Annotated in this window: 53 protein-coding genes and 1 other RNA gene (2 of these 54 only partly in view); 14 read left to right on the forward strand and 40 right to left on the reverse strand. The window is 63.1% G+C overall.

Features of this window, described 5'->3' with window-relative positions:
- From F0P97_RS23665 to ruvC, 5 genes are all read left to right on the forward strand, one after another.
- Positions 1 to 666, forward strand: partial view of a ribonuclease catalytic domain-containing protein gene (locus tag F0P97_RS23665; protein ID WP_182284558.1) — the 3' end only. It extends 1,404 nt beyond the left edge of the window; the window shows 666 of its 2,070 coding nt (coding positions 1,405-2,070); its start codon lies off the left edge, out of view; its stop codon occupies positions 664 to 666.
- 29 nt (positions 667 to 695) lie between these two features.
- The gene (locus F0P97_RS23670; RefSeq protein ID WP_182284559.1) at positions 696 to 1,556 is read left to right on the forward strand and encodes an energy transducer TonB; all 861 of its coding nucleotides are present in this window, start codon (positions 696 to 698) and stop codon (positions 1,554 to 1,556) included.
- A 181-nt stretch (positions 1,557 to 1,737) separates the two neighbouring features.
- The gene (aroE, locus tag F0P97_RS23675) at positions 1,738 to 2,604 is read left to right on the forward strand and encodes a shikimate dehydrogenase (protein ID WP_182284560.1); all 867 of its coding nucleotides are present in this window, start codon (positions 1,738 to 1,740) and stop codon (positions 2,602 to 2,604) included.
- Positions 2,605 to 2,618: 14 nt separating this feature from the next.
- Positions 2,619 to 3,347, forward strand: coding sequence for a monofunctional biosynthetic peptidoglycan transglycosylase (mtgA, locus tag F0P97_RS23680; protein WP_182284561.1), 729 nt, complete (start codon positions 2,619 to 2,621; stop codon positions 3,345 to 3,347).
- 122 nt (positions 3,348 to 3,469) lie between these two features.
- Positions 3,470 to 4,018: a crossover junction endodeoxyribonuclease RuvC gene (gene ruvC / locus F0P97_RS23685; RefSeq protein WP_182284562.1), complete on the forward strand. Its 549-nt coding sequence runs from the start codon at positions 3,470 to 3,472 to the stop codon at positions 4,016 to 4,018.
- A 173-nt stretch (positions 4,019 to 4,191) separates the two neighbouring features.
- Here ruvC and F0P97_RS23690 read toward each other — a convergent pair whose 3' ends face one another.
- The gene (locus F0P97_RS23690; RefSeq protein WP_182284563.1) at positions 4,192 to 4,620 is read right to left on the reverse strand and encodes an RcnB family protein; all 429 of its coding nucleotides are present in this window, start codon (positions 4,618 to 4,620) and stop codon (positions 4,192 to 4,194) included.
- Here F0P97_RS23690 and F0P97_RS23695 point away from each other — a divergent pair.
- Positions 4,619 to 4,819 carry a hypothetical protein gene (locus F0P97_RS23695; protein ID WP_182284564.1) on the forward strand — a complete coding sequence of 67 codons (201 nt, stop codon included), beginning with the start codon at positions 4,619 to 4,621 and terminating at the stop codon, positions 4,817 to 4,819. The genes F0P97_RS23690 and F0P97_RS23695 overlap by 2 nt on opposite strands.
- A 3-nt stretch (positions 4,820 to 4,822) precedes the next feature.
- Here F0P97_RS23695 and F0P97_RS23700 read toward each other — a convergent pair whose 3' ends face one another.
- The 32 genes from F0P97_RS23700 to F0P97_RS23855 all read right to left on the reverse strand — a co-directional run bounded on the left by F0P97_RS23700 (position 4,823) and on the right by F0P97_RS23855 (position 41,512).
- Positions 4,823 to 4,999 carry a hypothetical protein gene (locus F0P97_RS23700; RefSeq protein WP_182284565.1) on the reverse strand — a complete coding sequence of 59 codons (177 nt, stop codon included), beginning with the start codon at positions 4,997 to 4,999 and terminating at the stop codon, positions 4,823 to 4,825.
- Positions 5,000 to 5,005: 6 nt separating this feature from the next.
- Positions 5,006 to 5,929 carry a UDP-3-O-acyl-N-acetylglucosamine deacetylase gene (gene lpxC / locus F0P97_RS23705; RefSeq protein WP_182284566.1) on the reverse strand — a complete coding sequence of 308 codons (924 nt, stop codon included), beginning with the start codon at positions 5,927 to 5,929 and terminating at the stop codon, positions 5,006 to 5,008.
- A 270-nt stretch (positions 5,930 to 6,199) separates the two neighbouring features.
- Positions 6,200 to 7,393, reverse strand: coding sequence for a cell division protein FtsZ (ftsZ, locus tag F0P97_RS23710; RefSeq protein ID WP_003051295.1), 1,194 nt, complete (start codon positions 7,391 to 7,393; stop codon positions 6,200 to 6,202).
- Between the two features lie 146 nt (positions 7,394 to 7,539).
- Positions 7,540 to 8,769 carry a cell division protein FtsA gene (ftsA, locus tag F0P97_RS23715; RefSeq protein WP_003051293.1) on the reverse strand — a complete coding sequence of 410 codons (1,230 nt, stop codon included), beginning with the start codon at positions 8,767 to 8,769 and terminating at the stop codon, positions 7,540 to 7,542.
- A gap of 72 nt (positions 8,770 to 8,841) precedes the next feature.
- A complete protein-coding gene (locus F0P97_RS23720) occupies positions 8,842 to 9,651 on the reverse strand; it encodes a cell division protein FtsQ/DivIB (RefSeq protein ID WP_182284567.1) in 810 nt (269 codons plus the stop codon).
- Positions 9,648 to 10,619 carry a D-alanine--D-alanine ligase gene (locus F0P97_RS23725; RefSeq protein ID WP_182284568.1) on the reverse strand — a complete coding sequence of 324 codons (972 nt, stop codon included), beginning with the start codon at positions 10,617 to 10,619 and terminating at the stop codon, positions 9,648 to 9,650. Before F0P97_RS23725 ends, F0P97_RS23720 begins: the two co-directional genes overlap by 4 nt.
- Positions 10,616 to 12,049 carry a UDP-N-acetylmuramate--L-alanine ligase gene (gene murC / locus F0P97_RS23730; RefSeq protein WP_182284569.1) on the reverse strand — a complete coding sequence of 478 codons (1,434 nt, stop codon included), beginning with the start codon at positions 12,047 to 12,049 and terminating at the stop codon, positions 10,616 to 10,618. Before murC ends, F0P97_RS23725 begins: the two co-directional genes overlap by 4 nt.
- A complete protein-coding gene (murG, locus tag F0P97_RS23735) occupies positions 12,046 to 13,131 on the reverse strand; it encodes an undecaprenyldiphospho-muramoylpentapeptide beta-N-acetylglucosaminyltransferase (RefSeq protein WP_182284570.1) in 1,086 nt (361 codons plus the stop codon). Before murG ends, murC begins: the two co-directional genes overlap by 4 nt.
- Complete coding sequence (ftsW, locus tag F0P97_RS23740) at positions 13,128 to 14,399, reverse strand: putative lipid II flippase FtsW (protein WP_182284571.1); 1,272 nt, start codon at positions 14,397 to 14,399, stop codon at positions 13,128 to 13,130. The genes murG and ftsW overlap by 4 nt, the downstream gene beginning before the upstream one ends.
- Positions 14,396 to 16,294, reverse strand: coding sequence for a UDP-N-acetylmuramoyl-L-alanine--D-glutamate ligase (gene murD, locus F0P97_RS23745; protein ID WP_182284572.1), 1,899 nt, complete (start codon positions 16,292 to 16,294; stop codon positions 14,396 to 14,398). The genes ftsW and murD overlap by 4 nt, the downstream gene beginning before the upstream one ends.
- Before the next feature lie 5 nt (positions 16,295 to 16,299).
- Positions 16,300 to 17,478: a phospho-N-acetylmuramoyl-pentapeptide-transferase gene (gene mraY, locus F0P97_RS23750; protein WP_003068985.1), complete on the reverse strand. Its 1,179-nt coding sequence runs from the start codon at positions 17,476 to 17,478 to the stop codon at positions 16,300 to 16,302.
- Positions 17,469 to 18,896: a UDP-N-acetylmuramoyl-tripeptide--D-alanyl-D-alanine ligase gene (locus tag F0P97_RS23755; RefSeq protein WP_182284573.1), complete on the reverse strand. Its 1,428-nt coding sequence runs from the start codon at positions 18,894 to 18,896 to the stop codon at positions 17,469 to 17,471. Before F0P97_RS23755 ends, mraY begins: the two co-directional genes overlap by 10 nt.
- Positions 18,893 to 20,398 (reverse strand): UDP-N-acetylmuramoyl-L-alanyl-D-glutamate--2,6-diaminopimelate ligase, encoded by a 1,506-nt coding sequence (locus tag F0P97_RS23760; protein WP_182284574.1) that lies wholly within the window; start codon positions 20,396 to 20,398, stop codon positions 18,893 to 18,895. The genes F0P97_RS23755 and F0P97_RS23760 overlap by 4 nt, the downstream gene beginning before the upstream one ends.
- Complete coding sequence (locus tag F0P97_RS23765; RefSeq protein WP_182284575.1) at positions 20,395 to 22,143, reverse strand: peptidoglycan D,D-transpeptidase FtsI family protein; 1,749 nt, start codon at positions 22,141 to 22,143, stop codon at positions 20,395 to 20,397. The genes F0P97_RS23760 and F0P97_RS23765 overlap by 4 nt, the downstream gene beginning before the upstream one ends.
- Positions 22,140 to 22,421, reverse strand: coding sequence for a cell division protein FtsL (gene ftsL, locus F0P97_RS23770; protein WP_182284576.1), 282 nt, complete (start codon positions 22,419 to 22,421; stop codon positions 22,140 to 22,142). Before ftsL ends, F0P97_RS23765 begins: the two co-directional genes overlap by 4 nt.
- A gap of 43 nt (positions 22,422 to 22,464) precedes the next feature.
- Complete coding sequence (gene rsmH, locus F0P97_RS23775; RefSeq protein ID WP_182284577.1) at positions 22,465 to 23,394, reverse strand: 16S rRNA (cytosine(1402)-N(4))-methyltransferase RsmH; 930 nt, start codon at positions 23,392 to 23,394, stop codon at positions 22,465 to 22,467.
- Between the two features lie 9 nt (positions 23,395 to 23,403).
- Positions 23,404 to 23,832 (reverse strand): division/cell wall cluster transcriptional repressor MraZ, encoded by a 429-nt coding sequence (gene mraZ, locus F0P97_RS23780; protein WP_182284578.1) that lies wholly within the window; start codon positions 23,830 to 23,832, stop codon positions 23,404 to 23,406.
- A gap of 354 nt (positions 23,833 to 24,186) precedes the next feature.
- The gene (gene hslU, locus F0P97_RS23785; RefSeq protein ID WP_182284579.1) at positions 24,187 to 25,506 is read right to left on the reverse strand and encodes an ATP-dependent protease ATPase subunit HslU; all 1,320 of its coding nucleotides are present in this window, start codon (positions 25,504 to 25,506) and stop codon (positions 24,187 to 24,189) included.
- Between the two features lie 77 nt (positions 25,507 to 25,583).
- Positions 25,584 to 26,129, reverse strand: coding sequence for an ATP-dependent protease subunit HslV (gene hslV / locus F0P97_RS23790; protein ID WP_182284580.1), 546 nt, complete (start codon positions 26,127 to 26,129; stop codon positions 25,584 to 25,586).
- A 148-nt stretch (positions 26,130 to 26,277) separates the two neighbouring features.
- Entirely contained in the window at positions 26,278 to 28,005 is a 1,728-nt protein-coding gene (locus F0P97_RS23795; RefSeq protein WP_182284581.1) for an STAS domain-containing protein, read from the reverse strand.
- A gap of 46 nt (positions 28,006 to 28,051) precedes the next feature.
- Positions 28,052 to 28,795 (reverse strand): RNA polymerase-binding protein DksA, encoded by a 744-nt coding sequence (dksA, locus tag F0P97_RS23800; RefSeq protein ID WP_182284582.1) that lies wholly within the window; start codon positions 28,793 to 28,795, stop codon positions 28,052 to 28,054.
- A 254-nt stretch (positions 28,796 to 29,049) separates the two neighbouring features.
- Positions 29,050 to 30,165, reverse strand: a complete 1,116-nt coding sequence (locus tag F0P97_RS23805; RefSeq protein WP_182284583.1) for a CobW family GTP-binding protein — start codon at positions 30,163 to 30,165, stop codon at positions 29,050 to 29,052.
- A 210-nt stretch (positions 30,166 to 30,375) separates the two neighbouring features.
- Complete coding sequence (locus F0P97_RS23810) at positions 30,376 to 31,422, reverse strand: tyrosine recombinase XerC (RefSeq protein ID WP_182287305.1); 1,047 nt, start codon at positions 31,420 to 31,422, stop codon at positions 30,376 to 30,378.
- Between the two features lie 24 nt (positions 31,423 to 31,446).
- A complete protein-coding gene (locus tag F0P97_RS23815; RefSeq protein WP_003069020.1) occupies positions 31,447 to 32,160 on the reverse strand; it encodes a DUF484 family protein in 714 nt (237 codons plus the stop codon).
- The gene (gene dapF, locus F0P97_RS23820) at positions 32,157 to 33,035 is read right to left on the reverse strand and encodes a diaminopimelate epimerase (protein WP_182284584.1); all 879 of its coding nucleotides are present in this window, start codon (positions 33,033 to 33,035) and stop codon (positions 32,157 to 32,159) included. The genes F0P97_RS23815 and dapF overlap by 4 nt, the downstream gene beginning before the upstream one ends.
- Positions 33,036 to 33,085: 50 nt before the next feature.
- A complete protein-coding gene (locus tag F0P97_RS23825; protein WP_182284585.1) occupies positions 33,086 to 33,646 on the reverse strand; it encodes a MarR family winged helix-turn-helix transcriptional regulator in 561 nt (186 codons plus the stop codon).
- A gap of 96 nt (positions 33,647 to 33,742) precedes the next feature.
- Complete coding sequence (locus tag F0P97_RS23830) at positions 33,743 to 35,506, reverse strand: acyl-CoA dehydrogenase family protein (RefSeq protein ID WP_182284586.1); 1,764 nt, start codon at positions 35,504 to 35,506, stop codon at positions 33,743 to 33,745.
- Between the two features lie 167 nt (positions 35,507 to 35,673).
- A complete protein-coding gene (locus tag F0P97_RS23835) occupies positions 35,674 to 36,681 on the reverse strand; it encodes a Bug family tripartite tricarboxylate transporter substrate binding protein (protein WP_182284587.1) in 1,008 nt (335 codons plus the stop codon).
- 90 nt (positions 36,682 to 36,771) lie between these two features.
- Positions 36,772 to 37,779 carry a Bug family tripartite tricarboxylate transporter substrate binding protein gene (locus tag F0P97_RS23840; RefSeq protein ID WP_182284588.1) on the reverse strand — a complete coding sequence of 336 codons (1,008 nt, stop codon included), beginning with the start codon at positions 37,777 to 37,779 and terminating at the stop codon, positions 36,772 to 36,774.
- 179 nt (positions 37,780 to 37,958) lie between these two features.
- Positions 37,959 to 38,726 (reverse strand): SDR family NAD(P)-dependent oxidoreductase, encoded by a 768-nt coding sequence (locus tag F0P97_RS23845; RefSeq protein ID WP_003081161.1) that lies wholly within the window; start codon positions 38,724 to 38,726, stop codon positions 37,959 to 37,961.
- A gap of 60 nt (positions 38,727 to 38,786) precedes the next feature.
- A complete protein-coding gene (locus F0P97_RS23850; protein WP_182284589.1) occupies positions 38,787 to 40,691 on the reverse strand; it encodes a feruloyl-CoA synthase in 1,905 nt (634 codons plus the stop codon).
- A gap of 38 nt (positions 40,692 to 40,729) precedes the next feature.
- A complete protein-coding gene (locus tag F0P97_RS23855) occupies positions 40,730 to 41,512 on the reverse strand; it encodes a crotonase/enoyl-CoA hydratase family protein (protein WP_182284590.1) in 783 nt (260 codons plus the stop codon).
- A gap of 159 nt (positions 41,513 to 41,671) precedes the next feature.
- On the opposite strand from F0P97_RS23855, the gene F0P97_RS23860 reads away from it, so the two are divergent.
- Positions 41,672 to 43,366 carry an MBL fold metallo-hydrolase gene (locus tag F0P97_RS23860; protein ID WP_182284591.1) on the forward strand — a complete coding sequence of 565 codons (1,695 nt, stop codon included), beginning with the start codon at positions 41,672 to 41,674 and terminating at the stop codon, positions 43,364 to 43,366.
- A gap of 66 nt (positions 43,367 to 43,432) precedes the next feature.
- Entirely contained in the window at positions 43,433 to 44,200 is a 768-nt protein-coding gene (locus tag F0P97_RS23865; protein ID WP_182284592.1) for a pseudouridine synthase, read from the forward strand.
- Positions 44,201 to 44,213: 13 nt separating this feature from the next.
- Here F0P97_RS23865 and F0P97_RS23870 read toward each other — a convergent pair whose 3' ends face one another.
- Genes F0P97_RS23870 through F0P97_RS23880 form a run of 3 tightly spaced genes read right to left on the reverse strand, consistent with a single transcriptional unit; the run spans position 44,214 to position 48,786 of the window.
- Positions 44,214 to 45,326: a siderophore-interacting protein gene (locus F0P97_RS23870; RefSeq protein WP_182284593.1), complete on the reverse strand. Its 1,113-nt coding sequence runs from the start codon at positions 45,324 to 45,326 to the stop codon at positions 44,214 to 44,216.
- The gene (locus F0P97_RS23875) at positions 45,323 to 46,594 is read right to left on the reverse strand and encodes an MFS transporter (protein ID WP_182284594.1); all 1,272 of its coding nucleotides are present in this window, start codon (positions 46,592 to 46,594) and stop codon (positions 45,323 to 45,325) included. Before F0P97_RS23875 ends, F0P97_RS23870 begins: the two co-directional genes overlap by 4 nt.
- The gene (locus F0P97_RS23880) at positions 46,594 to 48,786 is read right to left on the reverse strand and encodes a TonB-dependent receptor (RefSeq protein ID WP_232538038.1); all 2,193 of its coding nucleotides are present in this window, start codon (positions 48,784 to 48,786) and stop codon (positions 46,594 to 46,596) included. Before F0P97_RS23880 ends, F0P97_RS23875 begins: the two co-directional genes overlap by 1 nt.
- Positions 48,787 to 48,856: 70 nt before the next feature.
- On the opposite strand from F0P97_RS23880, the gene F0P97_RS23885 reads away from it, so the two are divergent.
- Together F0P97_RS23885 and F0P97_RS23890 are read left to right on the forward strand one after the other, a co-directional pair.
- On the forward strand, positions 48,857 to 49,585 hold the full coding sequence (locus tag F0P97_RS23885) for a Crp/Fnr family transcriptional regulator (RefSeq protein ID WP_182284596.1): 729 nt from the start codon (positions 48,857 to 48,859) through the stop codon (positions 49,583 to 49,585).
- Positions 49,586 to 49,589: 4 nt separating this feature from the next.
- Entirely contained in the window at positions 49,590 to 49,718 is a 129-nt protein-coding gene (locus tag F0P97_RS23890; RefSeq protein WP_371878505.1) for a hypothetical protein, read from the forward strand.
- Between the two features lie 42 nt (positions 49,719 to 49,760).
- On the opposite strand, the gene rnpB is transcribed toward F0P97_RS23890, so the two are convergent.
- An RNA gene (rnpB, locus tag F0P97_RS23895) (RNase P RNA component class A) lies at positions 49,761 to 50,121 on the reverse strand.
- A 21-nt stretch (positions 50,122 to 50,142) separates the two neighbouring features.
- The gene (locus tag F0P97_RS23900) at positions 50,143 to 50,967 is read right to left on the reverse strand and encodes an AraC family transcriptional regulator (RefSeq protein ID WP_182284597.1); all 825 of its coding nucleotides are present in this window, start codon (positions 50,965 to 50,967) and stop codon (positions 50,143 to 50,145) included.
- Between the two features lie 91 nt (positions 50,968 to 51,058).
- On the opposite strand from F0P97_RS23900, the gene F0P97_RS23905 reads away from it, so the two are divergent.
- Positions 51,059 to 51,973, forward strand: a complete 915-nt coding sequence (locus tag F0P97_RS23905) for a DMT family transporter (RefSeq protein WP_182284598.1) — start codon at positions 51,059 to 51,061, stop codon at positions 51,971 to 51,973.
- Here F0P97_RS23905 and F0P97_RS23910 read toward each other — a convergent pair.
- A complete protein-coding gene (locus F0P97_RS23910; protein WP_003081175.1) occupies positions 51,957 to 52,154 on the reverse strand; it encodes a hypothetical protein in 198 nt (65 codons plus the stop codon). The genes F0P97_RS23905 and F0P97_RS23910 overlap by 17 nt on opposite strands.
- 381 nt (positions 52,155 to 52,535) lie before the next feature.
- Between F0P97_RS23910 and F0P97_RS23915 the strand changes: the two genes are divergently transcribed.
- From F0P97_RS23915 to F0P97_RS23925, 3 genes are all read left to right on the forward strand, one after another.
- Positions 52,536 to 53,855 (forward strand): MFS transporter, encoded by a 1,320-nt coding sequence (locus F0P97_RS23915; protein ID WP_182284599.1) that lies wholly within the window; start codon positions 52,536 to 52,538, stop codon positions 53,853 to 53,855.
- A gap of 74 nt (positions 53,856 to 53,929) precedes the next feature.
- On the forward strand, positions 53,930 to 54,607 hold the full coding sequence (locus F0P97_RS23920) for a DUF2848 domain-containing protein (RefSeq protein WP_182284600.1): 678 nt from the start codon (positions 53,930 to 53,932) through the stop codon (positions 54,605 to 54,607).
- 14 nt (positions 54,608 to 54,621) lie between these two features.
- Entirely contained in the window at positions 54,622 to 55,986 is a 1,365-nt protein-coding gene (locus F0P97_RS23925) for an amidase (protein ID WP_182284601.1), read from the forward strand.
- 175 nt (positions 55,987 to 56,161) lie between these two features.
- On the opposite strand, the gene F0P97_RS23930 is transcribed toward F0P97_RS23925, so the two are convergent.
- On the reverse strand, positions 56,162 to 56,416 hold the 3' end of the coding sequence (locus F0P97_RS23930) for a LysR family transcriptional regulator (RefSeq protein ID WP_034373201.1). The gene runs 687 nt beyond the window's last position; only the last 255 of its 942 coding nucleotides appear in the window; its start codon lies beyond the right edge, outside the window; it ends in the stop codon at positions 56,162 to 56,164.

The raw sequence follows: 56,416 nt of genomic DNA on the forward strand, positions 1-56,416 counted from the left end.
GCCGAGCACGGTGTGCCCGGCATCTACCGCAGCCAGGCCAGCCTGGCACCCGGCGTCAAGGTACGCATGAGCACCAAGGCCTTGCCGCATGCCGGTATCGGCGTGAAAGCCTACTCCTGGGCCACCTCGCCGCTGCGCCGCTATGTGGACCTTGTCAATCAATGGCAGATCATTGCCTGCGCCCGCCATGGCAAGACGGCTGCCCTTGCAGCGCCCTTCAAGCCCAAGGACGCCGAGCTGTTCGGCATCATCAGCAGCTTTGACGGCGCCTACAGCGCCTACAACGGCTATCAGGCCGGCATGGAGCGTTTCTGGACACTCAAGTATCTGGAGCAGAACGGCATCAGCGAACTGACGGCCAGCGTGTTCAAGGAAGGCCCCAACGGTTCCTTCCTGGTGCGCGCCGACAATCTGCCTCTGGTGCTGCCCGTGCTGGGTGCGCAGAACCTGCCGCGCGGCGCCCATGTTCGCGTCAAGCTCGGCGAGATCGACGAGATCTCGCTGGACATCTCGGGGACGCTGATCGAACGCCTGGATGCAGGAGCCGAGGCCGAAAGCGAAGATGAGGACAGCGGCGAGGACGATGAAGAAACCGTGGCCGGCCCCATCTCCATTGCAGTGGACATGAACGAAGCCGATCCCGCTGCAGACCAGCCCAAGTCCTGACCTCCACACCTCATAGCCCTGACGCTGCCGTGAAACTGCCCACCTCTCTTCGACGACTGAGTACGCTGCAGCTGGCGCTAGGCGTTTCCATCGCCATCCATGCCGTGCTACTGGCCATCCGCTTCGTGGACCCGGAACGCTTCGAGCGCGTGTTTCAGGACACGCCGCTGGAAGTGATCCTGGTCAACGCCCGCGCCAACGAGACGCCGGACAAGGCCCAGGCCATTGCCCAGACCTCGCTGGCTGGCGGCGGCGATGCCGACCAGGGCCGCTCCACCAGTCCCATGCCCTACTCGGCGCTGACGACAGTGGGCGATGATTTCGAGGAAAAACAGCGCCAGCTCGATGCCATGCAGGAGCAGCAGAACCACTTGCTGACCCAACTGCGCCAGCAAGTGGCCGCGCTGCCCCCCATAGACCCGCGCCTGAGCGCCGACAACAAGGCCCTGGAGGCACAGGAAGAAAAGCGCTTGCAGCTCATCAAGCTGCTGGCCGAGATTGAAAAGCGCATCAACGAAGAGAACGCCCGCCCCAAGAAGCGCTATATCAGCCCCGCCACCAAGGAGGCCGTGTATGCGGTCTACTACGATGCGCTGCGCCGCAAGGTGGAGGACAAGGGCACGGAAAATTTCCCCGAGTACAAGGGCCAGAAGCTGTATGGCGAGCTGGTCATGATCCTGACCGTGAACCATGACGGCCGCGTGCTTTCCACCGAGGTTGTGCAGGGCTCGGGCAACCGCATGCTCGATACCCGTGCCGAGGCCATCGCCCGCGCCGCCGGCCCCTACGGCCACTTCGGCCCGGCCATGCGCTCCAAGGCCGATCAGATTGCCGTCGTCTCGCGCTTCAGGTTCACGCGCGAGCAGACACTGGAAACAGACATAAGGTGACCCCCTGTGCCGCCTTCGGCGTCTTCCCCCGCTTTCGCATCGCTTCGCTTGCGGGCGGGGAACGCAGCCAGCGCGGCGGGACGGCCCTTGCGCATCTGCCTCGGCTTAGGCTTGGCCGGTTTCACGGGCCACTGTCCCAACGCGTATCCAACTCTGCTCAGCGATTTCTTTCAGCCTTTTTATGACCAATACGCTTGATGCCTACTGCGTCATGGGCAACCCCGTTGCCCATAGCCGCTCCCCCTGGATTCATGCCCGCTTCGCCGAGCTGACCGGCCAGCCCCTCAGCTACGACCGCGCCCTGGTGCCGCTGGATGGCTTTGCCGACTTTGTGCGCGACTTTGCCGCGCGCGGCGGCAAGGGCTGCAATGTGACCGTTCCCTTCAAGCTGCAGGCGGCCGAGCTGGCCACCAGTACCAGCGAGCGCGTGCGGCTGGCTGGTGCCGCCAATACGCTGGTATTCGGCGCCAACGGCATTCATGCCGACAACACCGATGGCCTGGGCATCGTCGCCGACATCACCCGCAATGCCGGTGTGCCCATCGCCGGGCGCGATGTGCTGCTGCTGGGTGCGGGTGGCGCCGCCGCTGGAGCCCTGGGCTCTATGCTGGAGCAAAAGCCCCGCCGCCTGGTCGTGGTCAACCGCACTCATGCCAGGGCTCAAACGCTGGTCCAGCAGCATACGGACATTGCCACACTACATAAAGTAGAGCTGCTAGCACTTGAAAGACAAGTGCTCGAGATCGATCTGACCCAAAATTTCGACATCGTCATCAACGCCACGGCCAGCAGTTTGGCTGGGTCTGATGTGCCCGCGCCCGCCAGCGTGCTGCACGCACGCAGTCTGGCATACGACATGATGTACGGCCCCGCCGCCCAGAATTTTCTGGACTGGGCCAGCAGCCACGGCGCGCTGGCGCGTGATGGCCTGGGCATGCTGGTGGAGCAGGCTGCTGAATCCTTTGCCTTGTGGCGCGGCGTGCGTCCGCCGTCTGCGCAGGTTCTGGCCGAGTTGCGTGCCTTGCTGCAAGCCGAAGCGGCACATTGAAATCACCACGCACCATGAAAGCTCTTGGCCGACTGCTGTTGCTTGTGCTCTGCGCAGGGCTGTTGCTGCAATTATTTTTTGCAGCACGCATCGCAGTCATGGCCTGGTTGGATCCAGAGTCCACCAGCTATCAGCGCTCCGAAGCCTGGCAGCTTGCGCACAGCAGCGAGGGCCTGCGCTGGCGCCAGCAATGGGTGGACTACGGCCAGATCTCCAGCCACCTCAAGCGCGCGGTGATTGCCTCCGAAGATGCCGGCTTCATGGACCACCACGGCGTGGAATGGGATGCCGTTCAGAGGGCCTGGCAGCGCAACGCCAAAGCCGAGGCCAGGGCCATGCAGGCAGAAAAAGCCGGAAGCAACAGCAAGCCCGCCAAGGTCTATGGTGGCTCCACCATCACCCAGCAGCTGGCCAAGAACCTGCTGCTGTCGGGCGAACGCAATTTTCTGCGCAAGGGCCAGGAGCTGGTGCTGGCGCAATTGCTGGAGCTGATGCTGAGCAAGCAGCGCATTCTGGAGATCTACCTCAACAATGTGGAATGGGGCCAGGGCGTATTCGGCGCCGAGGCCGCCGCCCGGCATTACTTCCGCAAGAGTGCCACCCAGCTCAATGCTGCGGAGGCAGCGCGACTTGCCGCCATGCTTCCGGCGCCCAAGCGCTTCGAGAAAATGCCGCAATCGCGCTATCTGGCGCAGCGCAGTCGCACGATTGCACGCTATATACCGATGGTGACGCCTCCCTGAGGCGCTTCGCCTGGGCGGCCCACGCCTTCCCCCGAGCAGAAGGCAGCATCGCCGCGAGGCGGCTCTTGCTTGCTGCCACCCGCATGGAACGTGAAGGTTTTGTACGTGGATAATCGACAGCCATGCGAATTCTAGGAATCGACCCTGGCCTGCAGACCACGGGCTTTGGCGTCATCGACATGGAAGGCCAGCGCCTGTCCTATGTGGCCAGCGGCACCATACGCACCAACAAGATGGAGCTCGGCGACCTGCCGGGCCGTCTCAAGGTGCTGTTCGACGGCATCTCGGAAGTCGCCTCGCGCTACCAGCCCGAGGTGGCTGCCGTGGAAATCGTCTTCGTCAACGTCAACCCCCAGTCCACGCTGCTGCTGGGCCAGGCCCGTGGTGCGGCGCTGACGGCCCTGGTCAACGCCAATCTCGCGGTTTCCGAATACACCGCCCTGCAGATGAAAAAAGCCGTGGTAGGCCATGGCCGCGCGGCCAAGAGCCAGATTCAGGAAATGGTCAAGCGGCTGCTGCAACTGCCCGGTCTGCCTGGTACCGATGCCGCCGACGCGCTGGGACTGGCCATCACCCATGCCCACGCGGCTGCCGCCATGGGACTGATGGCCAAGTCCACCGATCTGCGCCGCAAGCAACATGCCATGTACCGGAGCGGACGGGTCTATTGAGCTCGCCCTGAGCCGCTTCGCGGCTTTCCCTTCTCTCTTTGGAAGGGGTCGGCAGTTGCGCCGCAGGATGGCCCTTGCTCGCTGCCTTCGAGTTGGAGCGCACACCGTTTCAAAGCTCTGCCTGATACAAAAAAGCCGTGACATGTCACGGCTTTTTTGATGGTGTGATTTGCTTAATAGGCGCTCAGCACCATGGAGGCGATCACACCTGTGGCAATGGCAACCAGCAGATAGTCGCCGCCGTTCTGAATCCAGTGGTAGCCACGCGGCGGTGCCGACAGATGATGGCCGCGCCAGTCATTCACCACATAGTGCTGGCTGCGGTATTGCGGCGGCACGCGACTGCCCTTGTACCAGTTATGGTCGGGACCACCGCCACGGCGACCATTGTCGTGATGATCGGCACGTCGGTCATCACGCCTGTCATAGCGCTGCTCATGCCGGCCACGATCATCATGGCGACCGCCATGGCGCATGTCCTGCGCTCCATGCCCATTGCCGCGGCCAGGCGGTGGGCCGGGCTGCGCCTGGACGGCCAGACTGCCCAGGCCCAGGCAGGCGGCAACGGAGGCAGAAAGAATGCGGGTAGTCAAACGGGACATGGGTACTCCTTTGTCGAATCGTTTCGGTCAACAAGGTGTGCGGCCAGTCATGGCGGCCGCAGCAGAGCCATCTTTACCCAATTTCGGTACCGCAAGAAGTGAGCAACTGCCGATTTACCACTTTTTGCGCGCTGTTTACAGAACAGAAACCTATGAAACGCCGAGCCGGATTTGGCAAGCCGCTATCAATATTCATTAACTCTCAGAGGATGCGCCCGACAAACATCACGGCAAAAAAGGCGAGACCGGCGATCACCGTCCACTTGAACAGCAAAAAACCAAGGCGCTTGTAGTGCGCCTTGCCGGTTCCCAGATAGAAGGCAAAGCTCAGTGCCGAAGCCAGAATCAGCAAGGTGGCCAGCCAGCGAAAGATCAGCATGGAGGTCTACCAGGCCTGGGCGGGCATGGCAAAGCCCTGGGGAGCCTGGCGCTCGCTCTCAAAGGTCACGAGCTCCCAGGTCTCGGGCTGAGCAATCATGGAGCGCAGCAGCTTGTTGTTGAGGCCGTGACCCGAGCGAAAGGCGCTATAGGCACCGAGAATGGGCTTGCCGATCAGATACAGGTCACCGATCGCATCAAGGATCTTGTGCTTGGCAAACTCGTCGTCATAGCGCAGGCCGTCGCTGTTCAGGACCTTGTAGTCGTCCATGACGATGGCGTTGTCCAGCCCGCCTCCCAATGCCAGGCCGTTGTTGCGCAGCATTTCCACATCCTTGGTGAAGCCGAAGGTGCGCGCACGGGCGATATCACGTGTGTAGTTGTCCAGGCCCATGTCGAACTCCACGCACTGCCCCGTCGAATCCACGGCGGGGTGAGCGAAGTCGATCTCGAAGCGCAGCTTGAAGCCGTGGTAGGGATCGAAGCGCGCCCACTTGAGGTTCTGGCCTTCGCCTTCGCGTACCTCGATCGGGCTCTTGATGCGGATGAAGCGCTTGGGAGCCTTCTGCAACTCGATTCCGGCGCTTTGCAGCAGAAACACGAACGAGGACGAGGAACCATCGAGAATCGGCACCTCCTCGGCAGTGATGTCCACATAGAGGTTGTCGATTCCCAGACCGGCGATGGCCGACATCAGGTGCTCCACCGTATGTACCTTGGCACCGCCGCTGCCGATGGTCGAGGCCATGCGCGTGTCGGTCACGGCCTCGGCGGAAATGGGGATATCCACAGGCTCGGGCAAGTCCACACGACGGAACACGATGCCGGTATCAGGCTGGGCAGGGCGCAGCGTCAGCTCGACTCGCTGGCCGCTGTGCAGGCCCACGCCTACGGCACGGGAAATGGTCTTGATGGTACGTTGCTGAAGCATGCTGGTATTTTAAATGGGACAACCCCGAGCCGGCTTACGCCGACCCAGGGTTGTCTTAATCGCTGCGATACAGCGAACCGATGGGCCTTCAGTCCTTAACGAACCAAAGGCCTTTGCGGCTGACCTCTCAAATACTGGCGAGCACCAACTCAGAGATGCCGAGCAAGGACCTGGACGGCCCCGCCGCCCCGCACCGAGGGTGTCGCCCCCCTCCGGCGCAAAGCGCCAGAGAGAAGGAAGCGGCAAAGCCGCTCAGGGGGTGCCGGGCGGTCAGTCCGCCTGCTTGCGCAGGAACGCAGGGATCTCCACATCGTCCATGCCGCCAGATGCCAGGGCGCTCACACGCTCCGAAGCCTGGGTGCGGTTGGTACGCCAGACGCTGGGCACATTGGTGTTGGCCGTGCCGTATTCCATGCCGCCCAGGGGAGGCAGACCTACGGCCACGTTGTCGGTACCGGTACGCAGACCGCCCTGCACCACCTGGATGTTCTGGCGACGCACATTGGGACGCGACAGGCCGGTGGCCACCACGGTCACACGGATTTCGTCGCCCAGCGAGTCATCGTAGGCAGCGCCATAGATCACATGCGCATCGGGAGACGCGTAGGCGTTGATGGTAGACATGGCCAGACGCGACTCGGACAGCTTGAGGCTGCCCTTGGCTGCGGTGACCAGCACCAGCACGCCCTTGGCGCCGGACAGATCAATGCCTTCCAGCAGCGGGCAGGCCACGGCCTGCTCGGCAGCGATACGGGCACGATCAGGACCGGCGGCCTTGGCCGTGCCCATCATGGCCTTGCCGGGCTCACCCATCACAGTGCGCACGTCTTCGAAGTCGACGTTCACATGGCCGTACTCGTTGATGATTTCGGCAATGCCGCCCACGGCGTTCTTCAGAACGTCATTGGCATGGGCAAAAGCCTCGTCCTGGGAGATATCGTCGCCCAGCACATCGAGCAGCTTTTCGTTGAGCACAACGATCAGCGAGTCCACATTCGCTTCCAGCTCGGCCAGGCCGGCGTCAGCGTTCTGCATGCGGCGGCCGCCTTCCCACTCGAAAGGCTTGGTCACCACACCCACAGTCAGAATGCCCATTTCCTTGGCCACTCGTGCGATCACAGGCGATGCACCGGTACCCGTACCACCACCCATGCCTGCCGTAATGAAGAGCATGTGCGCGCCTTCGATGGCAGCGCGAATATCTTCCACAGCAGCTTCCGCAGCGTCGCGGCCCTTGTCGGGCTTGCTGCCGGCACCCAGGCCGCTGCCACCCAGATGGATGGTGCGGTGGGCGCGGCTGCGCAACAGAGCTTGAGCATCGGTATTGGCCGTAATGAATTCGACGCCCTGAACGCTGCGTTCAATCATGTGGTCGACGGCGTTGCCGCCGCCGCCGCCGACGCCGATCACCTTGATCTGCGTGCCTTGGTTGAATTCTTCGGTTTCAATCATGTCGATAGGCATGGTGGTGCTCCTGTTCTCTAGTGGTGGTTTGTCGCTGCTGTGGAAAAGAAATTTCGAACTCTTGAGGTCTTCGCGGTCTTCGTCGTCGATACCGCGAAAAATCCATCTGTGGTGGTCCGGTGATGAACATGCGATAAGCGCTCATATCAGAAGTTCCCCACGATGAAGTCTTTGAACCGGCCAAAAGCAGTCTTCATGGAACCGCTCTTCTGGGCCACCTTGTAGCCACGCAGACGTGCCAGGCGTGCTTCATCGAGCAGGCCCATCACCGTGGCGGCACGGGGCTGGGCGACCATGTCGGCCAGCGCACCGGAATATTTGGGAAGCCCGCGACGCACGGGCTTGAGGAAGATGTCTTCGCCCAGCTCGATCATTCCAGGCATGACGGCGCTGCCGCCAGTGAGCACGATGCCCGAGGACAGTACTTCTTCGTAGCCCGATTCGCGGATGACCTGCTGCACCAGCGAGAAGATCTCTTCCACGCGGGGCTCGATCACACCGGCCAGGGCCTGCTTGCTGATCATGCGCGGGCTGCGGTCGCCCAGGCCCGGCACTTCGACCTGGGCGTCGGGATCTGCCAGCAATTGCTTGGCGTAGCCGCTCTCGACCTTGATGTCCTCGGCATCCTTGGTAGGAGTGCGCAGGGCCATGGCGATGTCGCTGGTGATCAGGTCACCGGCAATCGGGATCACGGCCGTGTGGCGAATCGCACCGCCGGTGAAGATGGCAACATCGGTTGCGCCCGCACCGATATCCACCACGGCCACGCCCAGCTCGCGCTCGTCGTCGGTCAGTACGGCCTGGGCCGACGCCAGCGGGTTGAGCAGCAGTTGCTCGACTTCCAGGCCGCAGCGGCGCACGCATTTGATGATGTTCTCGGCCGCGCTCTGGGCGCCGGTCACGATATGGATCTTCGCTTCAAGGCGAATGCCGCTCATGCCGATGGGCTCGCGCACCTCGTGGCCGTCAATGACGAACTCCTGCGCCTCGACCAGCAGCAGGCGCTGGTCGGACGAGATATTGATGGCCTTGGCGGTTTCCATCACGCGGGCCATATCGGTGGACGAGACTTCCTTGTCCTTGATGGCCACCATGCCGCTGGAATTCAGACCGCGGATATGGCTGCCCGTAATGCCGGTGCACACGCGCTGAATCTTGCAATCCGCCATCAGCTCGGCCTCTTTGAGCGCCTGCTGGATGCTTTGCACGGTCGCATCGATGTTCACGACCACGCCGCGCTTCAAGCCGTTGCTGGGAGCTACGCCCAGCCCTGCCAGCTTGAGCTCGCCATTGGACATGACCTCGGCCACCACCGCCATGACCTTGGCCGTGCCGATATCCAGCCCAACAATCACATCCTTGTATTCTCTTGCCATATCAGCTTCCGCCCCCGGTAGGTTCTGTCTTGTCTTTGTGTGCGCCTTGCATGTCTGTTCCCCTGCTCCCGCTTATCGTCTGGCCCTGGCAGCAGTTGCCGGCGCGGAGATTCCAGTGGTCACGCCCTTGAGTCGCAAGGCATAGCCGTCTTCGTAACGCAGGTCTGCAGACTCCAGTGCCGCAGCCGAGCGCTTGTATTGAGAGGTGATCTGAGGCAGCGTGCGCACAAAGCGCTGCACGCGCTGCAATATGTCTTCGGTGGTGCCGCCGCCCAGTTCCACCAGCGCATCGTTGTCCAGCACCAGCGTCCAACTGCCACGCGCATCCAGAGTCAGGCTGTCCAGCGCCACATCGAGCGGCTTCAAGGCCGGCTCCAGCGCTCGATACATCTGCAGGACACGCGGTGCCGAGCCCTCGGGGCCTTGCAGACGCGGCAGACCTTCGCGGTCCAGTTCGCCCAGATTGGCTTCAAACACTTCACCGGCCTTGTTGACCAGACCGGTACCGGTCTCAGCCCCCCAGAAGGCCTCGGCCACATGCTCCTTGAGCGCAACGCGCAAGCCGTTCGGATACTCGCGGCGCACCTGCGCCTCCTGCACCCAGGGCACTTGCTCGAATGCGTGCTGGGCCGCCTTCAGGTCCACCGTGAAGAAGTTGCCTTTGAGCACTGGCGCCACATTGGCACGCAGCGTCACGGCGTTGTTATGCACCAACTCGCCTTCCACCACGATGCGGCCGATATTGAAGGCCGGAGTCCGCATCAACCACCACCCCACGGCCATCACGCACGCCGTCAAGCAGCCCATGAACATCACCGTGGCAGTGATGTTCATGAGCTTGACGTCGAACGGGACGACGGCTGTGGGGTGGTTGCGGTTCATGGCAGCTCCGCTTCTCCATCCAGCGTGCTCATGGCCAGAATGCCAAGGCACAGGTTTTCGTAGCTCACGCCGGAAGCGCGCGCAGCCATGGGGACGAGAGAATGCCCCGTCATGCCTGGAGAGGTATTGATCTCCAGCAAGAAAGGCTTGCGGTCGCTGGCGCGAATCATGATGTCGGCACGCGCCCAGCCACGGCAGCCCAGCGTACGGAAGGCTTTCTCCACAATGCGCTGGATCTCGGCCTCCTCGGCAGCCGGCAGGCCGCTAGGGCAGTGGTACTGCGTGGTATCTGTGAAGTACTTGTTCTGGTAGTCGTAGTTGCCTTCGGGCGCCACGATGCGGATCACCGGCAGCGCAGCGGCCTTGGCTCCCGTGCCCAGCACGGGGCAGGTGGTCTCGTCACCGGCAATGAACTGCTCGCACAGCACTTCTGCGTCGTACTGGGCCGCCAGCTCGTAGGCCTTGGCGCATTCGTCTGCATTCATCACCTTGGTCAGGCCGATGCTGGAGCCGTCGCGTGCGGGCTTGACGATCATGGGAGCGCCCAGGGCCTGCAACGCGTCACGGGTGGCTTCGGCCGAATCGACCATGCGCCAGTCCGGCGTGGGCAGGCCTTCAAAGCGCCAGATGCGCTTGGTCATGATCTTGTCCATGGCGATGCTGGAAGCCATCACGCCCGAACCCGTATACGGAATGTCCAGCAACTCCAGCGCGCCCTGCACCGTGCCGTCCTCGCCGTAGCGGCCATGCAGCGCGATGAAGCAGCGGTCAAAGCCTTGCACCTTGAGCTGGTCCAGCCCCTGTTCGGCGGGGTCGAACTTGTGGGCATCGACACCCTTGGACAGCAATGCGGCCAGCACACCAGCGCCGGACATGAGCGAGACCTCACGTTCGGACGAGCGACCGCCCATAAGCACGGCGACCTTGCCCAGCGCCCTCACGTCGATATTTGTACCAAACATGCTCATTGCGCGCTCCCTGCGGGCGCAGCCAGCTCTTGTTTCTGAAGCATTTCAACCAATTTCCCAGGCACGGCGCCAATCGATCCGGCCCCCATGCACAGCAATACATCGCCCGCTTGCGCATTGGCAGCGATGGCTGCCGGCATATCGGCAATGTTTTCCACAAATACAGGCTCGACCTTGCCGGCCACACGCAAAGCGCGAGCCAGGGATCGACCGTCGGCAGCCACGATGGGGGCCTCGCCTGCGGCATAGACCTCGGCCAGCAGCACGGAATCGGCACTGCCGATGACTTTCACGAAGTCCTCGAAACAGTCGCGTGTGCGGCTGTAGCGGTGTGGCTGGAAGGCCAGCACCAGGCGCTGGCCCGGGAAGGCGCCGCGTGCCGCAGCCAGCGTGGCAGCCATTTCCACGGGGTGATGGCCGTAGTCGTCGATGACGGTGAAAGTGCCGCCATTGGCAACAGGCAGTTCGCCATAGCGCTGGAAGCGCCGTCCCACCCCCTTGAAGCCTTCCAAGGCGCGCAGCAGCGCCTCGTCGGAAATTTCGAGTTCCATGGCCACCGCTACGGCAGACAGGGCGTTGAGCACGTTGTGCTCGCCAGGCAGGCTCAGCACGACTTCCAGGTCGGGGTAGCTCTGGCCGTTCTGGCGGCGCACGGTAAAGCGCATGCGACCGGCTTCGGCACGCACGTTCACGGCGCGCACCTGGGCATCTTCGGCAAAGCCGTAGGTCGTGACCGGGCGCGCCAGCTTGGGCAGGATCTCACGCACGGCAGGGCTGTCGACGCAGAGAATGGCACGCCCGTAAAACGGCATGCGATGCAGGAAATCGACAAAGGCCTGCTTGAGACGGCCGAAGTCATGGCCGTAGGTTTCCATGTGATCGGCGTCGATATTGGTGACGACGGCCATCACAGGCAGCAGGTTCAGGAAAGAGGCATCGGACTCGTCTGCCTCGACCACGATGTAGTCGCCCTGGCCCAGCTTGGCATTCGCTCCGGCACTGTTGAGCTTGCCGCCGATCACGAAGGTGGGATCCAGACCGGCCTCGGCCAGCACGCTGGTCACCAGACTGGTGGTGGTGGTCTTGCCGTGCGCGCCGGCAATGGCGATGCCCTGCTTGAAGCGCATCAGCTCGGCCAGCATCAGGGCACGGGGAACCACAGGAATCTTTTTCTGGCGGGCCGCCAGGACCTCGGGGTTGTCGCCCTGCACGGCCGTGGATGTCACCACGGCATCGCTGCCGTCAACGTTCTCGGCCGCATGACCGACAAAGGTCTTGATGCCCAGGCCGGCCAGGCGGCGCAGCGTGGCGCTGTCAGCCAGATCGGAGCCTGAAATGGCGTAACCCAGGTTATGCAGAACCTCTGCAATACCGCTCATGCCGGCGCCGCCAATACCGACAAAGTGAATGTGATGAATGGCGTGTTTCATGCTGCCAACTCCTCACAAGCGGCGACCACCTTCGCGGTGGCATCAGTCTTTTGCATTTTCTTCGCGAGTTCAGCGCGCTCCAACAGCGTCGCACGCTGCATATTTTGTAGCATTTCCGCCAACCCTTGGGCGCTCAAAGTACTTTGCGGCTGTAACCAACCGCCACCGGCATCCACCAGGAAGCGGGCATTGCTGGTCTGGTGGTCATCCACCGCAGCCGGGAAGGGTACATAGACCGCTGCCGCCCCTACGGCGGCGATCTCGGTCACGGTGCTGGCACCGGCACGGCAGACGACGAGATCGGCATCCGCAAAAGCCTTGGCCGTGTCGTCGATGAAAGGAGTCAGCTCGGCCTGCACGCCGGCAGCCTGATAGTTGGCACGCAGCGCATCGATCTGGGCAGTACCGCTTTGGTGCAACACCACGGGGCGCTGATCGGCAGGCATCAGGGCCAGAGCCTGGGGCACGATCTCGTTGAGCGCCCTGGCGCCCAGGCTGCCGCCCACCACCAGCAGCTTGAGCGGGCCGCTGCGCCCGGCAAAGCGCTGGGCGGGCTCGGCCTGCTCCAGAAACGCTTGACGCAGCGGATTGCCCACCCATTCGCCCTTGGCAAATACCTTGGGGAAAGCCGTGAACACTCGCTTGGCAACCTTGGCCACGACCTTGTTGGCCATGCCGGCCACAGAGTTCTGCTCGTGCAGCACCACGGGCACCCCCGAAGCCGCAGCCATCAGGCCACCGGGCACGGTGAGGTAACCGCCCAGGCCGATGACCACATCGGGCCGCACGCGCTTCATCACGGCTCGCGCCTGCGCGAATGCCTTCGCCAGCTTGAACGGCAGTTGCACCAGGGTCTTGAGTCCCTTGCCGCGCACACCGCCAAATTCGATCAGCTCCAGCGCAAAGCCCTGGGGCGGCACGATGCGCGACTCCATGGAGCCAGGCGCGCCCAGCCAGTGCACATTCCAGCCTCGCGCACGCAGCTCCTGTGCCACGGCCAGACCGGGGAAGATATGTCCGCCGGTACCACCGGCCATCACCAGTGCCGTGCGCGGCTTGTTTGGCTTGATGAGCAGGCTCATGCGTGGCCTCCCTTCATCAGCAGCTTGTTTTCGTAGTCGACTCGGAGCACCACAGCTATCGCAATCAAATTCATCAAAATGGCCGAACCGCCAAAACTCATCAACGGCAGAGTCAGGCCTTTGGTTGGCAGGGCGCCCAGATTCACGCCCATGTTGATAAAGGCCTGGAAGCCCATCCAGATCGCCACGCCCTCGGCCACCAGCCCGGCAAAGACACGGTCCAGCGCGATGGCCTGACGGCCGATCAGCATGATGCGGCGGGTCAGCCAGAAGAAGACGGCAGCAATCAGCAGCAGGCCGACCAGACCAAACTCCTCGCCGATCACGGCCAGCAGAAAGTCGGTATGCGCCTCAGGCAGCCAGTGCAGCTTTTCCACGCTGCGACCCAGGCCCACGCCAAAGATCTCGCCCCGCCCGATGGCAATCAGCGCATGCGAGAGCTGGTAGCCCTTGCCCAGCGCATGCTTCTCATCCCAGGGATCGAGGTAGGCAAAAATACGCTCACGACGCCACTCCGAGGTGGCGATGATCATGCCGAAGGCCAGCACCACCAGCAGTGCGATGATGAAGAACATGCGCGCATTCACGCCACCCAGGAACAGAATGCCCATGGAGATCACGACGATCACCATGAAGGCCCCCATGTCTGGCTCGGCCAGCAGCAGCACGCCCACCACGACCACAGCCAGGCCCATGGGCAGCACGGCGCGGAAGAAGCGCTCCTTGACCTCCATCTTGCGCACCATGTAGTCGGCCGCGTAGATCAGGATGGAGAACTTGGCCAGCTCGGAAGGCTGGAAGTTCATGATGCCCAGCGACAGCCAGCGCCGCGCGCCGTTGACCACCGTGCCCACATGCGGGATCAGCACCGCCACCAGCAACACGATGGAGATCAGAAACAGCTTGCGAGCCACCTTCTCCCAGACATTCATGGGCACCTGGAAGGCCAGCAGCGCGGCCACAAAGGCCATGCCTATCGACATGGTGTGACGCAGCAAAAAGTGATAGGGCTCGATCTTGCCGAAGCGCGGGTTGTCGGGCATCGCAATCGATGCCGAATACACCATGACCAGACTCCAGGACAGCAAGGCGATGACGACCCAGATCAATGCCTGATCCAGCCCCAGTACGCTGGCCGGAGTGCGGGTGGGACGGTCGTACAGCGGCCCGCCTACGCGCACAGGCAGCACGTCGATGGGCCGTTCCTCTGCGCTGCGGAACCACGAGCGCATGCGGCTGGAGAGGCTGGTCAGGAAGGCGGCTGTCATGCGCCGTCCTCCAGTTGCTGGCCGGCTTCAAGCGCCAGCTCACGCACCGCTTCCACAAACTGGTGGGCGCGGTCCGCATAGTCCTTGAACATGTCCATGCTCGCGCAGGCAGGCGAGAGCAGCACGGCATCATTGGCATGGGCCAGGCGTGCGGCCTGCTGCACGGCGTCCTGCATGCTTGCAGCATCGACCAGGGCCACGCCGGTGTCGCCAAGCGCCTCGCGAATCAGCGGCGCGTCCTGGCCGATCAGCACGGCCGCGCGCACATAGCGCGAAACAGGGGCGGCCAGCGGCGTGAAGTCCTGGCCCTTGCCCAGACCGCCCAGAATCACCACGATGCGGTGGTCCGGCCCCAGGCCCATGAGGGCGGCCACGGTGGCGCCCACATTCGTGCCCTTGCTGTCGTCGAAGTACTCGACATCGCCCACCCGACCCACGGGCTGCACGCGGTGCGGCTCGCCCCGGTATTCGCGCAGGCCGTAGAGCAGCGGAGCAAGCGTGCATCCCGCGCCGGTCGCCAGCGCCAGGGCCGACAGCGCATTGATGGCGTTGTGGCGGCCGCGGATGCGCAGCGCATCGGCAGGCATCAGGCGCACGATGTGCAGATCGTCTGCGTTCTTGCCCTTGCTGGTTTCGTCGGCCTCGTGGGCGCGCACCAGCCAGGTCATGCCGTTGACCACTTCCAGACCGAAGTCACCTGGGTGGCGCGGCATGTCGCCGCCAAAGGTGACATGGGCGCGCTGAAAAGTCTTGCCGCGCTTGCCGGGCACCGCCACGGGCGCGGGCAGCATGGCCATGACGACGGGATCTTCGCGGTTGAGCACCATCAGAGCCTGCTCGCCGAAGACATGGGCCTTGGCATCGGCATAGGCCTGCATGCCGCCATGCCAGTCCAGATGGTCCTGGGTGATATTGAGCACCGTGGCTGCCGTAGGCTCGAAGCCGTGGCAGTCGTCGAGCTGAAAGCTGGAGAGCTCCAGCACCCAGGCCTGGGGCAGAGTCTCGGCATCGATGCGCCCGGACAGGGTATCGAGCAGCGTGGGACCGATATTGCCGGCCACGCCCACGCTCAAGCCCGCATGCTCCAGCAGCTGACCGGTCAGCGAGGTGACCGTGGTCTTGCCATTGGTGCCGGTGATGCCCAGCACCTTGGGCGCATAGCCATGGGCTTCGCGCAGGCCCTTGAGCGCAAGGGCAAACAGATCCAGTTCGCCGCCCGTGGGCAGGCCGATACTGCGCGCGGCATTGAAGACCGGCGCCACGCTGGCCGGGCTCAGACCCGGCGAACGATAGACGGAGCTCAGGCTCTGGCCGTCGACCAGAGCCGCCGTGAATGCGCCGGCGACAAAGCGCGCGCCGGGCAGCTCGGTCTGCAGCGCAGACAGATAGGGAGGGGCTTCACGCGTGTCGGCCACCGTGACCTCGGCACCGGCACGCACGCACCAGCGGGCCATCGCTATGCCCGAGATGCCCAGACCCAGAATCAGCACGCGCTGACCCTGCAGGTGCTGGGCCGCGCCTTGCGGCCAATGCACGGGGACAGGCGGCAGCTCCACCGCCTCGTGCTGCTCGGCTTCGGGCTGCGGCTCGGCGGCAGTCACTTCGGCGTCGGCGGCATCGGAGATGCTGGGGTCGGCAAAGATCTGTGCCACAAAGGCGGCCGCATCCCTGGCTGCCGTCAAGGTGGAGATATCGGGCACCGGCTCTGCGTCCAGCGTCTTGGCGATGATGACAGGCGCTTCCATTTCAGGAGCTGCTTGCACTTGCTCCTGAATCACTTCAACCAATTTCTCGTCCACAAGACTTTGCAGCTCTGCGGAAGACGCTTGCATTTGCATAGCACCCTCCTCCTGCAGCAGAGCCTGATCGTCGAGCTTGAGGTCTTCGTCTTGCATGGCGATTACCTCAGCTTCAGGGTGGACAGGCCCAGCAGGCACAGCAGCATGGTGATGATCCAGAAGCGGATCACGACCTGGGTCTCCTTCCAGCCGCTCTTTTCAAAGTGGTGGTGCAGCGGCGCCATCTTCAGCAGGCGGCGGCCCTCTCCATAGCGCTTCTTGGTGTACTTGAAGTAAGTCACCTGCAGCATCACCGAGATGGCTTCCGCCACAAAGATGCCGCCCATCACGGCCAGCACGATTTCCTGGCGCACGATTACGGCAATCGTGCCCAGAGCAGCGCCCAGCGCCAGCGCACCCACATCGCCCATGAAGACCTGGGCGGGGTGTGCGTTGAACCAGAGAAAGGCCAGACCGGCGCCCGCCATGGCGCCGCAGAACACCATCAGCTCACCCGTGCCGGGGATGCTGGGAAAGAGCAGATAGCGCGCATAGGTGGCGTTGCCGGTCACATAGGCGAAGATGCCCAGGGCTGTGCCCACCATGATGACGGGCATGATGGCCAGACCGTCGAGGCCGTCGGTCAGGTTCACGGCATTGCTGGCGCCCACGATGACCAGATAGGTCATGACGATGAAGCCCAGCACGCCCAGCGGATAGCTGACTTCCTTGAAGAAGGGCACCATCAGGCCGGCCTTGGGCGGCAGGTCCATGGAAAAGCCCGACTGCACCCAGGAGACGAACAGCGCAAACACCTCGGCATTGCTGTTCTCCGAGATGCAGAACACCAGATACAGGGCGGCCAGCAGACCGATGACGGACTGCCAGAAATACTTCTCGCCCGAGCGCATGCCCTCGGGGTCCTTGTTGACGACCTTGCGCCAGTCGTCCACCCAGCCAATCGCACCAAAGCCCAGCGTGACCAGCAGCACAATCCAGACAAAGCGGTTGGACAGGTCAAACCACAGCAAGGTGGACACGGCAATCGAGAACAGAATCAGCACCCCACCCATGGTCGGCGTGCCGCTCTTGACCAGATGGGTCTCCATCGCATAGCCACGCACGGGCTGGCCGATCTTGAGTGCGGTCAGCATGCGGATGGCCTTTGGGCCGATCCACAGACCGATCAGCAAGGCGGTGACGGCGGCCAGCACGGCACGCAGAGTCAGATACTGGAAGACGCGCAGGAAGCCGAACTCCGGCGAGATTCCCTGCAGCCATTGAGCAAGCATCAGCAGCATGCGGCCTCCTCGCAGTTGCCCTGCTTCTTGTCTGCGCAGGCCTCAATGCTCTGCACCACTTGCTCCATCTTCATGAACCGCGAACCCTTGACCAACACGCTACCTACCTTGGGTAAAACTGCGCACACCGCCTGCTGAAGGGCGGCCATGCTATCAAAATGCCTAGCGCCACTGCCAAAGGCAGAGGCCGCAAACGCGCTCTGGTCACCCAGAGCAAAGAAATGGGCAATACCTGCCTGCTGCGCCAGCGCACCGGCCTCAGCATGGAATTGGGGGCCGCTATCGCCGACCTCCCCCATGTCGCCCAGCACCAGCAACTGCGGCGCGGGCAGCTCGGCCAGCACCTCAATGGCGGCAGCAACCGAGTCGGGGTTGGCGTTATAGCTGTCATCAACCACCGTAACGCCTTGACCATTGATCTGCACAGCCAGTGCGCGCGAGCGACCCGTCACAGGCTCGAAGCCGGAAAGCCCCTGTGCAATGGCAAGCAAAGGCACGCCGGCGGCATGGGCGCAGGCAGCTGCAGCCAGTGCATTGCGCACATTGTGGCGGCCGGCAATATGCAGCTGCACGGCAGCCACGCCTTGCGGGGTGTTCAGCGCAAAACTCCAGGCGCCGTCGGCCCAGACCACATCGCCAGCAAAAACCTGGGCACCGGCAACCGCCTCGCCAAACATCAGGCAGGGGCGACCGGCGCTCAGCTCGGTCCACAGCGGCGTGTATTCATCTCCAGCTGGGAAGATGGCCACGCCGTCCTTGGGCAGAAAGCGCAGCACCGAACCGTTTTCACGCGCCACGGCTTCCACCGTACCCATGAATTCCTGGTGTTCGCGCTGAGCGTTGTTGACCAGAGCCACCGTGGGCTGGCCGATGGCAGCCAGCTCGGCAATCTCGCCGGGGTGGTTCATGCCCATCTCCAGCACCGCAATGCGATGCGCGCCCGTCATGCGCAACAGGTTCAGCGGCATGCCGATGGAGTTGTTGAAATTGCCACGCGTGGCCAGCGCTGCCTCGCCCTGCCCGCCCACATGCGCGCGCAGGATGGACGCGATCATCTGCGTGACCGTGGTCTTGCCATTGCTGCCGGTCACGGCAATCAGTGGCAGATCGAACTGCGCGCGCCAGGCCCGCGCCAGCGCGCCCAGCGCCAGCAGCGTATCCGGCACTTCGATGCCGGCCATGCCTGCAGCCTCCAGCCCATGGCTGGCAATGGCAGCAACGGCACCGGAGGTCTGCGCCTGAGGCAGAAAATCATGGGCGTCAAAACGCTCGCCCTTCAGGGCCACGAACAAGTCCCCATCCTGCAGCGTACGCGTGTCGGTGTGCACGCGTGCAAGTTCAAGCTGGCCGTTGCCGACCAGGCGGGCTTGGGGGATATGCGTCTGGATCAGCTCCAGCGCTTTTGCCAGGGTCATCATGACCGGATCTTTCCTTCGCGGGCTGCGAGCGCCTTCTGCGCCTCAGCCATGTCGGAGAACGGATGGCGCACGCCCTTCGTCTCCTGATAGTCCTCATGTCCCTTGCCGGCAATCAGCACCACATCGCGCGCATCGGCACGGGCAATGGCTTGGGCAATGGCCGCCGCGCGGTCGGCCTGAACATGCAATGTCTCGCCCGCCTGCATGCCGGCCAGAATCTGGTCGATGATGCTTTCGGGCACTTCACTGCGCGGGTTGTCGCTGGTGACGAAAACGCTGTCGGCATGCACCTGGGCGGCCTGGCCCATCAACGGGCGCTTGCTGTTGTCCCTGTCGCCGCCGCAGCCGAACACGCACCACAGCTTGCCCTGACGCTGGCGCGCCGCAGGCTGCAAGGCGCGCAGGGCTTTCTCCAGCGCATCGGGTGTGTGGGCATAGTCCACGGCCACCAGAGGCTGGCCGGGCTTGACGATCTGCTGCATGCGACCCGGCACAGGCTCCAGATGGGCGCAGGCAGCCACAGCCTCTTCCAGCGTCAGGCCCAGGCAACGCAGGGCGGCCAGTACCCCCAGCAGATTGGAGACGTTGTACTGACCGACCAGACGTGTATTCATGCGCAGGCTGTGACCGGCTTCCAGCACGGTAAAGCTCAGGCCCTCGTCGCCCAGACCGATGTCCTTGGCCTGCAGGCGTGCCGGCCCCTGGATGGAGACGCTCCACACATCCATTGCGCGGCCTTGCAGCCTGGCCCAGAGCCTGGCGCCGTGTGCGTCATCGATATTGACCACGGCCGCCGGCAGGCCGGGCCAGTCGAACAGCTGGGCCTTGGCCTGCCAGTAGGCCTCCATGCTGCCGTGGTAGTCCAGGTGGTCCTGGGTGAAATTGGTGAACAGAGCCACGCGAATCTTGCTGCCATCCAGACGGTGCTCGACGATGCCGATGGACGATGCCTCGATGGCGCAGGCCGCGAGGCCCTGGTCGGCGTAGCTGCGGAACACGCGCTGCAGCAGCACCGGGTCCGGCGTGGTCATGCCCGTAGACTCCAGCGCAGGCGGTACGCCCACGCCCAGGGTGCCCACCAGCGCACAGCCGGTGCGAGCCTTGAGCGTCACCTTGGCCAGCGCATGGGCCAGCCACCAGGCTGTGGTGGTCTTGCCATTGGTGCCGGTCACGGCCAGCACGTCGAGCTCGCCACTGGGATGAGCAAACCATTGGTCGGCAATCAGTCCCGTCGCGGCCTTCAGATCCTTGAGAGCGGCAATACGGTCGCCGCTCAGGTCAAAGGCCTGCAAGCCTTCGGCCTCCACCAGCACGGCGGCAGCTCCCTGCTCCAGAGCCTTGCCCACGTAGGCTCGGCCATCAGCGGCTGCTCCGGGCCAGGCGACAAAAGCATCGCCTGCCTTGACCTTGCGGCTATCGGTCTGCAGGTCACCCTGCACACGGCTGCGCAGCCAGGCAACGGCCTCGGCTGCATTGTTCAGGATTTGAATCTGGGTGCTCATAGCACAGGCTCCTCAGCGGGTGCAGCCACGATCTGAGGCTTGACTTCCTTGTCGGGCTGAACGCCCATGAAACGCAATGTCTGCTGGACCACGTCCGCAAACACCGGGCCGGCCACCGTGCCGCCGTAGTAGGAACCGGCCGTAGGCTCGTCCACCATCACGGCCACGATGATGCGCGGCTTGTCGATGGGAGCGATGCCCGTGAACCAGGCGCGGTACTTGCCTGCGGCATAGCTCTTGCCCACCTGCTTGCGGGCAGTGCCCGATTTTCCGCCGATGGTGTAGCCCTCGGCCTGGGCCTTCTGGCCGGTACCACCAGGGCCTGCGGCCAGGCGCAACATGTGCAGCACCGCCTCTGCGTTTTCCTTGGAGATCACGCGCACGCCCACGGGAGGCTCGTTCGTTTTCAGAATCGTCGAGGGAATGACATTGCCCTCGTTGGAGAACACGGTGTAGGAGCGCGCCATCTGGAACAGCGAGGCCGACAGGCCATAGCCATAGGACATGGTGGCCTGCTCGATGGGCTTCCAGGTCTTCCAGGCACGCAGACGACCCGAGACCGCGCCCGGGAATTGAATCTGCGGTTTCTGGCCAAAGCCCAGAGCACTGAAGTACTCCCACATCTCCTGGGGCGAGAGCCTTTGCGCGACCTTGGTCGCGCCCACGTTGCTGGACTTCTGGATCACGCCCTCCACCGTCAGCGCGCCGTAGTTGTGCGTGTCGGTGATCGTGGAGCCCGTCACCGTATAGCGGCCAGGTGCGGTATCGATGATGGTGGACGGCTTGACGCGCTTGAGCTCCAGTGCCGTGGCAATGGTGATGGGCTTCATGGTCGAGCCGGGCTCGAAGGTGTCGGTCAGCGCGCGATTGCGCAGCTGCTCGCCCGTCAGGTTCTTGCGATGGCCAGGGTCATAGCTGGGATAGTTCGCCAGGGCCAGCAGCTCGCCGGTGTGCGCATCCATCACCACCACGCTGCCGGCCTTGGCTTTTTGCGACTCCACCTGCTGCTTGAGCTTCTGGTAGGCGTAGTACTGAACCTTGCTGTCGATGGACAGCTGAATGTCCTGGCCGTCCTGCGGCGGCACTTCCTCGCCCACGCCTTCGACCACACGGCCCAGGCGGTCCTTGATCACGCGACGCGAACCGGGCTTTCCGGCCAGCTCCTTGTCAAAGGCCAGTTCCATGCCTTCCTGACCATGGTCTTCCACATTGGTGAAGCCCACGATATGCGCCGCCGACTCCCCTTCGGGATACTGGCGCTTGTATTCCTTGCGGTTGTAGATGCCCTTGATATTGAGCGCCACGATCTTCTGGCCTACATCCCAGTCCAGCTGACGCTTGACCCAGACAAAGGTCTTGTCCTCGACATCCAGCTTCTCCATCAGGGAGCGCAGCGGCATGTCCATGAGGCGCGCCACCTCCTTGAGCTTCTGCTGGACTTCAGGATCCTTCAGATCCACGTCCTCGGGAATAGCCCAGATGCTGGCCGCCGGCACGCTGGAGGCAAGGATCAGGCCGTTGCGATCCAGCAAACGGCCCCGGTTGGCCGGCAGCTCCAGAGTACGCGCAAAGCGCACCAAACCCTGACGCTTGAAGAAGTCGTTGCCGAAGACCTGCACATAGGCAGCACGCGCACCCAGGCCCACAAAACCCAGCGCCAGCGCAGCCACAATGAACTTGCTGCGCCACAGCGGCGTCTTGGAGGCCAGCAAAGGGCTGGTGGTGTAGAGCACGCTGCGTGTCATCGCGCCGCTCCCGCTGCAGTCTCCTGCACGTACTGGGTGATTGCGGGGGATGCCGGCTTCATCTGCAGCTTTTCTCGCGCCACGGTCTCGATGCGCTGAGGCGTGGCCTGAGCACGCTTTTCTACCTGCAAGCGCAGCTGATCGGTCGCCAGCCGACGCGCCTCTGCCTCGGCGCGGTCCAGCTCGGTGAACAGGCGACGCGACTCATACTGGGTATGCACCAGAAAAATGGCGCTGGTCATGACCGCCAGCAGCAGCAGCAGGTTTATGCGCAGCATGGCAGCCCTCCCGCAGCCATGCGCAGAGCGGCATGGCGATGCATCATGCAGGCACCTCGGTGCGCTCGGCGACGCGCATCACGGCGGAACGCGAACGGGGATTGGCATCCACCTCGGCAGCACTGGGCTTGATGCGCTCCAGCGCCTTCAGACGCATGGGCGTGGGAGGCGCAAACGGTGCACGGCGGTCGTAGACCTCCTTGGAATGCTTGGCAATGAACTGCTTGACGATGCGATCTTCCAGCGAATGGAAGCTGATCACGGCCAGACGGCCGCCGGGGGCCAGCACGCGCAGACTGGCTTCTAGCGCTTGCTCAAGCTCCTGAAGTTCGGCATTGATGAAAATCCGAAGAGCCTGGAAGGTCCGTGTTGCCGGGTTCTGCCCAGCCTCGCGGGTCTTGACCGCGCCAGCCACGAGTTGGGCCAGCTCGGCAGTGGTGCGTAATGGGCCCTGGCTTTCGCGCCGAGCAACAATCGCCTTTGCAATGGGGCCAGCAAACCGTTCTTCGCCGTAGTCACGTATCACCTCCGCAATCTGCTGCACTTCCGCGTCTTCGAGCCACTCGGCCACGCTCTGACCACGCGTGGTGTCCATGCGCATGTCGAGGGGGCCATCAAAGCGGAAGCTGAAGCCCCGGTCCGGGTTGTCGATCTGGGGCGAGCTCACCCCCAGGTCCATCAACACGCCCTGCACACTGCCTTCGGGCAGTTCGCCCAGATGGCGAAATCCTTCATGCCGAATCGAAAAACGCGCATCGGTGATGCGCGCCGCCTCAGCAATTGCGTCCGGGTCTTTGTCGAACGCGATCAAGCGCCCCTCCGGCCCCAACCTTTGCAAAATGAGCCGGGAATGACCGCCTCGACCGAACGTCGCATCGACCCACTGGCCGGCGGGCGGCTCGGCGGCACCACCCAGCAGGGCGTCCACGGCCTCATCCAGCAAGACGGTGATATGTTGCAACGGCTGATTCACAAGCACTTCCTACAAAACAAAATCCTGGAAAGCCGCCGGCATCGGTTGCTGGCGCGCTTCCGCTTCGCGCAATTCATAAGTGGCCTTGTCCCAGACCTCGAAATGCGCCCCCATGCCCAGCATCAAGACCTCTTTGGTCAGACCTGTGGCCTCACGCAACTCGGGCGAAATCAGCAGCCGACCGGTTGCATCCATCTCCGCATCCATGGCATTGCCCAGAAAAATCCGCTTCCACCACTGAGCCGTGATCGGCAGTTGCGCGACACGTTCGCGAAACTGCAGCCACTCGGGGCGCGGAAACAGCAACAGACAGCCATCGGGATGCTTGGTGAAAGTGACCTGCCCCTCAGCCAAGGACAAAAGGGCGTCACGATGCCGGGTCGGCACCGAGAGCCGCCCCTTTCCATCGAGATTCAGCGAAGACGCCCCTTGAAACACGGCAAGTTACTCCGGTCATCTGGAGCCGCTCGTTCCCCAAAAATGGGCACGAGGGCAACTTTCACCACTTAATTGCACTTTTTTGCACTGTATCAGCAATTCAAGGTGAATCCAAACCCGAAGGAACAATTATTTGCAATGAAATCAAGTACTTAGAGAGAAAAAGAAAAGCCTTATTCTGAAAATACCTTTCCTTTACAAGCACTTAGCAAAGTCAATGCAAGTGGACTCTCATTAGGGAGCGTCAATTGCAACCATTCAATTCAATGGAAAGAACTGATTTAAGTCTCGACCTTCTCCTACAAATGCAAACTGCCCGCACAGGCGGGCAGCTCGCTTCAAGCGCTCAGTTCTTCAAAGAATGAAGCGCGACAGATCCTCATCCTTGCTCAGCATCTGCAGGCGCTGATCCACATAGGCTGCATCGATCACCACGGTCTGTCCCGAAAGCTTGGCAGCATCGAAGCTGACCTCGTCAAGCAGACGCTCCATCACTGTGGACAGGCGCCGCGCACCGATGTTCTCGGTACTCTCGTTGACGTCAAAGGCAATCGTCGCCAGACGCGTGATGCCCTCTGGCTTGAACTCCAGAGTCACGCCTTCGGTCGCCAGCAGCGCCTGATACTGCTTGACCAGGGAGGCGTGAGTCTGCATCAGAATCGCCTCGAAGTCCTGTACCGACAGAGATTCCAGTTCCACGCGAATGGGAAAGCGCCCCTGCAGCTCGGGAATCAGGTCGCTGGGCTTGGACAGGTGGAAAGCACCCGAGGCGATGAACAGAATGTGGTCAGTCTTGACCACACCGTACTTGGTCGAGACGCTGGTGCCTTCGACCAAGGGCAGCAGGTCACGCTGCACACCCTGACGCGATACATCGGAGCCACTGGTTTCCTGGCGCGTCGCCACCTTGTCGATTTCGTCGATGAAGACAATGCCGTTTTGCTCGGCATTGGCAATGGCGCGGGTCTTGACGTCTTCCTCATTGACCATCTTTGCGGCTTCCTCATCGGTCAGCAGCTTCAGGGCCTCGGCGATCTTGAGCTTGCGCGTCTTGCGCTTTTCCTGGCCCATGTGGCTGAACATGCCGCGCAGTTGCTCGGCCATCTCCTCCATGCCCTGGGGGCCCATGATCTGCACCTGAGGCATCTGCTCGGCGATGTCGATCTCGATTTCCTTGTCGTCGAGCTGACCTTCACGCAACTTCTTGCGAAAAACCTGACGCGCCGTATTGTCTGCCGGTACTTCACCGGTGCGGGCCTGCGGGATCAGCACATCGAGAATGCGCTCCTCGGCAGCATCTTCGGCGCGGGCGCGCATCTTCTTCATGTCCGACTCGCGCGTCTGCTTGACGGCAACCTCGGCCAGATCGCGGATGATGGCATCCACATCCTTGCCCACATAGCCCACTTCGGTGAACTTGGTCGCCTCGACCTTGATGAAGGGGGCATCGGCGAGCTTTGCCAGGCGGCGCGCGATCTCCGTCTTGCCCACGCCCGTAGGGCCTATCATCAGAATGTTCTTGGGCGTGATTTCCTGGCGCAGGCCCTCGGGCACCTGCTGGCGGCGCCAGCGATTGCGCAAGGCAATCGACACCGCGCGCTTGGCACCATGCTGGCCGACGATGTGCTTGTCCAGCTCGGAGACGATCTCCTGGGGAGTCATGGCAGAAGACATGTGAATTCTCAGTCAAATATGCTTCTAGCGCCCATCCATAAAGCGCCAGCAGCTATCAATTCGGATAGTCGAGGTGCTTACAGCGTCTCGATCGTGTGATTCATATTGGTGTAGATGCACAGCTCGCCGGCAATCGCCAGGGATTTGCGCACCACATCCTCAGCCGACAGCTCGGTATTGTTCAGCAAGGCCTTGGCGGCAGAATGCGCATAGGCACCGCCGGAGCCGATGGACACGATGCCCTGTTCGGGCTCCAGAACGTCGCCATTGCCGGTGATGATGAGCGAGGTCGTAGCATCGGCGACTGCCAGCATGGCTTCGAGCTTGCGCAGCACACGGTCGGTACGCCACTCCTTGGTCAGCTCGATCGCGGCGCGGGTCAGGTTGCCCTGGTGTTTTTCCAGCTTGGCCTCGAAGCGCTCGAACAGCGTGAAGGCATCTGCGGTTGCCCCCGCAAAGCCCGCCAGCACCTTGCCGTGATAGAGCTTGCGCACCTTGCGCGCCGTGCCCTTGATGACGATATTGCCCAATGTGACCTGACCATCACCGCCGATGGCGACTTGCACGCCCTCGGGAGTCTGGCGGCGCACGCTCAAAATGGTGGTGCCGTGAAACTGTTCCATCTGGGGCAGATGGGGGCAGGCAAGATCGACCTCAAGAGGTCCAGAAAAATTAAATTTGCAGCGCTTGCCGTGGACAAGGCCTCAAAACAGCCCAGCTCCAGCCAGAGACGCAGCCCTCTTCGGAGATGCTGCACAGCCACTCAGGGAGCTAGTCCCGTCTTGGAATCACCTGTGCATGCTCCTGAACGCCAACAACATTGAAGAACACCGCAAGCAACTGGTGCAACTGACTGAACTGCAACACGTGGCCCAGCTCCTGCATCTGCGCAGCCCAGTTCAGCACCGAGCCTGCGGCAGCAAAGTCCATGCGTACCAGGCGCGTGCAGTCAATGGCAATGGCTTCGCCAAGCTTGGCCTTTTCCTGAACCTCGGCCAGCCAGGGCAATGCATCGCCGTCGATCACGCCTTGCAGCGCAAAACGCGGCTGATGCTCCTTCCAGAGCATGCCTGGCTGAATCGTCTCCGGCCCCAGGAGCCGGCTATCTTTGGCACGCAGGTTCTGCGCCTGCCCTTCATTCGAGTATGCACAGACTGGATCGTCCCACGAGGGTGGAGACAACTCGTAGGTCACGCAATAGTCCAGCGCCGTCAGCTCAAATTCGTCCTGCAGATGCATCAGGCGCTGCATGGCCAGACGCAAATACCACCAGTCCTGATCAACGGCGCGATCACCGGAAGGGGTGTGCTTGCTGAGTACGGCCTGCAATCTTTCATGTCCGGCAAAGACCAGTGATCCTTTTTCGTCGGCCCATCGCTGGGTCGCATCCAGCAGCGGCTTCTTCACACCGGGGTCGAGGCTCTCCAGGGCGCTCCAGTCCATGACAGAGCTGCCGGCGCTGCGCGCCTTGCTTGCCAGCAGCGCCTTGAAAGCAGGCTCATCCAAATGCACAGGAGCCTGCCAGCGAACGCCGGTCTGCACTGCTGTGGCATCCGGCGCGGTTTCGCCAAGCCTGCCCGCCTGCTGCGGCATCACAAACCATTGCGGGGCCGAACGACCGAAACGCGCCACAAAGTCCATGGCTGCGTCTTCAAACTGAGCCTGCATGCCTGCTGCGCGGTACATATCCAGCAGTGCCAGCCAGACCTGCAACTGCGCCGGCGTATCCTGAGCACGCTCGGCGATCAAGGCCTTGAGACTGGTCTCGGCTGCGACGTTGTCACCGCTGGCAAACACAATCGCTGCGTCCTCAAGCGCAGCATCATGCTCGAAGCGCGCAAAGGATGGCGGAACCATGTTGATATCGGTTGGAGCCGAGACCTCGGTCGTGGCAAACGCCGGCGAAAAGTCTGTCTCGCCACGCAGGCCCGGCAAAGCCACAGGATTGCCCAGTCGACTTGATGGCGGCAGTTCCAGATCGCTTGGCAGCACATCCTGAAGCAGAGGCAGCGTGCTGATCGAAAGCGGCTGGCTTTTAAATACCGAAGGCATGCTGCCTCCGCCCTCAGGCAGTTGCAGCGGCATGGTCGCGGCATCAGCGGCCAGCTTGCCGCGCCACCATTGCTGGGCCATCTGCGCTTCGATCTCGTCGATCTTCTTGATGGTTTCTGCGCGCTCGCCCGGCACGGAGCTTTGGGCAGTCTGCAAAAAAGCGGAAGGCGCTAGTGGGGTCAGCGTCTCGAGTGGAGCCCTGGCAGTCACCGCCGTCTTGGACAACTGAGCCTGGCGCAGCTTGCGCAGCTGGTCAAACTCACGCTTTCGCACAAAGTCGTTCTGGCGCTTGCGCTCCAGCATTTCCTTGAGCGCCTGCTTGCTGTACTGACTTTCTTCGCTGTCCTGGTTGAGATTCTCCAAGTCGGACCAATTCACGGTCGGGTGGCGCACAAAACGCACCACCTTGGACAGCAACCCTCCCGACTTGTTTTCTTCTTTTGCCATGGTCCTCTACTTTGCTGCCTGCAGCCCCTCCAACGCCTGACGCAGATCAATCGCCGTACATCTTCTGCTTGAGTTCACGGCGCTGCTGGGCTTCCAGCGACAGTGTAGCCGTGGGGCGAGCCAGCAGTCGTCCCACACCGATGGGCTCGCCGGTCTCGTCACAGTAGCCGTAGTCACCTGCATCAATGCGGGCAATGGACTGATCGATCTTCTTGAGCAGCTTGCGCTCGCGGTCACGGGTGCGCAGCTCGAGAGCGTGCTCTTCCTCAATGGTGGCACGATCGGCAGGATCGGGCACCACGACGGTGTCTTCACGCAGGTTTTCCGCAGTCTCGCCCGCATTCACATGCATATCGTTCTTGAGCGCGACCAGCTTGCGACGGAAGTAGGCCAGCTGGGCGTCGTTCATGTAATCGTCATCAGACATGGCCAGCACTTCAGCATCGGTCAGCTCCTCTACCGACTTGGTCTTCCAGGCGTTGGCCAGCTTGGGATCTTTCTTGGGCACAGCTTGCTTTGTGTTGGTCATTGCTTTCGTATCTCTCATGGTTGCCGCTGCCCTGGCTGCCGAAGCTGCCAGGGGCGGAACATCTGTTTCAGGCTGCCGCGCTGGAGGCGATGCAGAACGCTTGGATCTGGACGATTTGGAAGATTCTCCCGCTGCTGCAGGTACCAGCACCGGGTTGTCCAACGCGGCGTCCACCAAAGAGGTCTCGACGCTGCGGGGGTGCACAGCCGCTGACGCAGCTTTGGCTGCAGCCTTGGGCAGATTACTTTTCACAGCGGTCACGTCCTGTCTCCTTACAGTACAGAGCCCTTGCAGGGCCGGATTGCTCCAACACCCTCTTTAGGGCCGGCATTGTAGCCACGCCAGTCCCCCCAGCCCGGCTCCGTTGCACATACCCCACAATTTGCAACAAAGCCTGCGCCTGTTTCGGTCAGTTTGCGAGAAATAACAGACAAACAAAACGGCCTGCTTGGCAGGCCGTCAGTCATTGTCAGCAAACCGTTAGCTTTCGCCGAAACAGCCCCCAAACCAAGGGTTTACACCAGGCATTGATCCAGTCCCTGGCGAAGAATGTCCTGCGGCAGGTCGATGCCGATGAAGACCATTTTGCTGACTCGCTTTTCATCGGCTTCCCACTCGGGCCCCAGATCGCTGCCCATGAGCTGGTGCACGCCCTGGAAGATGACCTTTCGGCTGGTGCCCTTCATGTCGAGCACGCCCTTGTAGCGCAGCATCTTGGGGCCGTAGATATTGACGATGGCGCCCAGAAAGTCTTCCAGCTTGGCCGGGTCGAACGCGCGATCGGCGCGGTAGACAAAGCTCTTCACGTCATCGTCGTGATGATGGTGGTGCGGGTGATTGCAGTGCTCGCCATGCTCGTGGTCATGGTGATCGTGGCCGCAATGCTCGTCGTGCTGATGTTCATGATCGTGCTCGCATTGGCCATGGTCATGGTCGCAAGCGCTGTGGTCGTGATGATCGTGGTCGTGATCATCTTCCTTGAGGAAATCAGGGTCGATGTCCAGCTTGGCGTTCAGGTTGAAGCCACGCAGGTCGAACACTTCGCTCAGGGGCACATCGCCAAAATGAACGGCACGGATGGGCGCACGAGGGTTCATATGTTTGAGGCGATGGATCAGCGCCTCCTTTTCCGCATCCGTCACGAGATCGGTCTTGGACAGGAACATCTGGTCGGCAAAGCCCACCTGGCGGCGCGCTTCCTGGCGGTCGTCGAGCTGCTGATTGGCATGCTTGGCATCCACCAATGTGATGATGGAGTCGATCAGATAGGTCTCGGCGATCTCGTCATCCATGAAGAAGGTCTGGGCCACGGGGCCGGGGTCTGCCAGGCCGGTAGTCTCGATCACGATGCGGTCGAAGTCCACCAGTCCCTTGCGGCGCTTGGCAGCCAGCAACTGCAAAGCCTCGCGCAGGTCTTCACGGATGGTGCAGCAGATGCAGCCGTTGCTCATCTGCAGAATCTGTTCTTTGGATTCGGTCTTGAGAATATCGGTGTCGATGTTCTCCTCGCCGAACTCGTTCTCGATCACGGCAATCTTCATGCCGTGGGATTCGTGCAGCACGCGCTTGAGCAGCGTGGTCTTGCCCGAGCCCAGAAAGCCCGTGAGGATGGTGACTGGAATGAGAGCCATGCGTTGAAACCTCTTGCTGCGGCCAGCCGCCACATGCGGCTGTCCAAAAAACACGGGCGGCGCATCCCTATGCGCGCTCCGGTGATAACAGCTGGGGAGTGTAGCGGTGCTTTCAAGCGCGCATGGGCAGCAGGGACGGCAGAAATTTCAGCAAGAAATCGCCTCCATCAATTACCCAATAATCATTTCACGCTATCAAATCAGGATTCTTCAGTCTTGTTCTTCGTCGTCCGGCTTGCGCAATGGGCCGGACGTCTCGCCGACACTGCTGCGCTGCGCACGCGGGTGGGCTTTTTCATAAGCCTGGGCCAGATGCTGGAAATCCAGCCGCGTATATATCTGCGTGGTGGCAATGCTGGAATGCCCGAGCAGCTCCTGTACGGCACGCAGATCGCCACTGGACTGCAGCATATGACTGGCAAAGGAATGACGCAGCACATGCGGATGCACGCCAGTCGCAAGCCCCGCCTGCTGGCCTCGCCGCTTGAGACGTGACCAGACCGACTGGGCGCCGAGCCGCTCGCCCCGGCGGCCGACGAACAAGGCTGCTTCATCCTGTGCCTTGAGCTGTGCGGCCCCGACCAGCGCGCTGCTGCGCAGCGCCAGCCAGCGCTGCAAGGCCAGGATCGCCATGCGCCCCACGGGCACGATGCGTCGCTTGCTGCCCTTGCCCTGAACGTGGGCATCGCCCGCCTCCAGGTCGATCCACCCCCTGCCTTCATGCCGACTCTGCTGGTCGGGCCGCAGATCCAGCCCCACCAGTTCGGCCACACGCAGGCCGCAGCTGTAGAGCAGCTCGGTCATCGCGACGTCGCGCGCCTCCATCCACGGATCAGCTTCGGGGTTCTGAAAACTGGCCAGTTGCACGGCGTCGTCCACAGCCAGTGCCTTGGGCAGGGGCTTGGCAGCCTTGGGGCCGCGCACGCCCTCCACGGGATTGAAAGGCACCAGCTCCCGCTGGGCCGCCCAGCGAAAGAAGCTGCGCCAGCCCGAGAGAATCAGTGCGATGCCGCGTGCACTGCGGCCGGCGCCATGCATTTGCGCAGCAAAGCGGCGGATATGCGATGGCTGCAGCGTCAAAAGCTCCTGAGCTGCCGCCTGCGCAAAGCTCTGCAGCTTGATCAGGTCCAGCGCATACAGCGTATGCGTGCGCTCGGCCAGGCGCTTTTGCACACGCACATGCTCCAGATAGCTATGGACAACTTCCGGAAGCTGCGCGTACTGCTCCTCAAAAGAGGGCTGCTCGCGCTCTTGCATCGGCATCTACACCCTTTTGCAGCCTCAGCCGTGCGCCAGCGTCAGCGCAGGAGCGCGCATGCGCGAGAGCGATGCACTGGCCAGCTCGGAGATGCGTGAAAGGAATTCAAGGCCCATGGTGGCATCGAAGCGAAGCGGGTCGGGCGAGCCCAGCACCAGCATGCCAAAGGCGTTGGAAGTGCTGTCCATGGCACCGTCATGCAGGGTCAGCAGCGCGACCGACTGCACAGCATTGGGGTTGGGCAGCCAGGTCACGGGTTCGAAGCCCATATTGGGGCCGCAGAACGGCATGGTCAGAGACGAGGCAAAGGCCTTGGCATCATCGCTCACTCCCATGGTGTAGACGGTGCCGCTGTGCGCGCCCGCCACATTCCACAGACGCAGTGCGACCTGGGGTACATCAAACGTGTGCTGCAGGCTGGCGGTTAGCGCATGGGGCAGCTCGCGCAGGTCCTGCACCTTGACCAGGGCATGGGTCCACTGGTGAATCTTGTTGGCGATGGATGCGTTCTCGCTGCCATGGCGCACCATGTCCATGATGCGATGCTCCAGACCCTTGATCTTTTCGCGCAACATCTCGGCCTGACGTTCCTGCAGGCTGACGGCACGTGGGCCGTGGCCGCTGATCAAACGCACGCCCGTCAGCATCTCGGCGTGGCGCTCGAAGAAATCGGGGTTTTCCTGGAGGTAATCGGCAATCGACTCTTCGGTCATGGCGGTATCGGTCAAGCTGTTCATAAAGTATCAGGTATGTCGATCTGGCCTTCAAAAACAAATTCGGCAGGGCCTGTCATGCGCACGCGATCCTGCGCACCGCCAGCCCATTCAATGGTAAGCAGACCACCGCGGGTATGCACATCGACGCGCTGGTCGAGCAAGCCCCAGCCAATGCCGGCCACCACGGCGGCACAAGCCCCCGTACCGCAGGCCAGGGTCTCGCCGGCACCGCGTTCATAGACACGCAAGCGGACTTCACCGCGGTTGAGGATCTGCATGAAGCCGGCGTTCACACGCTGAGGAAAACGGGCATGGTTCTCGATCAACGGGCCGTGCAACTCCACCAAAGCGGCATTCACATCGTCCACCAGTTGCACCGCATGTGGATTGCCCATGGAAACGGCTGCTATCCAGACTGTAGCTGGCTGCAAAGGCGTGTCGAGTGTCAGAGGCCATTTTTGTGTTGACCCCAAGGCTTCTGGCTCCAGACCGCCGGTCGTGAACGGCACCTTGGCCGGATCCAGCTGAGGCGCACCCATATCGACCGTGACGCGGCCATTGCCATGAATTTCGGGGGCAATGATGCCCGAAAGGGTCTGTACGCGAATCACGCTCTTGTCGGTCAGACCCTTGTCATGCACATAGCGCGCAAAACAGCGTGCGCCGTTTCCGCACTGCTCGACCTCGCCACCGTCGGCGTTGTGGATGACATATTCAAAGTCCACGCCCTCTGCGGGAGCCGGACGCACCGTCAGGATCTGGTCGGCACCCACGCCAAAGTGACGATTGGCCAGGTAGCGGTACTGGGCGGTGCTCAAGCCCAGGCGAGCCTGGGTTTCGTCGAGTACGACAAAGTCGTTGCCCGCACCTTGCATCTTGGTAAAGCGAATCTGCATGATGCCGCACATTATCGCGCCGGGCGCAGGATCTGCGCCATGCCATGGGATCAGCGATACAGCTTTTGCAGCAACTCCATGAGCTGCACCTGCTCGGCAGCACTCAGATGCGAGATGGCACGGGTCTCGCTGCTCTTGAGCTCGGGCTCGGCGGTGTCCACCAGTTCGCCCCCGGCGGCGGTCAGGTACAGCCCTGTGGCGCGCCCGTCGCGCGGGTGCGGACGCCGCTCCAGAAAGCCGCGTTTGCCCAGCGCATCGATCATGCCCACCATATTCGGCGGCAGCACGGCCAGTTGCTGACAGAGCTGGCGCGAGGTGATGCCCGGATTGCTGCCCACCAGAGACAGCACGGAGAACTCGACGATCTTGAGGTCAAAACGCTCCATGCAGCGCATGAAGACCCCCACCAGAGCCAGCGAGGCGCGCCTGGCGTTGTAGCCCAGCAGGGACTCCAGAAAGCTGGCATTGACCTGATCGACGGCAAAAACCTCGGCACTGTCCCTGGGCTCCTGCCCCGAGCCCGGAACGTCCGAGCCGGCCTCTCTGGAGCGCGTGCCGCGCAAAGAGCGTGCAGGTTTGGAGTCTGGTTCAGCAGTCTTGTGAGCGAGCATTGGCGATGTCAACTTCGAAGGCAAAAGAGCAATCCAGGAGCGCGATGAAAAGACTGCAATTGTGCCGGCATTGCTCGCATCTTGCAGCCATTTAGATCAATGCGCGGAGGTGAAGAGCTGGTTGCCATGTACGACGGAAGCCTGCGCCCACTGCGCCTTCATCAGAGTCAGACGCCAGTCCATTTCGGGCAATATGCGCTGCTGCACCTGCTTGCAGGGGCCTCGCCAGCGCTCACTATCGCCCCCCGCCGTGGCCGCAATACGTGCCCACGCCCAGCCCAGCAGTACCACGGCCACGCAGCGCAGATAGTCGTCGGCCACGCGCCAGGCCAGGGTGTCATCTTCCTTGCAGGCCTGCGCCAGCACCGTGGTGAAGTAGCGCAGCTGGGCCAGGCAGCGCAGCACTTCTGCATCCAGCGTCCGACTTGCATCCAGGCTGTTGCGCAAAGTCAGCAGCCATTGCCCCATGGCCTGACCACCGTCCGGCAACACCTTGCGCACCAGCAGGTCGATGGCCTGAATTTCATTCGTGCCTTCGTAAATCATGGCCACGCGCGAATCGCGCACGATCTGTTCTATGCCCCACTCGCGGATATAGCCGTGGCCACCGAATACCTGCAGACAGGCGCTGGAACCATCGAACGCCTGCTGGGTCCAGGCCGCCTTGAGGACGGGGGTGATCAGACTGCACCATTGCTGGGCCTGATCACATGTCTTGGCATCTTCGGCATGTCGCGCCACATCGAGATAAATACCGGTCTGGTAGGCGAGCACACGCCCGCCATCCACCCAGGCGCGCTGCAGATCGAGCGTACGGCGAATGGCCGGATGCTCGATGATCAGATCCGCTGCATCATTCGGGCCACGCGAGGCCGGCACCGCCCCCGGTGCACGCATCTGGCGGCGTTCCAGCGCATAGGCATGGGCCTTCTGGCATGCCGCATCCAGCAAACCTATGCCCTGCAGCGCCACATGCAGACGCGCGGCATTCATCATGACAAACATGGCGTTCAGGCCCGCTCCGGGCTGACCGATCAGCCAGCCGGAAGCTGCATCAAAGCGCATCACGCAGGTGGGGCTGCCGTGCAGGCCCATTTTCTCCTCGATGCGCTCGCAGACCACGCTGTTGCGCTCGCCATCTGACAATAGCTTGGGCACGAGAAACAGCGACAGGCCCCTGGGCCCTGCAGGGGCCCCGGGCAGACGCGCCAGCACCAGATGCACGATGTTCGCGCTCAGATCATGCTCGCCGCCCGAAATGAAAATCTTGCTGCCGCTGATCTCGAAGCGCTCGCCCAGCTCGGATTCGCCAGCCGGCACGGCCTGCGTGCGCACCTGCCCCAGGTCGCTGCCCGCATGGGCCTCCGTCAGACACATGGTTGCCAGCCACTCGCCGCTAGCCACCTTGGGCAGATAGACGCTCTTCAAGGCCTCGCTGCCATGGTGCTTGAGGCACTCATACGCTCCATGCAACAGACCCGGTGCCATGGTCCAGCCATGGTTGGCAGCGCTCAGCCATTCATAGAGCACGCCTTCCAGCACCCAGGGCAGCCCCTGGCCTCCATCCTCCTCGGCACAGGCCAGTGCAGGCCAGCCAGCCTGCCAGAAGTCCTGATAGGCCTGGGCAAAACCAGGCGGTGTGGTGACCTTGCCCGCTGCAAACTGCACACCGACCTCATCGCCTTCACGCGACAGCGGCGCCACGACCTCGCCCACCCATTTGCCGGCCTCCTCCAGCACCTGCTGCATCAGCCCCCGGTCTGTTGCCACATGCGCCGGCAGGCGCTGCAATTGCTCATCGGCCTTGAGCACATCAAATAGAAGAAACGCGTTATCGGCACTGGCGGGCAAATAGGACATACAAAACCGGCTGCCAAGCAGCAAATAAAAATCTCTGAAGGCTGCCCCATTCATGCCGAAGCGCGGCCCAAGCCAGGGATGCCAAGCAAGGGCCGCCCCGCAGCGAGGGCATCGTCCCCCTCCCGCGCAGCGAGAGAGGGGGAAGCCGCAAAGCGGCTCAGGGGTGATCAGGTATCAGCCGTAAACCCAATCTGCTTGACCAGCGGGCCCCAGCGCTCGAACTCGGCCTGCTGCGAACGGGCCATTTCCTCGGGCGTGGAGCTGGTGGCAATCAGACCGACCACACCCACGCTTTCCTTGAGAGCCTCGCTCTTGAGCGCTGCCGTGATGGCAGCATGGGCGCGTGCACGCACTTCGGCGGGCGTCCTGGCATTGGCATAGAAGCCGAACCACTCCTCGGCCGTCAGATCGGCAAAGCCCTGCTCGGCAAACGTGGGCACATTGGGCAGATAGGGGTTGCGCTGCGGACCGCTGGTGGCCAGCACGCGCAGCTTGCCGGCCTTGTAGTAGCTCAGGAAGTCGCCGCTGGGGCCCATCACGGCAGCAATCTGTCCACCGGCCAGGTCGGACACTGCAGGCGCCGTGCCACGATAAGGCACATGGCTGAGCTTGATGCCCGAACGCAGGCTGAGCAGGGAGCCGATCAGATGCGGCTGGGTGCCGGCACCGGGGCTGCCGAAGCTGGCCTTGTCGGGGTTGTTCTTGCACCAGGCCAGGAAGTCCTTGAGCGTCTTGACCTCGGCCGGCACGGCGGGACCGACAGCCAGACCGTGGTGCATGATGGCTCCGATGGAGATCGGCTCGAAATCCTTGGCCTGATAGGTCAGCTTGCTGTAGATATGCGGGTAGATGGAGAAGGCCGAGACCTGGGACAGCACGATGACCGAGCCATCGCCCACGGAGTTGCGCAGATTCTCCAGCGCGATGCGGCCGCCGGCACCGGGCTTGTTTTCCACCACGCCCATGTTCTTGGAGTAGCTGGTGCCGCCGATCTTTTCCGCCACGCGTCGCGCCACCGAGTCACCGGCGCTGCCTGCGGGGAAGCCGTACAGAATGCGCACCTGCTCCAGCGGTCCACTGCCCTGTGCATAAGCATTGCGGCCGGCGATGCCGCCGAATGCGGCCAGCGCGGCACCAGCGCCCAGGCCTTTGACGAAATTGCGACGATCTTGCATGTTTGTCTCCTCTATTGTTCGATCGCTATGTGCAGGCTTGAGCCTGTCTGAAAAATCCCGACCCGAATGCTATTCGATACCGAGGGGTCATCAGGAATCGCCTGTAAAACCGATCTGCTTGACCAGCGGTCCCCAGCGCTCGAACTCGGCCTGCTGCGAACGGGCCATTTCCTCGGGTGTGGAGCTGGTGGCAATCAGGCCGACTACACCCAGACTTTCCTTGAGCACGTCGCTCTTGAGCGCTGCCGTGATGGCCGCATGGGCGCGTGCACGCACTTCGGCCGGTGTCCTGGCATTGGCGTAGAAGCCGAACCATTCTTCGGCCGTCAGATCGGCAAAGCCCTGCTCGGCAAACGTGGGCACATTGGGCAGATAGGGATTGCGCTGCGGCCCGCTGGTGGCCAGCACGCGCAGCTTGCCGGCCTTGTAATAGCTCAGATAGTCGCCGCAAGGCCCCATGATGGCGGCGATCTGTCCGCCCACGACGTCCGAGACACCAGGGGCCATGCCACGATAAGGCGCATGGCTGAGCCTGACGCCGGAGCGCAGGCTCAGCAGCGCCCCCAGCAGATGCGGCTGACTGCCGGCACCGGGGCTGCCGAAGCTGGCCTTGTCGGGGTTGCTCTTGCACCAGGCCAGAAAATCCTTGAGCGTCTTGACCTCGGCCGGCACGGCGGGACCGACGGCCAGACCGTGGTGCATGATGGCTCCAATCGAGATCGGCTCGAAATCCTTGGCCTGATAGGTCAGCTTGCTGTAGATATGCGGGTAGATGGAGAAGGCCGAGACCTGGGACAATGCAATCACCGAGCCGTCCCCCACGGCATTGCGCAGGCTCTCCAACGCGATGCGGCCGCCGGCACCGGGCTTGTTTTCCACCACGCCCATATTTCTGGTGTAGCTGCTGCCACCCATTTTTTCGGCCACACGGCGAGCCACCGAGTCCCCCGCGCTGCCTGCCGGAAAGCCGTAGAGAATGCGAACCTGCTCCAGCGGGCCTCCACCCTGGGCATAAGCACTGCGGCTGACGATGCCGCCGAATGCGGCCAGCGCTGCGCCAGCGCCCAGTCCTTTGACGAAATTGCGACGACCTTGCATGACTTGTCTCCTGCTTGAAATACGGACTCTTCGGTCCTGTGGAATCAATACCTGCCTCAATCTTTGGCACTGAGCTGGCTCTGGCACTCTCCAGGCCAGAGACATCGAGCAAGGGCAGCCCCGCAGCGATGGTGTCATCCCCCTTGGGGGAAGGCGCAGAGTGCCTCAGGGGTTAACACTTACCGAGGTGCCATGCGCAGCGCACCATCCAGGCGAATCACCTCGCCATTGAGATGATCGTTGTGCACGATATGCACGGCCAGATCTGCAAACTCCGAAGGCTTGCCCAGGCGCGAAGGAAAGGGAATGGATGCCGCCAGCGACTGCTGCACAGGCTCGGGCAATTCCTTCATCAACGGTGTGGCGAACAGGCCTGGAGCCACGGTGCAGACACGAATGCCGTGCTGGGCCAGATCACGCGCCATGGGCAGCGTCATGCCGACCAGGCCGCCCTTGGATGCGCTGTAAGCCTGCTGCCCCACTTGGCCGTCAAAGGCAGCCACCGAGGCGGTATAGAGAATCACACCACGAGCACCGTCCTCCAGCGCTGCCAGCTTGGCGCAGCGTGCGGCAAACAGTCGCGTCATGTTGTAGCTGCCGACAAGGTTGACGCGAATCACGCGCTCAAAGTCTTCCAGCGGCGCGGGCTCGCCGTCGCGGCCGATCACGCGCTTGGCCGTACCGATGCCGGCCACATTCATGAGAATGCGCGCATCGCCACCCCATTGCTCGCGCACGGCATCCAGCGCAGCCGTGACGCTGGCCGCATCGCAGATATCGCACTCCAGCGCCAGTCCGCCGATCTCGGCAGCCACCACCTTGGCCTTGTCGAGCTGGCGATCCAGCACGGCAACCCTTGCCCCCGCGGCAGCCAGTGCACGCGCCGTGGCTTCGCCGAGGCCCGAGGCTCCCCCGGTCACGATGGCAATCTGATCCTGAACTTGCATATCACTATCCTTTCAAAAGCTGCTTGCGCTTTCTGTTATCGGGCTCAAGCCTGTTCTGGCTCAGAGATTGGGCTTCAGGATCAAGGCCAGCGTTTCGTCATACAGGCCGGTCACCACATCGGCGCGATGCTGGAGCACGGCGCGCTGGTTGATGGAGCCCTTGTCCGTAACCTCGCCCAGGTCCAGCGATGGCGGCTTGACCGCAGCCACCGCACGCGCAATGCGGGTGGCACTGCCAGTTGCCGTCTGCGCCAGCTGGTTCAGAACCGTCTGCAAATGCTGCTGCACGGGCTCGCTGTGCATGATCTGCTCCAGCGTCGCCCCCGCTTCCAGACCGCTCAAGGCCGCACAGGCCGGGGTCCCGAAAACGATGGCACCGACCTCCTTGCGATCCAGGCCGGTCAGCACCACGTCCTGAATATAGGGGGCGCCCGCGTGAATGATCCTGGCGCGCAACGGCCCCACGTTGACGAATGTGCCCGTGGCCAGCTTGAAGTCTTCGGCAATGCGGCCATCGAAGCGCAGGCCCTGGTTTCGATCCTGCGGGTCGCGCCACTGCACGGCGTCGCCGGTGCGGAAATATCCGTCCTCGTCAAACGCCTCCTGCGTCGCTTCAGGCGCGCGCCAATAGCCGGGCGTGACGTTCGGGCCGCGATAGCGAACCTCCAGCTTGCCATCCACGGGCGCCAGCTTGAGCTCCAGACCCGGCACCGGTACGCCCAGGTCCCCGGAACGCACGTCGGGACGGTTGATGAACAGGGCCGATGGCGAGGACTCGGTCATGCCCAGGCCGGTTCCCATCACGATGCGCTCGCCACACTCGGCCTCCTGCGTGCGGTGCAGGCTATCCCAGACGGGCTGCGCCAGAGAGGCTCCGGCGTAGAAGAACATCTTGACGCGCTTGAGCAGGCTGCTGCGCAACTGCGCATCGCTCTCCATGGCACGGGCGATGTATTCGAAGCCCGTGGGTACGTTGAAGTAAACGGTGGGAGAGATCTCGCGCAGATTGCGCAGCGTCTCGGCAATGCCCGCCGCCGTAGGCTTGCCCTCGTCGATATAGACAGTGCCGCCGTGATAGAGCGCGAGGCCGATGTTCTTGTTGCCGCCGAAAGTGTGATTCCAGGGCAGCCAGTCCACCAGCACGGGCGGGCCTTTGACCATATCGGGCATGGTCTGGGCAATCTGCTGCTGGTTGGCGCACCACATTCCATGGGTGTTGATGACGGCCTTGGGCAGCTTGGTCGATCCCGAGGTGAACAGGAACTTGGTGATGGTGTCTGGCCCGGTGGCCTGCATGGCGGCATCCGCCGCAGCCGTGTGCTCGGTCGCAAGCAGGTCGGCAAACAGGGTGCAGGTCTGGGCATCGACGGCCGGCTGGCGGTACACCACCTCACAGCCCTCGGGCAGCACGGCACGTACCGCCTTGTCATAGCGCGCAGCATCGGCGGCAAAGATCAGGCCGGGCGTGAGCGTGTCGACCACATGGCGCAGCTTGGCGTAGTCGGTGCTGACCAGTGAATAGGCCGTGGAGACCGAGCAATAGGGCACGCCTGCATACAGGCAGCCCATGGCCAGCATGGCATGATCCAGATCGTTCTCGCTGAGGATGATGACGGGACGCTCTGCCGAGAGCTTTCTGTCCAGCAAGGACTGTGCAATGCTGCGCGCCGCTGCCAGCGTCTGGGCATAGCTGATGCGTTGCCAGTCTCCTGTGCTGCCGTCGGCCAACCGCTGCCGCTGGGCGATGAAGGTCTGCTGCGGCGTGGTCTTCGCCCAGTGCACCAGCCTGTCGGTCATGCGCGCTGCGTGCTCTGCCAGCGCCTGGTCGGAGCGCACGTAGAAAGTGCCGTCGCCTGCCTCCCTGACCTGGATGCTGCGCACGCCGAACTCCAGCTCTCGGTAGCGGGGCCTGCTCCCCTCTGCCACCTGGCCGAGGGCCTGCATGGCTGTGTCTGTCTCCTGCATTGTCTTTGTCTCCACAGCTTTGTTTTTCGAGAGTGCTTTCAGTCCTTGCTGACCTTGGCAGCCCGCCCGGACAGAAATTCCTGCAAACGGAACTTGGCTTCTGGCGCGCTCTGCGCCACGGCGGCCATCAGCGCTTCGGTCATCAGACCCTGATCGGCAGGCTGATCGGCAATCCGGGGCAGCGCGTGCATCAGGGCGTAATTGGTCATGGGGGCGTTTTCGGCAATGCGCAAAGCCAGTTCCACGGCCTTGTCCAGCGCATGCCCTTCGGGCACCAGATATTGCGACAGACCGATGCGCTCGCCTTCTTCCGCCTTGTACACACGACCCGTGAACATCATGTCAGCCATGCGCGCCGCACCGATCAGGCGCGGGATGCGCACCGAGCCGCCGCCGCCGACGAAAATGCCGCGCGAGCCTTCGGGCAAGGCATAGAAGGTGCTGCTGTCGGCCACACGGATATGACAGGCGCTGGCCAGTTCCAGGCCGCCGCCCACCACGGCGCCATGCAGGGCGGCGACCACGGGCACCGCGCCAAACTGCACCTGACGCAGCGCCTCATGCCACATGCGCGAGTGTAGAACGCCCTGGGCCGCATCGCGCTCGCTGAGCTCGCTCAGATCCAGGCCGGCGCAGAAATGCGGTCCATCGCCATCCACCACCGCCGCACGCACACTGGCGGGCAGATTCATGAACACATCGCGCAGACCCAGCACCAGCCCATCGGACAAGGCGTTGCGTTTGGCGGCACGCATCAGACGAATGACGGCAACCTGCCCGGCTTCGCCGCGAAACTCAACTGCAATTTCTTTATGAGTCATAACCATTCCTTTTGCATCATTATTGTTATTTAAAATAACTAAATGCAAGACATCCCAGGCCGTTTGCTCTCAGTGCTTTCCCCGATTCGCGCAGCTTGAGTGCACAACTAGTCCAGGCGTGATATTCACGAACGCGGCGACTTCGCATAATGTGACCTCATGACATCACCCAGCCAGACCCGCCCCAGCCAGTTGCTTCAGCCCCAGCGCGCGCCAGTTCCCGTGCGCGAAGCTTCCACGCTTTTGTTGCTGCGCGACTGCGCTGATGGCAATGGTTTTGAAGTACTGATGACAAGGCGTGCCGATCAAGGCATCTTTGCCAATGCCTATGTTTTCCCCGGTGGCGGTCAGGAAGATGAAGATGCAGCCCCAGCCAGTCATGCACTGGCGCGCGTGCGCCCCGGCATGATCGCCGAGGCGGGTGACGAACGCATTACCCAGGCTCTGACAGGCATTCGCGAGACTTTTGAGGAGTTGGGCATCCTGCTGGCCTATGACCAGGCCGGCCAACCCGTTCCTCCTGCCCAAGTTCAGCAACTGGACCGCAAGGCATCGCTGTATGAGCAATGCAGTGCGCGTGGCTGGACGCTGGCAGTGGACCAGCTCTGGTATCTGGCGCACTGGACCGCACCACTGGACCTGCCCAAGCGCTTTAACGTTCCGTTCTTTGTGGCCCGCATGCCCGAGGGGCAGACGGCGGTAGCCGACGAAAGCGAGCAGTTCGAGCCTACCTGGATTTCTCCACAGGATGCGATTGCGCGCTTTGAAGAGAAAAAGCTGTTCATCCTCTTTCCCACCCAGCGTACATTGCAGCGCATCGCTCACCTGCCCGATACCCAGGCCGTGATCAACGCCCTGCTCAACGAGAAGCCGCTGTGGCAGGCCTGCCCCCGTGGCGGCCACCTGAAAGGCAAAGACACACGCCATATCGAAACCGATATGGCCTATGGCGAGCTGGAAATGGTGCTGCCCGACGGCCACGGCATTCACCATCTGGACTGGCAGCCTGAAAAAGCCGTGCCGCTGCGCAAAAACCTGCTGCGCCTGACAGCCCCCAACTCCGGCATGATGACCGGCCCCGGCACCAACAGCTATCTGGTCGGCGATGCGCATACCGGCTATATCGCCATCGACCCCGGACCGAACGATGCCGAGCATCTGCAGCGCCTGCACGATGCCGCCGGCGGCGATATCCGTTTCATCGTCTGCACCCATTCCCACCCCGATCACTCGCCGGGTGCCGCGCCGCTGCAGGCCATGGTCCTGCTCTCGGGCCACGCCAGGCCGCCCATCATGGGCCTGCCTTCAGCGCCCACGGCACGTACCAACAGTCGCTTCAGACCCGAGGTGACGCTACAGGACGGGGAGCGCATCACGCTTAGCGGGAAAGGGGCAGAAGGCGAGATCACGCATACGCTGCAAGCCATCTTCACACCAGGCCACGCAGCCAACCACCTGTGCTTTCTGCTGGAGGAGGACGCGCTGCTATTCAGTGGCGATCACATCCTCAATGGCAGCACCACCGTCATCAGCCCGCCGGACGGCAATATGATCGATTACCTCGATTCGCTGGACCGGCTGCATGCCATGTGCCTGGAGCATGACATTCGCTACATCCTGCCCGCCCATGGCTATGTGCTCGGCTTTGCGCGTCATCAGATCACCCGCCTCAAGGCCCACCGCCTGGCACGCGAGGCCAAGGTGCACCAGGCCATGCGCACCAAGCCGGACGGCAGCATTCAGGACTGGGTGGCGATTGCCTACGCCGACACGCCGCAGGCGCTGTGGCCCGTGGCCCAGCAATCGCTGCTGGCGCATGTGGAGCGCATTCAAAAGCTCTGCCTTGGCAGATAGCGCGCCGCAACCGACGCGCTAGACCTGTGGACAACTAGGACATGGCCGGAGCATTAAGCTCTCGTCATGTCTGAATCCCTGCCTGAACAAGAAAGCATCCGCCTGGCCAAACGCGTGGCGGAGCAAGAACAATGCTCGCGCCGCGAAGCCGAGCTCCATATCGTCGCGGGCAATGTCCAGGTGGACGGCAAAGTGGTGCAGGTGCCCGAAACCCGCGTGCACCCCGATCAGGTAGTGATCCTGCGCAAGGATGCCAAGCCTGAAGCCATTCCGCCCGTCACCATCCTGATGAACAAGCCTGCTGGCATGACCCAGGGCCCGGCCTATGGCCGCGTGCGCAGCGCGCATTCGCTGCTGAGCGAGGATACCAAGGCCAAGCTGGACACACCCATGCCCCAGCTGGTGCTGGATCATCACTTCAGGAATCTGGAGTCGTTTCTGACGATTCCCCTGCCCGCCAGCGGCCTTATCGTCTACACCCAGGACAAGCGCGTGGCACGCAAGCTGGCCGAGGAAGGCATGTGGCTGGAGCAGGAAATCATCGTCGGCGTGGAGGGCCGGATCATTGAAGATGGCCTGGAAATTCTGTACGAAGGTTTACCTATCCCTGGCGGCAATGGCCATCGCCGCATGCCCCCCTGCCATGTGAGCTGGCAAAGCGAAAACCATCTGCGTTTCGCTCTCAAGGGCATTGCGCCCGAAGAGATCGAGAAGATGTGCGCCGCCATCGGCCTGACGGTGGTCAGCATGCGCCGGCTGCGTCTTGGCCGCGTCTCTCTGGCCAAGGTGCCCGAGGGTCAGTGGCGCTATCTGATGCCCTGGGAAAGGTTCTGAACGGATTGGCACCTTAGCGCCAATAACTGCTCACCAGTCTGCGCACGCTGGCTGCGGGGGCATGACCGCGCACCCACTGCCGTATGGCTACGGCCATGGCCTGACCGCCCGCAGCCCATAGCTGCGTGCCTTGGGGCTGCGACCAATCCTGCTGCTGCAGCCAGGCCAGCACCGCCGCGATGCCCTCCTCCGATGCCCCCGGCCTGCCAGCGCAGAACCAGGTGACATGCCGCTGCAACTGCGCGGGCAGCGCCCCGCACTCCTGCGGCGAGTCGACCCAGCACCAGGCATACGCCTGCCGGCCAGGCTGGGAGTCTTCCAGAATGCGGGCCACAGCAGGCAGGCCACAGGCATCCGCCAGCAGTATCAGCCGGTCGGCCTGAGGCACTCTGCCGCCCGAAGGGCTGAGGACACCGACCTCATCGCCGGCCGCAGCCGTCATACCCCATCGCACACCGGGCCCCAGCGGCCCATCACCCTCCCGCGCATGCAGCAGCACGTCGATATCGATGGCGCGCGTCTGCGGGTCCCGCGCCCGGATGGTGTAGCTGCGGCGTGGCAGCCCGGGAGCTCCGTGTGGCCAGAGCAGGCGGCCGTCAGCATCTATGAGCGGCCACTGGAGCATAGCGCCCGGAGTCGGCAGCAGCAAGCGCACATGCAGGCCGTCCGGAGCCAGATCCTCGAATCCCTTCTGCGCCTGGGCCTGCAAGCGCAGGCGCCGCATATGCGGCGTCAGCACCTGGTTGCTAAGCACACGCCAGACATTCAGGCTCAGACTGTCGCCCGCGCTCCCGCTGTCCCTGTCACTCTCCCAGGCAATACACCATTGCGCGGCGGGAATGCACAGCTGCTCGGCAAACTGCTGCAGGTGCTCGCCCAGGGACAGCTGCATCAGCTGCGCCATGCGCCCATCCACGGCCTGCAATTCGCAGGCTATGCGCGAGCCCCCCGCAAGGCGCAGCTCCAGGCTGCCCACCTGGTCGAGTTGCAAATGCACCGAGCCTGGTGGCTCGGTGTGCCGGACCTGGACCTCATCATCCTCCAGATGTGCGGCAAACCAGCGGATAAAGGCGGCGGCATCGGGCAGCTGCAACTGAGCGGACGCAATGTGTGCTTCGGATGTCATGCGGCAGCCTCCACGGATCCGCCACTGGTGCAGCGGTAGCTCAGCAACAACCTGGCCACGGCCAGCCAGCTGAAAACGGCCAGCGCGCTGGTCACGGCAAACAGGCCCGAAAAGCCGAACTGCTTTGCGATGAAACCACCCGCCATCGAGCTGAGCATATAGGTCAGAAACTCCGCACAGGCCAGGATGGTGAAGTCCGTACCCGGCTGCAAATGGCTGGACGCCGACATGAACAAGGCATAGAGCGCGACCATTTCCATGTAGCGCAAAAGGCTGAGTGCCATGGTGAGCCCGACCAGCGGCAGATCCGAACCCAGCCAGTGCAGCGAATGCAGCAGGAACAGAGCAAAAACCAGGGTGCGTATGCCGCTCAATGCCAGCAGCACCTGCTCACGGCTGCGCCAGCGCAGCCACAGTGCGGCCAGCGCGCTGCCGGCCAGACCCGCAATGGCTGCCCCAGCGCCACCAAGCACCCCCACCTGGCCCAGCGACAGCTCGTTGTGCAGCAGATAGCTGCTTTCCATGGAGCGCTGCATGCCTTCGCTGAGCCGGATGACCACGGCCAGCGCCAGCACCGACAGCATACCGGGACGCTGCAGGAAGTTGCGCAGACTGGGCCCGGTCTTTGCTCGCCCGGGCGCTGCTGCCGCCGGCATGCGCTCAGGGTCGGGCTCGGGCTCGGGCTCGGGCTCGACCATCCAGGGTAGCGTCAGCAGCGGCAACAAGCACAACGCAGCCATCAGCAGCAGTGCCGGCTGCCAGCCCAGGCGCTCCATGAGCACCAGAGACAGGGAGCCGCCTATGAGCACCCCGCCAGCCACCGCAGCCGCCTGTATGGCATTGCCACGACCCAACTCGGTGCCGCGCAGTTGCTGTGTGGCATAGCCGTCGGTAGCGATGTCCTGCGTGGCCACGGACAGAGAGATCAACATGCCGATGGCAACAATGGTGGCGATGGGTACCTGCGGTCCACACAGCGCCAGCAGCACGACGCCGGCTGCCGTGGCCAGTTGGGTGCAGAGTATCCAACTGCGCCTGTGGCCCCAGTCCAGGGGCTGCCAGCGGTCCACGAAGGGAGCCCAGAGGAATTTGAGGACCAGCGGCAGCATCAGCACCGACAGCATGCCCACCTGCTGCAAAGGCATGCCGGCCGCGCGCAAGGCAGCCGGCACGGCCATGATCAGCAGATAGCCGGGGATTCCCTGAGCAATGTACAGAGCCACGAGCACGGTCCAGAACCCACGCGGGCGGGCATGGTACTCCTGCATCAATACTCCACACGGTAGTTCAGCGTAAAGGTGCGCCCGCGCCCCTGGAAGGCAAAGGCCTGCGGCGAGACGGCTCCCACGCCGTAGAGCGCCATGGCGCGCTGCGACCAGGTGGTGAGGTACTGCCTGTCCAGAAGGTTCTGGATGCCGAAGTTCAACGTGCCCAGCGACAGCTTCACGCTGCCCAGCAAGTCCATGGTGGTGAAGCCCTTGATGCGCTGTGCACTCTCATCCTCGAGCCTGAACTGATGCGTCGCCTGCAGTCTGAGCTTCCACGGCGATGGTGCCCATTGCACATAGGTGCCCAGCTTGGACGGGCTCGCCGTCATGATGCTCTGCCGCGACCACTCCCCGCCCTGGCGCGTCTGCGAGCGTATCCACAGCCAGTTGCCGCCTGCACTCCACTGCGAACCCATGGCGTAGTCCAGCGAGCCCTCGATGCCGTAATTGCGTCGTCTTTCGTCCGCCACCTTGATGGTCACGTTGTTGTTGGCATTGTTGATCTGCAGCGTCTGGTCTGACCATGCGTAGAACAGCGCCGCCTGCAGCTTCAGGGGACCGCCATGCGTCTTCCAGCCCCATTCGAGCTGGCGTGTCTTGATGCCCTTGAGCGGAGATCCGGCAGGATCGATGCCGCTGACCAGTTGCCAGCGCGAACCATTGAGCGTGTAGTTGCCCTGGCCGTAGTACTTGGCAGGATCGGGAAGCTCGAAGCCTTCGGAGTAGCTGAGCCAGGTACTGTGGGCCTTGCTCAGCTCATAGGTGGCCCCCAGGTTAAACAATCCGACCTTGTAGCTGTTCTTGCCGCCGCGGATGGCATCGGCCGTCGTTCCACGGCCCAGCAGCAGGAAGAGCTGCTGGTTGAAGCCCACGAAGTCGCCCACCTCCAGGCCCATGTGCTGGTAGCGCAGCCCGCCGCTGAGGGTCAGCTCGGGCTTGAACTTCCATTCAGCCTGGGCAAACAGCGCCGTCGTATCGACTCGATAACCCGGATAGCGCCCCGTGCTGCCTATGGCGCGGTTCACCATGCCTCCCGAGGCCATGACTTGGCCTGTATCGAACACGGTCGCCGATCCGTCGAAGGTTTCGCGGTCCCAGTCCAGGCCGTAGCGCAGGCTGACATTCCCCCAGGATTTGGCCAGTGCGGACTTGAAGCCCCAGCTGTCCGTGTTCTGGTGCGAGGCGGTGACCACGGAGCTGGGAAACGGCGCAAAGTCCATCTTCTCCTTGCGCCAGAAGCTCTGGATATAGAGATTCTGGCCGCCGAATACCTGCTCTACGTGGTAGTCCGCGTTGAACATGGCACGCTCGGTCTGGGGCATCACATCGCTGACAAAGCCACCGCGCTGCTCCAGCAGCCCGGGCCTGCCGCCGAAGATGCCCGCGAGATTCGGCCCCCCATAAAGATAGGAGCCACCGTCGAACCTGTTGCGGTAGTACTGAGCGCCGAGGCTCAGGCTTTGCCGCGCATCGATCTTGAGCTGCAGGTTACCCATCAGATCCACGATGCGCGTATTTTGCGCATCGGTCTGCGCGATGTCGGTACGCACCGGATCGCCCTTGCCGTCATAGAAACTGCCGTTTTGCTGCAGCGCGATGCCCAGCCGGGCCTGAACGCGGTCATTGCCGCCCGCGATGGACTGAGCGAGTCGGTACTGATGATCACGGCTGCCCTGAAACCCCGAGGTCACGCCCAGCTCGCTGCTGAAACGCGTGGGCGCATCCGAGGCCTTGCGCGTGATGATGTTGATGACGCCGCCGGTCGCTCCGCCGCCATAGAGGGCGCTGGCACCGGCAAGCACCTCGATGCGCTCGATGTTGAACGGATCCACGGCATCCAACTGCCGAGCCGTGCCGCGCGAACTGTTGAGTGACACACCGTCGATCATTACCAGCATGGTGCGTCCGCGCAGGTTCTGGCCAAAATTGCTGCGCGACTGCCCTCCCAGGTCTATACCCGGGACCAGCTGGCCCAGGGCCTCCTGCAGATTGCGGCCAGCGCCCAGTTGTGCCTGGAGCTCTGCATGCTCGATCACCTGCACGCTCGCGGCCAGTTCGCTGCGGATCTGGGGGGCAGCCGAAGCGCTGACCTGCTGCTCGGATAGCACGACCTCGGTCTGCGCCGCCGCCCCCCCTGCCACGACAGCCGTCACCACGACGGCCACTCCCTCCAACAACCCGATTTTTCTCATCTGGATACCCACATTGAATGCACGAATAGCCCCAGAAGAATAAACAAACGAGAATGAGAATTCTTTTCTTTTGAGAACAATCTCCGCCACCATGTCCATCAATCCCTCGTTCCTAGGCAAAGAGCAGGCACTTGCCGGCTGGCAGCAGTGCATCTGGTCGCATGCGGTCAGCGACCAGATGTTCGAGGAATGTGTGCGCCCGGCGCTGACCGTGCGTCACGTCCCTGCGGGCCACTACCTGTGGTGCAACGACGACGCCCCACGCGGCTGGGTCGGGGTGCGGCGCGGTGCCGTGAAACTGTGCATGCCGGACGAGGACGGGCGATCCATCACGCTGTGCGGCTTTGCCGGCAGCTGGTTCGGCGAAGCCTGCCTGCTGCGCCAGGGCGCGCGCATGGATTGCGATGCCGTGGCCCTGCACGATCTGACCATGCTGACGCTGGCGGCTCCGGCCTTTCACCGTCTGCGCCTCGAATCCCCGGCCTTCAGCCAGTTCCTGCTGGAGCTCATGGCGGAACGCAACCACCAACTCATGCGCCTTATCTCGGCTCAGCAATGCAGCCACATCACCAGCCGCGTCGCCCAGTGCCTGGGGGCCTTGATCACGCCAATGAACTTTCCGTTCCCCGATGCAGGTCAGCTCAACATCACACAAAGCGAGCTGGCCGACTTCTGTCGTGTCTCGCGCTCGCGCTTCAACGAAGCGCTGCTGGAGCTGGAACGCCAGGACCTGCTGACCGTAGGTTACCGAAGCGTACAGCTCAAGGATGTAGAAGGGCTGCGAAGATACGCGACATAGCGGCATGACCCAGGACGGCATTGCGGCCGATCTCGGACTGAGCGCTGCCCCGGTCAAGACCTGTCGCAACCGCGCCTTTGCGCGGCTCGATATCCACCACCGCCATCAGCTGTTCGCGCTGATGGTGGAGTGAATGCCGGGGATTCGCCGGGGCTGTGCCCGGCCTAGGAAGAAAGTGTGAAGTGCGCCGATAAGCCGGATTCTGTGCACAACGGTTGCCCGCCATGTGACCGCCATTAATCTTGGCCATCAGTCGCCTGATGGCTCGGTGCTACCTACCCGCACACTCCGGGGGCCCCGTCAACGTGTGCCTACTTGGTATTGCTGCGCGTAGAGATTGCCCGTTTCACCCTGGTTGGTCTGCCTTGCGGCACTCCTGCCAGACTCGTCTCTGTTGCTCTGATCCTCACCTCACGGTGGACAGCTGTTAGCTGCTACGCCGCCCTATGCAGTCCGGACGTTCCTCCAGTACGGTCTTTCGACCCAACGCAAGCGTTGGCCTTTCGGCTAGTACCAGCGGCGGTCTGGCGCACTTCACGGCGCGCATTATCCCGTGTTCAGAAAGAACTTGCACAGAACTCGCGCCTGAACTGCTCGGGCGGCAGGCCTGATTCGCGCTGGAACATGGCAATAAAGGCCGATGGCGTGCTGTAACCCAGGTCGTAGGCAATCTGCTGCACGGTGTGACCGACCTCCAGCGCGTCGATCGCCTGCAGATAGCGCATGCGCTGGCGCCATTCACCCAGACTCATGCCCAACTCACGCTGGCAGTGACGGGCCAGGGTTCGTTCCGTCATGTGCACGGTTTCGGCCCATTCGGCCAGACTACGGTGGTCGTCGGGGCGCGACTGCATGGCATCCAGCACCTGCACCAGCGCGGGATGCCGGGCCACGGGCAGAAAGCTCAGCTCCAGCGGCGTGGCACGCAACTGGTCATGCACCACCCGGGCCAGCCGCAGATCGGAGTCCGTCACCGGGATCTGCACGCCCCTGGTTCCGAAGTCCGCCAGCACGGCTTTGACGATGGGTCCAAGGCGCATGCAGCCCGCCGTCTGCGGCAGGTCCGCACACAGATCAGGGGCAAGGTAGACGGAGCGGTACTGCACCGCATGCTGAAGATAGCAGCTGTGCACCACACCCGGCGGAATCCACACCCCGTGCTGCGGCGGGCACAGGATATGACCCGTGGGCACGTCCATGCTCAGACTGCCGTGGGCCGCATAGTTCAGATGTCCCCAGCGGTGGCTGTGCGGCGGAGCCTCGCTGTGTTCGCCGAACTCGTCATAGCGGAAGTAATAGCTGCCAGGCACTTTGTCGGTGTCCAGTATCTGTACGGCATGGCGCTTGGCGGCCGGGCCGGGAGTCGGGGCTGAGGCAGGCATGGGTTCGTCCGGCTTGAGTTATGAAATGTCCGAAATCAGCAATGCGCTTCAAATACGTCAAGCGCATCATAAGCACCTCAAGGAGTTTCATATGGGTGCATACCTATTACCACTGGGCGCGGTGCTGATCTGGTCGGTCAACACCGTGGTCAGCAAGCTGGCCGCAGACAGCATCAGCGCGGCCGAGATCGGGTTCTTTCGCTGGCTGGTGGCCGCCGTGCTGTTCACGCCCTTCGTTCTGCCCTCGATCTGGCGCCAGCGCGCCGACATCAAGCCCCTGCTGCCAAGAATCGTCGTACTGGGCGTGCTGGGCATGGTCATCTACCAAAGCCTGGCCTATTACGCCGCCCACTTCACCACGGCCACGCATATGGGCATCATCGGCTCGCTCACGCCCATGCTGGTGCTGGCCCTGGCCGTGTTCATGCTGGGCCAGCCGCTCACGCATGGCGGCATCTGGGGCTCATTGCTGGCGATCCTGGGAGTCGCGCTGGTGGTTTCATCGGGCCGGCTCAGCCATCTGGCTTCCGAGGGCCTGAACCTGGGCGACGCCATGATGTTCCTGGCCATGCTGGCCTATGCGGTCTACAACATCCTGCTCAAGCGCTGGCCCATGCCGCGCCTGGCCACGGTGCAGCTGCTGTATCTGCAGGTGCTGGTTGCCGTGGTCGTGCAGTTCCCGCTCTATCTCTTCTCGCCCAAGACCGGGCTTGACGCCAGCAACCTGCCGCTGGTCGGCTACGCCGGCATCATGGCCTCCATCGCCGCGCCGCTGCTGTGGATGAAGGCGGTGCAGACGCTGGGGCCCGGGCGATCGAGCATGTTCTTCAATCTGATCCCGGTCTTCACCGCCCTGATCGCTGCATTCGCCCTGGACGAACCCCTGGCGGCCTACCACGCCGTGGGCGGCATCATGACGATTGCCGGCCTGCTGCTGGCCGAGCTGTGGAAGGCTCCGCTACGCGCGCGGCCCGCCTTGGCCTGCAGTGCTAAAGCAGCAGATTGAGAATCGCGTAGCTCATCAGCGACAGCAGACTCACCACGAACACCAGCATGACCCAGGGGCCCCAGCGCTGCTCGCGCCAGGAAAAACCGACCAGCAGGCCTACGCAGCAGGCCCCCAGCAGCATCAGAATTGTGTTGAACGTGAGCAAGAACAGTCCTCCCTCAAACAGACTTCGTTCCATTGTTCCCGATTGCAGGCCCCAGGGGAAACACCATCGCCCCCAGGCTTGATGTGAATCAATCCCCAATCCCTGACAGCAGGCGCAGACCGGAGCTTTGAGCGGCCCGGCAGCGCGATAGGGTGCGCATAGAACCTAGGGTTTCCCCGCGTTTTATCGGTGCACGCCTGCCTCATGCCGGTGCACAGCCCGCACCACCTCTGCTCATAAGAATTTGCATTCAGGGCCGCTCAGAATTTCTTGTTGGACAGCCCCTCGCTGCCTTTCGATACTGCCGCCACAGGAACACCGGCCCGCGCCGCATTCCACTGTTCCAAGGCACACAGGAGCGCCAGCAAAAGCGCCCCATGTGCCCGCTGCACTTTCGCATACAGGAGACTCCCCATGAGCAGCCCGGCTTCCGCCACCCGCCCTCTTGCCGGCCATGCCGGTGCGCACGCGCACCCCGACATGGACGCCACCTACCGCAAGATCACCTGGCGCCTGATCCCCTTTCTGGTCTTTCTCTTTGTCCTGGCCTGGATAGACCGCGTCAACGTCGGCTTCGCCAAGCTGCAGATGCTGCAGGACCTGCAGTTCAGCGAGGCCGTCTACGGCCTGGGCGCCGGTATCTTCTTCATCGGCTACTTCCTGTTCGAAGTGCCCAGCAACCTGCTGCTGGAGAAGATCGGCGCACGCAAGACGCTGGCGCGCATCACCATCCTCTGGGGCGCGGCCTCCATGGCCATGGCCTATGTGACCACGCCCACCATGTTCTATGTGCTGCGCTTCATCCTGGGCGTGGTCGAGGCCGGCTTCTTCCCCGGCGTGGTGCTGTATCTGACCTACTGGTTCCCGGCCCGTCACCGCGCCCGCATCAATGGCCTGTTCATGACCTCGTTCGCCATCGCCGGCGCCGTGGGAGGCCCGATCGCGGGCGCCATCATGAACGGCATGCAGGACGTGGGCCATCTGACCAACTGGCAATGGCTGTTCATCCTTGAAGGCATCCCCTCGGTGATCGCCGGCTTCTTCGTGCTGGCCTGGCTGCCCGAGAAGCCCGAGAACGCCAAGTGGCTGAGCACCGCCGAGCAGCGCGCCGTCACCGCCGCCGTGGCCCAGGAAAGCCAGCAGGGCCACAAGCAGCATTCCTTCGTCGACGCCTGCCGCAACTACCGTGTCTGGCTGTGCGCCGCCGTGTACTTCTGCATCGTCAGCGGCAATGCCACGATCGCCTTCTGGTCGCCGTCCATCATCAAGGAGATCGGCATCCAGAACAATCTGCAGATCGGTCTGATCTCGGCCATTCCCTTTCTCGCCGGCACGCTGGCCATGGTCTGGAACGGCATGCATTCGGACAAGACCGGCGAGCGCCGCATGCACAGCGCCATCCCCGCACTGATCGCCGCCACAGGCCTGATCCTGACAGGCATGTTCCTGCACAACGCCCTGCTGGCCCTGTGCGCGCTGACGCTGGCCTCCGTCGGCATCCTCGCCGCCTTCCCCGTGTTCTGGTCCATTCCCTCGGCCTTTCTGGCCGGCACGGCGGCCGCAGGCGGCATCGCCCTCATCAACTCCATCGGCAACCTAGCCGGCTTTGTGGCGCCCTACATGATCGGCGCGCTCAAGACCAGCACCGGCTCGCTGTCCTCGGGGCTGTACTTCGTGGCCGCGCTGGAGTTCCTCGCCGCCTTCCTGGTCGTGCTCTTCGTCAAGAAGCAGTGACCTCCTGACGCTGCCTGCGCAGCGCCGCCATGCGGGGCCCACGACCCCGCTCTCCCTTTCTTGACATTTCCGCCATGCAACTGCAATTCACCACCCCAGACGGCCAGACCCTGGCCTCCATCTTCGACACCCTCATCGTCGCCGGCTGGGCCGGCCGCGACCATGCGGCCATCGAGCACCATATCGAGGAGCTGGCCGCGCTCGGCATTCCGCGCCCCAGCGCCGTGCCTCTGTACTACCGCATCGCCAGCAACCAGCTGAGCCAGAGCAGCCTGCTACAGGTGCTGGGCCCGGACTCCTCGGGCGAGGCCGAGGTCTTCGTCTTCAGCCATGACGGCGAGATGTTCGTGAGCCTGGCCTCGGACCACACCGACCGCAAGCTCGAAGCCTATAGCGTGGCCTTCTCCAAGCAGGCCTGCATCAAGCCCGTGGCCACCCAGGCCTGGCGCTTTGCCGATGTGGCCGGCCACTGGGATGAGCTGGTCCTGCGCTCGTGGATCGTGGAGGACGGCCGCGAAGTGCTGTACCAGGAAGGCACGCTGGCCAGCCTGCGCACGCCCCAGGACCTGATCGCAGGCTACACCGGCGGCCAGAGCCAGTTGCCCGAAGGCAGCGGCATGACCTGCGGCACCATGGCCGCCATCGGCGGCATACGCCCTGCCACGCAGTTCGCCATGGAGCTGTACGATCCGCGCAGCCAGCGCAGCATCCGCCACCGCTACCGCAGCGAGCTGCTGGACATCGTCGCCTGAACACGGAGCTACCCATGACTTCAGTCTCTCCCCGCCTGGACCAGATCTCCGAGCGCCTGGCCCAAGGCCAGACCAGCGCCGTGCAACTGGCCGGGCAGGCCCTGGAGCGCGCCGCGCAAGGCGAAGGCCCGCGCGTGTTCACACGCGTGCTGCGCGAGCAGGCCCTGGCCGAAGCCCGCGCCAGCGATGTGCTGCGCGCAGCCGGCCTGGCACGCTCGCCCCTGGAAGGCCTGCCGATCTCGGTCAAGGATCTGTTCGACATCGCGGGCCACCCCACGCTGGGGGGCTCCAGGCTGCTGGCCGATGCCGCACCCGCCACGCAGACGGCCGAAGTCGTGCAGCGTCTGCGCCGCGCGGGCGCGGTCATTGTGGGCACGACCAATATGACCGAGTTCGCCTACTCGGGCCTGGGGCTGAATCCGCACTACGGCACGCCGCGCAATCCCTGGCAGCGTGATATCGACGGCGGCCGCATTCCCGGCGGCTCGTCCTCGGGCGCGGCCATCTCGGTGACCGATGGCATGGCGCTGGCGGCCATCGGCTCGGACACCGGCGGCTCGGTGCGCATTCCCTCGGCGCTGTGCGGCATGACCGGCTTCAAGCCGACGGCGCGCCGCGTGCCCATGCAGGGCGTGCTGCCGCTGTCTGCCAACCTGGACTCCATCGGACCGCTGGCGCCCGGCGTGCGCTGCTGCGCCGCGCTGGACGCGGTGCTGTCGGGTGAGTCGCATGGCGAACTGCGCGCGGCCTCGCTGCAGGGCCTGCGCCTGCTGGCGCCCACGAATGTGGTGCTGGACAGCATGGACAGCGCCGTGGCCGCGGCCTGGCAGCGTGCGCTGTCGCTGCTGTACGCGGCCGGCGCGCAGATCACCGAGGCCGTGGTGCAGCCCTTTTCCGAGCTTGCGCAGATCAATGCCAAGGGCGGCTTCACCGCCGCCGAGGCCTGGGCCTGGCACCGCAGCCACATCGACGATGCCGGCCGCCTGGCCGAATACGATCCGCGCGTGGGCACACGCATTCTGCGCGGCAAGGACATCAGCGCGGCCGACTACATCGAGCTGCTGACGCTCCGTCAGCAGTGGATTGCCCGGGTCCAGGCGCAGATGGCCGATCACGACCTGATGCTCATGCCCACGGTGCCCGTGATCGCGCCGAAGATTGCCGAGCTTGAGGCCAGCGACCAGGCCTATTTCGCGGCCAACGGACTGATGCTGCGCAATCCCACGCTGATCAACTTCCTCGACGGCTGCGCGATCTCCCTGCCCTGCCACCGCGCGGGCGAAGCGCCCGTGGGCCTGAGCCTGGCCGGCCTGGCCGGTCAGGACCAGCGCCTGCTGTCGGTGGCACTGGCCGTAGAGGACTTGCTGGCCCGGGCCTGATTGCGGAGAAAAAAACAGGAGCTGCACGCGCTTGACTGCAATCGATTTCAGATAGAAAACACCCTGAAATCGATAGTTATCAGGCGCTAGCAGCTCCTTTTTTATTCAGTATTGATGCACACCCCAATGCACGGCAGGCATTGGCGCCCGCACCATCTGTGCCTGCTCCTGCGCTCTATGCGTCTCCTGCCAGACGGGTGCCGGGCAGCCGCGCCACGGCCTGGCCATGGTTCAGCGCAAACGCCGTGGCCACCTCTTCGGCGGCGCGCACCACGGTTTCGGCCAGCGGGTTCTGGTGATCGTTGCGCCAGCAGGCCACCAGCGGCAGCGAGGGGAACTCGCGATCCACGCGCAGCAGGCGCAGGCGCTGCTCGGCCAGCTCGCGCTGGATGATGGCCGGCGGCACGGCCGCCACGCCCAGGCCGTCGCA

This window comes from Comamonas testosteroni (assembly GCF_014076415.1).
In the GTDB taxonomy this organism is placed as follows: domain Bacteria; phylum Pseudomonadota; class Gammaproteobacteria; order Burkholderiales; family Burkholderiaceae_C; genus Comamonas; species Comamonas testosteroni_F.

Bases quoted from the DNA above. Each gene is read 5' to 3' on its own strand.
- F0P97_RS23845 (WP_003081161.1), bottom strand. From the start codon at position 38,726: ATGCAAGTTCAGGATCAGATTGCCATCGTGACCGGGGGAGCCTCGGGC.
- F0P97_RS23725 (WP_182284568.1), bottom strand. From the start codon at position 10,619: ATGAGCATGTTTGGTACAAATATCGACGTGAGGGCGCTGGGCAAGGTC.
- murG (WP_182284570.1), bottom strand. From the start codon at position 13,131: ATGAGCCTGCTCATCAAGCCAAACAAGCCGCGCACGGCACTGGTGATG.
- F0P97_RS23805 (WP_182284583.1), bottom strand. From the start codon at position 30,165: ATGGCTCTCATTCCAGTCACCATCCTCACGGGCTTTCTGGGCTCGGGC.
- F0P97_RS23855 (WP_182284590.1), bottom strand. From the start codon at position 41,512: ATGACTCATAAAGAAATTGCAGTTGAGTTTCGCGGCGAAGCCGGGCAG.
- hslV (WP_182284580.1), bottom strand. From the start codon at position 26,129: ATGGAACAGTTTCACGGCACCACCATTTTGAGCGTGCGCCGCCAGACT.
- F0P97_RS23860 (WP_182284591.1), top strand. From the start codon at position 41,672: ATGACATCACCCAGCCAGACCCGCCCCAGCCAGTTGCTTCAGCCCCAG.
- F0P97_RS23755 (WP_182284573.1), bottom strand. From the start codon at position 18,896: ATGATGACCCTGGCAAAAGCGCTGGAGCTGATCCAGACGCATATCCCC.
- ftsA (WP_003051293.1), bottom strand. From the start codon at position 8,769: ATGGCAAGAGAATACAAGGATGTGATTGTTGGGCTGGATATCGGCACG.
- mtgA (WP_182284561.1), top strand. From the start codon at position 2,619: ATGAAAGCTCTTGGCCGACTGCTGTTGCTTGTGCTCTGCGCAGGGCTG.
- ftsW (WP_182284571.1), bottom strand. From the start codon at position 14,399: ATGACAGCCGCCTTCCTGACCAGCCTCTCCAGCCGCATGCGCTCGTGG.
- F0P97_RS23925 (WP_182284601.1), top strand. From the start codon at position 54,622: ATGACTTCAGTCTCTCCCCGCCTGGACCAGATCTCCGAGCGCCTGGCC.
- murD (WP_182284572.1), bottom strand. From the start codon at position 16,294: ATGCAAGACGAAGACCTCAAGCTCGACGATCAGGCTCTGCTGCAGGAG.
- aroE (WP_182284560.1), top strand. From the start codon at position 1,738: ATGACCAATACGCTTGATGCCTACTGCGTCATGGGCAACCCCGTTGCC.
- mraY (WP_003068985.1), bottom strand. From the start codon at position 17,478: ATGCTGCTGATGCTTGCTCAATGGCTGCAGGGAATCTCGCCGGAGTTC.
- F0P97_RS23825 (WP_182284585.1), bottom strand. From the start codon at position 33,646: ATGCTCGCTCACAAGACTGCTGAACCAGACTCCAAACCTGCACGCTCT.
- F0P97_RS23870 (WP_182284593.1), bottom strand. From the start codon at position 45,326: ATGACATCCGAAGCACACATTGCGTCCGCTCAGTTGCAGCTGCCCGAT.
- F0P97_RS23850 (WP_182284589.1), bottom strand. From the start codon at position 40,691: ATGCAGGAGACAGACACAGCCATGCAGGCCCTCGGCCAGGTGGCAGAG.
- F0P97_RS23760 (WP_182284574.1), bottom strand. From the start codon at position 20,398: ATGAGCACCCAGATTCAAATCCTGAACAATGCAGCCGAGGCCGTTGCC.
- F0P97_RS23720 (WP_182284567.1), bottom strand. From the start codon at position 9,651: ATGAACCGCAACCACCCCACAGCCGTCGTCCCGTTCGACGTCAAGCTC.
- F0P97_RS23900 (WP_182284597.1), bottom strand. From the start codon at position 50,967: ATGCCTGCCTCAGCCCCGACTCCCGGCCCGGCCGCCAAGCGCCATGCC.
- F0P97_RS23815 (WP_003069020.1), bottom strand. From the start codon at position 32,160: ATGAACAGCTTGACCGATACCGCCATGACCGAAGAGTCGATTGCCGAT.
- F0P97_RS23920 (WP_182284600.1), top strand. From the start codon at position 53,930: ATGCAACTGCAATTCACCACCCCAGACGGCCAGACCCTGGCCTCCATC.
- F0P97_RS23795 (WP_182284581.1), bottom strand. From the start codon at position 28,005: ATGGCAAAAGAAGAAAACAAGTCGGGAGGGTTGCTGTCCAAGGTGGTG.
- F0P97_RS23835 (WP_182284587.1), bottom strand. From the start codon at position 36,681: ATGCAAGATCGTCGCAATTTCGTCAAAGGCCTGGGCGCTGGTGCCGCG.
- F0P97_RS23695 (WP_182284564.1), top strand. From the start codon at position 4,619: ATGGGTACTCCTTTGTCGAATCGTTTCGGTCAACAAGGTGTGCGGCCA.
- ruvC (WP_182284562.1), top strand. From the start codon at position 3,470: ATGCGAATTCTAGGAATCGACCCTGGCCTGCAGACCACGGGCTTTGGC.
- F0P97_RS23810 (WP_182287305.1), bottom strand. From the start codon at position 31,422: ATGCAAGAGCGCGAGCAGCCCTCTTTTGAGGAGCAGTACGCGCAGCTT.
- F0P97_RS23865 (WP_182284592.1), top strand. From the start codon at position 43,433: ATGTCTGAATCCCTGCCTGAACAAGAAAGCATCCGCCTGGCCAAACGC.
- F0P97_RS23830 (WP_182284586.1), bottom strand. From the start codon at position 35,506: ATGTCCTATTTGCCCGCCAGTGCCGATAACGCGTTTCTTCTATTTGAT.
- F0P97_RS23700 (WP_182284565.1), bottom strand. From the start codon at position 4,999: ATGCTGATCTTTCGCTGGCTGGCCACCTTGCTGATTCTGGCTTCGGCA.
- dapF (WP_182284584.1), bottom strand. From the start codon at position 33,035: ATGCAGATTCGCTTTACCAAGATGCAAGGTGCGGGCAACGACTTTGTC.
- ftsL (WP_182284576.1), bottom strand. From the start codon at position 22,421: ATGCTGCGCATAAACCTGCTGCTGCTGCTGGCGGTCATGACCAGCGCC.
- murC (WP_182284569.1), bottom strand. From the start codon at position 12,049: ATGAAACACGCCATTCATCACATTCACTTTGTCGGTATTGGCGGCGCC.
- ftsZ (WP_003051295.1), bottom strand. From the start codon at position 7,393: ATGCCTATCGACATGATTGAAACCGAAGAATTCAACCAAGGCACGCAG.
- F0P97_RS23890 (WP_371878505.1), top strand. From the start codon at position 49,590: ATGACCCAGGACGGCATTGCGGCCGATCTCGGACTGAGCGCTGCCCCG.
- hslU (WP_182284579.1), bottom strand. From the start codon at position 25,506: ATGTCTTCTGCCATGACTCCCCAGGAGATCGTCTCCGAGCTGGACAAG.
- F0P97_RS23915 (WP_182284599.1), top strand. From the start codon at position 52,536: ATGAGCAGCCCGGCTTCCGCCACCCGCCCTCTTGCCGGCCATGCCGGT.
- lpxC (WP_182284566.1), bottom strand. From the start codon at position 5,929: ATGCTTCAGCAACGTACCATCAAGACCATTTCCCGTGCCGTAGGCGTG.
- F0P97_RS23765 (WP_182284575.1), bottom strand. From the start codon at position 22,143: ATGACACGCAGCGTGCTCTACACCACCAGCCCTTTGCTGGCCTCCAAG.
- F0P97_RS23880 (WP_232538038.1), bottom strand. From the start codon at position 48,786: ATGAGAAAAATCGGGTTGTTGGAGGGAGTGGCCGTCGTGGTGACGGCT.
- F0P97_RS23875 (WP_182284594.1), bottom strand. From the start codon at position 46,594: ATGCAGGAGTACCATGCCCGCCCGCGTGGGTTCTGGACCGTGCTCGTG.
- F0P97_RS23840 (WP_182284588.1), bottom strand. From the start codon at position 37,779: ATGCAAGGTCGTCGCAATTTCGTCAAAGGACTGGGCGCTGGCGCAGCG.
- F0P97_RS23690 (WP_182284563.1), bottom strand. From the start codon at position 4,620: ATGTCCCGTTTGACTACCCGCATTCTTTCTGCCTCCGTTGCCGCCTGC.
- F0P97_RS23905 (WP_182284598.1), top strand. From the start codon at position 51,059: ATGGGTGCATACCTATTACCACTGGGCGCGGTGCTGATCTGGTCGGTC.
- F0P97_RS23910 (WP_003081175.1), bottom strand. From the start codon at position 52,154: ATGGAACGAAGTCTGTTTGAGGGAGGACTGTTCTTGCTCACGTTCAAC.